Source organism: Paenibacillus sp. FSL M7-0896 (assembly GCF_037975415.1).
Classification (GTDB): Bacteria; Bacillota; Bacilli; order Paenibacillales; family Paenibacillaceae; genus Paenibacillus_AQ; species Paenibacillus_AQ silagei.
Genome location: NZ_CP150250.1, coordinates 4,093,790 through 4,150,797, shown reverse-complemented (window position 1 = coordinate 4,150,797; position 57,008 = coordinate 4,093,790). Strand labels below are relative to the sequence as shown.

General features: G+C 52.2%; 63 protein-coding genes (2 of these 63 running past the window's edge). 62 read left to right on the top strand and 1 reads right to left on the bottom strand.

Going from position 1 to position 57,008, the window contains the following annotated elements; translation table 11 throughout:
- From MKY12_RS17830 to MKY12_RS17780, 11 genes are all read left to right on the top strand, one after another.
- Window positions 1-367, top strand: partial view of a hypothetical protein gene (locus tag MKY12_RS17830; protein WP_339310168.1) — the 3' portion only. It extends 17 nt beyond the left edge of the window; the window shows 367 of its 384 coding nt (coding positions 18-384); its start codon lies beyond the left edge, outside the window; its stop codon occupies window positions 365-367.
- A gap of 146 nt (window positions 368-513) precedes the next feature.
- A complete protein-coding gene (gene rplS, locus MKY12_RS17825) occupies window positions 514-858 on the top strand; it encodes a 50S ribosomal protein L19 (protein ID WP_036701215.1) in 345 nt (114 codons plus the stop codon).
- A gap of 256 nt (window positions 859-1,114) precedes the next feature.
- Window positions 1,115-1,735 (top strand): signal peptidase I, encoded by a 621-nt coding sequence (gene lepB, locus MKY12_RS17820; RefSeq protein ID WP_036733573.1) that lies wholly within the window; start codon window positions 1,115-1,117, stop codon window positions 1,733-1,735.
- A 38-nt stretch (window positions 1,736-1,773) separates the two neighbouring features.
- A complete protein-coding gene (gene ylqF, locus MKY12_RS17815; RefSeq protein ID WP_339310167.1) occupies window positions 1,774-2,637 on the top strand; it encodes a ribosome biogenesis GTPase YlqF in 864 nt (287 codons plus the stop codon).
- A gap of 419 nt (window positions 2,638-3,056) precedes the next feature.
- Window positions 3,057-3,674, top strand: a complete 618-nt coding sequence (locus MKY12_RS17810) for a ribonuclease HII (RefSeq protein WP_339314898.1) — start codon at window positions 3,057-3,059, stop codon at window positions 3,672-3,674.
- A 167-nt stretch (window positions 3,675-3,841) separates the two neighbouring features.
- A complete protein-coding gene (locus tag MKY12_RS17805) occupies window positions 3,842-6,058 on the top strand; it encodes a hypothetical protein (RefSeq protein ID WP_339310165.1) in 2,217 nt (738 codons plus the stop codon).
- Complete coding sequence (locus MKY12_RS17800) at window positions 6,055-6,357, top strand: EscU/YscU/HrcU family type III secretion system export apparatus switch protein (protein ID WP_036724639.1); 303 nt, start codon at window positions 6,055-6,057, stop codon at window positions 6,355-6,357. The genes MKY12_RS17805 and MKY12_RS17800 overlap by 4 nt, the downstream gene beginning before the upstream one ends.
- Window positions 6,354-6,740, top strand: a complete 387-nt coding sequence (locus tag MKY12_RS17795) for a YraN family protein (RefSeq protein ID WP_036724640.1) — start codon at window positions 6,354-6,356, stop codon at window positions 6,738-6,740. Before MKY12_RS17800 ends, MKY12_RS17795 begins: the two co-directional genes overlap by 4 nt.
- Window positions 6,741-7,008: 268 nt before the next feature.
- Complete coding sequence (locus MKY12_RS17790; protein WP_083677976.1) at window positions 7,009-7,290, top strand: hypothetical protein; 282 nt, start codon at window positions 7,009-7,011, stop codon at window positions 7,288-7,290.
- 34 nt (window positions 7,291-7,324) lie between these two features.
- Window positions 7,325-7,834 (top strand): phosphoesterase, encoded by a 510-nt coding sequence (locus MKY12_RS17785; protein WP_339310163.1) that lies wholly within the window; start codon window positions 7,325-7,327, stop codon window positions 7,832-7,834.
- 210 nt (window positions 7,835-8,044) lie between these two features.
- The gene (locus MKY12_RS17780) at window positions 8,045-9,736 is read left to right on the top strand and encodes a YifB family Mg chelatase-like AAA ATPase (protein ID WP_339310162.1); all 1,692 of its coding nucleotides are present in this window, start codon (window positions 8,045-8,047) and stop codon (window positions 9,734-9,736) included.
- A gap of 104 nt (window positions 9,737-9,840) precedes the next feature.
- Here MKY12_RS17780 and MKY12_RS17775 read toward each other — a convergent pair whose 3' ends face one another.
- Entirely contained in the window at window positions 9,841-10,269 is a 429-nt protein-coding gene (locus MKY12_RS17775; RefSeq protein WP_339310161.1) for an organic hydroperoxide resistance protein, read from the bottom strand.
- Window positions 10,270-10,417: 148 nt separating this feature from the next.
- Between MKY12_RS17775 and MKY12_RS17770 the strand changes: the two genes are divergently transcribed.
- The 51 genes from MKY12_RS17770 to MKY12_RS17520 form a co-directional block, all read left to right on the top strand.
- Window positions 10,418-10,888, top strand: a complete 471-nt coding sequence (locus MKY12_RS17770) for a MarR family transcriptional regulator (RefSeq protein ID WP_036724645.1) — start codon at window positions 10,418-10,420, stop codon at window positions 10,886-10,888.
- Window positions 10,889-11,301: 413 nt separating this feature from the next.
- Complete coding sequence (gene sucC / locus MKY12_RS17765; RefSeq protein WP_036724647.1) at window positions 11,302-12,459, top strand: ADP-forming succinate--CoA ligase subunit beta; 1,158 nt, start codon at window positions 11,302-11,304, stop codon at window positions 12,457-12,459.
- A gap of 35 nt (window positions 12,460-12,494) precedes the next feature.
- Window positions 12,495-13,424, top strand: coding sequence for a succinate--CoA ligase subunit alpha (gene sucD / locus MKY12_RS17760; protein ID WP_036692470.1), 930 nt, complete (start codon window positions 12,495-12,497; stop codon window positions 13,422-13,424).
- Window positions 13,425-13,675: 251 nt separating this feature from the next.
- On the top strand, window positions 13,676-14,794 hold the full coding sequence (gene dprA, locus MKY12_RS17755) for a DNA-processing protein DprA (RefSeq protein WP_339249056.1): 1,119 nt from the start codon (window positions 13,676-13,678) through the stop codon (window positions 14,792-14,794).
- Between the two features lie 99 nt (window positions 14,795-14,893).
- Window positions 14,894-16,990, top strand: coding sequence for a type I DNA topoisomerase (gene topA / locus MKY12_RS17750; RefSeq protein WP_339310160.1), 2,097 nt, complete (start codon window positions 14,894-14,896; stop codon window positions 16,988-16,990).
- 23 nt (window positions 16,991-17,013) lie between these two features.
- Complete coding sequence (gene trmFO, locus MKY12_RS17745; RefSeq protein ID WP_339310158.1) at window positions 17,014-18,402, top strand: FADH(2)-oxidizing methylenetetrahydrofolate--tRNA-(uracil(54)-C(5))-methyltransferase TrmFO; 1,389 nt, start codon at window positions 17,014-17,016, stop codon at window positions 18,400-18,402.
- Between the two features lie 40 nt (window positions 18,403-18,442).
- Entirely contained in the window at window positions 18,443-18,985 is a 543-nt protein-coding gene (hslV, locus tag MKY12_RS17740; protein WP_036724650.1) for an ATP-dependent protease subunit HslV, read from the top strand.
- 33 nt (window positions 18,986-19,018) lie between these two features.
- Window positions 19,019-20,419 carry an ATP-dependent protease ATPase subunit HslU gene (gene hslU, locus MKY12_RS17735; protein ID WP_036724651.1) on the top strand — a complete coding sequence of 467 codons (1,401 nt, stop codon included), beginning with the start codon at window positions 19,019-19,021 and terminating at the stop codon, window positions 20,417-20,419.
- Window positions 20,420-20,795: 376 nt separating this feature from the next.
- A complete protein-coding gene (gene flgB, locus MKY12_RS17730; RefSeq protein ID WP_036724652.1) occupies window positions 20,796-21,203 on the top strand; it encodes a flagellar basal body rod protein FlgB in 408 nt (135 codons plus the stop codon).
- Between the two features lie 6 nt (window positions 21,204-21,209).
- Complete coding sequence (flgC, locus tag MKY12_RS17725; protein WP_036692480.1) at window positions 21,210-21,656, top strand: flagellar basal body rod protein FlgC; 447 nt, start codon at window positions 21,210-21,212, stop codon at window positions 21,654-21,656.
- 29 nt (window positions 21,657-21,685) lie between these two features.
- The gene (fliE, locus tag MKY12_RS17720; protein ID WP_036724654.1) at window positions 21,686-21,994 is read left to right on the top strand and encodes a flagellar hook-basal body complex protein FliE; all 309 of its coding nucleotides are present in this window, start codon (window positions 21,686-21,688) and stop codon (window positions 21,992-21,994) included.
- A 34-nt stretch (window positions 21,995-22,028) separates the two neighbouring features.
- Entirely contained in the window at window positions 22,029-23,618 is a 1,590-nt protein-coding gene (gene fliF, locus MKY12_RS17715) for a flagellar basal-body MS-ring/collar protein FliF (RefSeq protein ID WP_339310157.1), read from the top strand.
- A gap of 4 nt (window positions 23,619-23,622) precedes the next feature.
- Window positions 23,623-24,639, top strand: coding sequence for a flagellar motor switch protein FliG (fliG, locus tag MKY12_RS17710; protein WP_036692485.1), 1,017 nt, complete (start codon window positions 23,623-23,625; stop codon window positions 24,637-24,639).
- Complete coding sequence (locus MKY12_RS17705; protein ID WP_339310156.1) at window positions 24,632-25,480, top strand: FliH/SctL family protein; 849 nt, start codon at window positions 24,632-24,634, stop codon at window positions 25,478-25,480. Before fliG ends, MKY12_RS17705 begins: the two co-directional genes overlap by 8 nt.
- Window positions 25,461-26,786, top strand: coding sequence for a flagellar protein export ATPase FliI (gene fliI, locus MKY12_RS17700; protein ID WP_339310155.1), 1,326 nt, complete (start codon window positions 25,461-25,463; stop codon window positions 26,784-26,786). The genes MKY12_RS17705 and fliI overlap by 20 nt, the downstream gene beginning before the upstream one ends.
- 6 nt (window positions 26,787-26,792) lie before the next feature.
- Window positions 26,793-27,236 (top strand): flagellar export protein FliJ, encoded by a 444-nt coding sequence (gene fliJ, locus MKY12_RS17695; protein WP_339310154.1) that lies wholly within the window; start codon window positions 26,793-26,795, stop codon window positions 27,234-27,236.
- Between the two features lie 18 nt (window positions 27,237-27,254).
- Entirely contained in the window at window positions 27,255-28,202 is a 948-nt protein-coding gene (locus MKY12_RS17690; protein ID WP_339310153.1) for a kinesin, read from the top strand.
- Between the two features lie 22 nt (window positions 28,203-28,224).
- A complete protein-coding gene (locus MKY12_RS17685) occupies window positions 28,225-29,697 on the top strand; it encodes a flagellar hook-length control protein FliK (protein WP_339310152.1) in 1,473 nt (490 codons plus the stop codon).
- Window positions 29,698-29,724: 27 nt separating this feature from the next.
- The gene (flgD, locus tag MKY12_RS17680; RefSeq protein WP_339249049.1) at window positions 29,725-30,261 is read left to right on the top strand and encodes a flagellar hook assembly protein FlgD; all 537 of its coding nucleotides are present in this window, start codon (window positions 29,725-29,727) and stop codon (window positions 30,259-30,261) included.
- The gene (locus tag MKY12_RS17675) at window positions 30,258-30,641 is read left to right on the top strand and encodes a TIGR02530 family flagellar biosynthesis protein (protein WP_036724665.1); all 384 of its coding nucleotides are present in this window, start codon (window positions 30,258-30,260) and stop codon (window positions 30,639-30,641) included. Before flgD ends, MKY12_RS17675 begins: the two co-directional genes overlap by 4 nt.
- Window positions 30,642-30,764: 123 nt before the next feature.
- A complete protein-coding gene (gene flgG / locus MKY12_RS17670) occupies window positions 30,765-31,583 on the top strand; it encodes a flagellar basal body rod protein FlgG (protein WP_036724668.1) in 819 nt (272 codons plus the stop codon).
- Window positions 31,584-31,695: 112 nt separating this feature from the next.
- Window positions 31,696-31,920, top strand: a complete 225-nt coding sequence (locus MKY12_RS17665) for a flagellar FlbD family protein (RefSeq protein ID WP_036724671.1) — start codon at window positions 31,696-31,698, stop codon at window positions 31,918-31,920.
- Window positions 31,917-32,384, top strand: coding sequence for a flagellar basal body-associated FliL family protein (locus MKY12_RS17660; protein ID WP_339310151.1), 468 nt, complete (start codon window positions 31,917-31,919; stop codon window positions 32,382-32,384). The genes MKY12_RS17665 and MKY12_RS17660 overlap by 4 nt, the downstream gene beginning before the upstream one ends.
- Window positions 32,385-32,423: 39 nt before the next feature.
- Complete coding sequence (gene fliM, locus MKY12_RS17655) at window positions 32,424-33,422, top strand: flagellar motor switch protein FliM (RefSeq protein ID WP_036692509.1); 999 nt, start codon at window positions 32,424-32,426, stop codon at window positions 33,420-33,422.
- Window positions 33,412-34,746: a flagellar motor switch phosphatase FliY gene (gene fliY / locus MKY12_RS17650; RefSeq protein WP_036724675.1), complete on the top strand. Its 1,335-nt coding sequence runs from the start codon at window positions 33,412-33,414 to the stop codon at window positions 34,744-34,746. Before fliM ends, fliY begins: the two co-directional genes overlap by 11 nt.
- Before the next feature lie 26 nt (window positions 34,747-34,772).
- On the top strand, window positions 34,773-35,138 hold the full coding sequence (locus MKY12_RS17645; protein WP_036692515.1) for a response regulator: 366 nt from the start codon (window positions 34,773-34,775) through the stop codon (window positions 35,136-35,138).
- Between the two features lie 9 nt (window positions 35,139-35,147).
- Complete coding sequence (locus tag MKY12_RS17640) at window positions 35,148-35,678, top strand: flagellar biosynthetic protein FliO (RefSeq protein WP_339310149.1); 531 nt, start codon at window positions 35,148-35,150, stop codon at window positions 35,676-35,678.
- Window positions 35,675-36,439: a flagellar type III secretion system pore protein FliP gene (fliP, locus tag MKY12_RS17635; RefSeq protein WP_339310147.1), complete on the top strand. Its 765-nt coding sequence runs from the start codon at window positions 35,675-35,677 to the stop codon at window positions 36,437-36,439. The genes MKY12_RS17640 and fliP overlap by 4 nt, the downstream gene beginning before the upstream one ends.
- A gap of 22 nt (window positions 36,440-36,461) precedes the next feature.
- A complete protein-coding gene (gene fliQ / locus MKY12_RS17630; protein WP_036692523.1) occupies window positions 36,462-36,731 on the top strand; it encodes a flagellar biosynthesis protein FliQ in 270 nt (89 codons plus the stop codon).
- Window positions 36,732-36,735: 4 nt separating this feature from the next.
- Window positions 36,736-37,527 carry a flagellar biosynthetic protein FliR gene (gene fliR, locus MKY12_RS17625; protein WP_339310146.1) on the top strand — a complete coding sequence of 264 codons (792 nt, stop codon included), beginning with the start codon at window positions 36,736-36,738 and terminating at the stop codon, window positions 37,525-37,527.
- A gap of 22 nt (window positions 37,528-37,549) precedes the next feature.
- Window positions 37,550-38,644: a flagellar biosynthesis protein FlhB gene (flhB, locus tag MKY12_RS17620; RefSeq protein WP_339310144.1), complete on the top strand. Its 1,095-nt coding sequence runs from the start codon at window positions 37,550-37,552 to the stop codon at window positions 38,642-38,644.
- Window positions 38,645-38,664: 20 nt separating this feature from the next.
- Window positions 38,665-40,698 (top strand): flagellar biosynthesis protein FlhA, encoded by a 2,034-nt coding sequence (gene flhA, locus MKY12_RS17615; protein WP_339310143.1) that lies wholly within the window; start codon window positions 38,665-38,667, stop codon window positions 40,696-40,698.
- A complete protein-coding gene (gene flhF, locus MKY12_RS17610) occupies window positions 40,695-42,113 on the top strand; it encodes a flagellar biosynthesis protein FlhF (protein ID WP_339310141.1) in 1,419 nt (472 codons plus the stop codon). The genes flhA and flhF overlap by 4 nt, the downstream gene beginning before the upstream one ends.
- Window positions 42,110-42,991, top strand: a complete 882-nt coding sequence (locus MKY12_RS17605; protein ID WP_036692542.1) for a MinD/ParA family protein — start codon at window positions 42,110-42,112, stop codon at window positions 42,989-42,991. The genes flhF and MKY12_RS17605 overlap by 4 nt, the downstream gene beginning before the upstream one ends.
- A 35-nt stretch (window positions 42,992-43,026) precedes the next feature.
- Window positions 43,027-44,418, top strand: a complete 1,392-nt coding sequence (locus MKY12_RS17600) for a chemotaxis response regulator protein-glutamate methylesterase (protein ID WP_339310140.1) — start codon at window positions 43,027-43,029, stop codon at window positions 44,416-44,418.
- Window positions 44,419-44,452: 34 nt separating this feature from the next.
- Entirely contained in the window at window positions 44,453-46,543 is a 2,091-nt protein-coding gene (locus tag MKY12_RS17595) for a chemotaxis protein CheA (RefSeq protein WP_339310139.1), read from the top strand.
- Window positions 46,544-46,570: 27 nt separating this feature from the next.
- The gene (locus MKY12_RS17590; RefSeq protein WP_036692546.1) at window positions 46,571-47,032 is read left to right on the top strand and encodes a chemotaxis protein CheW; all 462 of its coding nucleotides are present in this window, start codon (window positions 46,571-46,573) and stop codon (window positions 47,030-47,032) included.
- Between the two features lie 3 nt (window positions 47,033-47,035).
- Entirely contained in the window at window positions 47,036-47,662 is a 627-nt protein-coding gene (locus MKY12_RS17585; protein ID WP_339310138.1) for a chemotaxis protein CheC, read from the top strand.
- The gene (locus tag MKY12_RS17580; RefSeq protein ID WP_036724701.1) at window positions 47,655-48,152 is read left to right on the top strand and encodes a chemotaxis protein CheD; all 498 of its coding nucleotides are present in this window, start codon (window positions 47,655-47,657) and stop codon (window positions 48,150-48,152) included. Before MKY12_RS17585 ends, MKY12_RS17580 begins: the two co-directional genes overlap by 8 nt.
- Before the next feature lie 2 nt (window positions 48,153-48,154).
- The gene (locus MKY12_RS17575; protein ID WP_339310137.1) at window positions 48,155-48,565 is read left to right on the top strand and encodes a hypothetical protein; all 411 of its coding nucleotides are present in this window, start codon (window positions 48,155-48,157) and stop codon (window positions 48,563-48,565) included.
- 78 nt (window positions 48,566-48,643) lie between these two features.
- Window positions 48,644-49,432 (top strand): FliA/WhiG family RNA polymerase sigma factor, encoded by a 789-nt coding sequence (locus MKY12_RS17570; protein WP_339310136.1) that lies wholly within the window; start codon window positions 48,644-48,646, stop codon window positions 49,430-49,432.
- Between the two features lie 30 nt (window positions 49,433-49,462).
- Complete coding sequence (locus MKY12_RS17565) at window positions 49,463-50,866, top strand: FapA family protein (RefSeq protein WP_339310135.1); 1,404 nt, start codon at window positions 49,463-49,465, stop codon at window positions 50,864-50,866.
- 69 nt (window positions 50,867-50,935) lie between these two features.
- Window positions 50,936-51,244, top strand: a complete 309-nt coding sequence (locus MKY12_RS17560) for a hypothetical protein (protein WP_339310134.1) — start codon at window positions 50,936-50,938, stop codon at window positions 51,242-51,244.
- Between the two features lie 68 nt (window positions 51,245-51,312).
- The gene (locus tag MKY12_RS17555; protein ID WP_339310133.1) at window positions 51,313-51,885 is read left to right on the top strand and encodes a hypothetical protein; all 573 of its coding nucleotides are present in this window, start codon (window positions 51,313-51,315) and stop codon (window positions 51,883-51,885) included.
- Window positions 51,882-52,484 (top strand): hypothetical protein, encoded by a 603-nt coding sequence (locus MKY12_RS17550; RefSeq protein ID WP_339310131.1) that lies wholly within the window; start codon window positions 51,882-51,884, stop codon window positions 52,482-52,484. Before MKY12_RS17555 ends, MKY12_RS17550 begins: the two co-directional genes overlap by 4 nt.
- Before the next feature lie 161 nt (window positions 52,485-52,645).
- Entirely contained in the window at window positions 52,646-53,347 is a 702-nt protein-coding gene (gene rpsB, locus MKY12_RS17545) for a 30S ribosomal protein S2 (protein ID WP_036692565.1), read from the top strand.
- A gap of 145 nt (window positions 53,348-53,492) precedes the next feature.
- The gene (tsf, locus tag MKY12_RS17540) at window positions 53,493-54,143 is read left to right on the top strand and encodes a translation elongation factor Ts (RefSeq protein WP_036724710.1); all 651 of its coding nucleotides are present in this window, start codon (window positions 53,493-53,495) and stop codon (window positions 54,141-54,143) included.
- Window positions 54,144-54,245: 102 nt separating this feature from the next.
- On the top strand, window positions 54,246-54,974 hold the full coding sequence (gene pyrH, locus MKY12_RS17535) for a UMP kinase (protein WP_036692582.1): 729 nt from the start codon (window positions 54,246-54,248) through the stop codon (window positions 54,972-54,974).
- Window positions 54,975-55,529, top strand: coding sequence for a ribosome recycling factor (gene frr, locus MKY12_RS17530; RefSeq protein ID WP_036724711.1), 555 nt, complete (start codon window positions 54,975-54,977; stop codon window positions 55,527-55,529).
- Between the two features lie 78 nt (window positions 55,530-55,607).
- Complete coding sequence (locus tag MKY12_RS17525) at window positions 55,608-56,375, top strand: isoprenyl transferase (protein ID WP_339249042.1); 768 nt, start codon at window positions 55,608-55,610, stop codon at window positions 56,373-56,375.
- A 20-nt stretch (window positions 56,376-56,395) separates the two neighbouring features.
- Window positions 56,396-57,008: the 5' portion of a phosphatidate cytidylyltransferase gene (locus MKY12_RS17520; protein WP_076078640.1), read on the top strand. The gene runs 191 nt beyond the window's last position; 613 of the gene's 804 nt are visible here — the first part of the coding sequence; its start codon is at window positions 56,396-56,398; the stop codon falls past the right edge of the window.

Genomic DNA, 57,008 nt, shown 5'->3' with positions numbered 1-57,008 from the left:
GGCACGGAAGCAGACCCGGGAGACGGTCTGTTTACTATTTGGACTGAACAAGTCAGAGGGGCGGATGAGCCAAATGCAGTATGCAGCATTCCTGATCGTTGTGTTGGTGGGTGCAGTTGTCTATACCGTGTACCGCAGCCGGATGAGCCAAGAACAGTCTGAAGCGCCGAAGCAAGGGAAGGCCAGTAATGTGATTTCTATGGAAGGTCACCGTAGGGCCAAGCAGAATGCTGCGGATCAGCAGTGCTCCTCCTGCAAGAAGAAGAATGGCAAGCTCATCTTTTATGCCCAGGATGACGGAAGTGTGGTCGGACTCTGCAAGGATTGCAAGGTGAAGGCGAAGAAACGGGATATGCTGCCGCTTTAAATAATAAATATATGTTGCATGAGCCTGTCTTTTATGATAATATTACTTCTGTTGTGTGGAATACGGTGGTCCTCTGCGGATAATGAGGGAGAGCAATGGCTCTCCGGAAGAGGCAAGAACACCTGTACGGAAGGAGGAAGTCCTTAATGAATATCCTACAAGCAATTACACAAGAGCAACTTCGTAAAGATATCCCGAGTTTTCGCCCGGGTGACACTTTGAAGGTGCATGTAAAAGTTATCGAAGGAACTCGTGAGCGTATCCAGTTGTTCGAAGGCGTTGTAATCAAACGTCGCGGCGGCGGTATCGGTGAGACTTTTACGGTTCGTAAAATCTCTTATGGTGTTGGTGTGGAAAGAACATTCCCAGTCAACTCCCCTAAACTCGAGAAAATCGAAGTGGCTCGCCGTGGTAAAGTGCGTCGTGCGAAGCTGTATTATCTTCGTGACCTGCGCGGTAAAGCTGCAAGAATTAAAGAAATTCGTCGCTAGAATAGTGACAAAGGAAAGGGGCTTGAATTCAAGCCCCTTTCGTTTATTTCTTGTGATTAAAGAATTGTGGATCCCCGCAAAGTACCTGAGTAAGCACGAAGTTAAAGCATCACTTTGTGGGGTTTTTAGACATATGTGCCTTAGGAACAGCTTCTCCGAAAAGGCCTCCTGAAGGAGTAATCGCGGGGGAGTTTTTGGCAGGAGCTTTTTTGTATTGTATAGTGGAGATAACAACTGATGGAGAGGACGGTGAACTATGCAGCAGGATTTGCAGCAAGGGCAAGGCGAAGTGATTGATTCTAACGGCCAGAGCCCCCGGAAGCCAAAGAATGAAGTCCTGGAATGGATTAAAGCGATAGCGATTGCATTGGTTCTGGTTATTCTAATACGCTGGCTTTTGTTCAAACCGTTTATCGTAGACGGCCCTTCCATGAAGCCTAACTTCCATACCGGCGAACGTGTGATTGTTAATGAAATTCTCTACGATATCCGCAAGCCGGAGCGCGGGGAAGTCATTGTGTTCCATGTGCCCTCTGAGGGCCGGGATTTCATTAAACGTGTCATTGGTGTGGCAGGCGATACAGTCACAGTTGAAGGGGATGTCGTTACAGTTAACGGAGAGCCTGTGAACGAGACGTATATCCAGAGCGCGATTGATGATGCGCATAATAACAACATCTTGTACAACAATAAGAACTTCCCGAATGAGCAGTTTACGGACAACAAGGTGCCGGAAGGCCATGTGTTCGTAATGGGGGATAACCGCTCTGACAGTACGGACAGCCGGATGATCGGTTATGTGCCGCTGGGGGATATTGTCGGCCGTGCAGACCTTATTTTCTGGCCGGTGAAGAATATCTCATTGATAAATCATTAATTATTTTAAGCTGACAGAAGTCAAAGGAGGTGACGGCATTGGCCATTCAATGGTTTCCTGGTCATATGACGAGGGCTAGACGGCAAATCGAGGATAAGCTGAAGCTAATTGATGTTGCAATAGAACTGCTTGATTCCCGTCTGCCGATCTCGAGCCGCAATCCGATGATTGACGATATTTTGCGGGACAAGCCAAGGCTGATTATTCTGAACAAAGCGGATCTGGCCGATCCGGAAGCTACACGCAAGTGGCTGGCTTACTTCAAGGCGCAGGGTCATGTTGCCTATCCGGTAGATGCTTCTACTGGCACCGGGATTAAAGAAATTCCGGAGCAGGTGAAGCTGCTGCTGAAGGACAAGATCGACCGGCAAATTGCCAAGGGCATGAATCCGCGTGCGATGCGGGCACTGATTGTGGGCATTCCCAACGTAGGCAAATCGACTCTCATTAACCGGATGGCTGGAAAAAATATTGCGATTACCGGTGACCGTCCGGGGGTTACCAAGGGCCAGCAATGGATTAAGACCGGCGGCAGTCTGGAACTGCTGGATACGCCTGGGATTCTCTGGCCGAAATTCGAGGACCAGACGGTAGGCTATAAGCTGGCAGTAACCGGGGCCATTAAGGAAGAGATCCTGAATATTGAGGATATCGCTTATTATGCGGTGAAGTATCTGGTGAAGGATTACGGAAGCCGGTTCCAGGAACGCTTCGATATCAGTAAGCTGCCGAAGGACTTAGAGAACCCGGACGAAATCGTGGCTGTTATGGAAGCAGTCGGGCGTAAGCGCGGTTGTCTGATGAGCGGTGGCCGAGTAGATCTGGAGAAGGCTTCACGCGCGCTGCTGCATGAGCTTCGTGCAGGGAAGCTTGGACGTTTCACGCTGGAGAAACCTGAATAGTAGAATGGAATGTGGAATGGAAGAGCCATCCGTGAATGTGGGGTGGCTCTTTTTTTGCGTGTAGGTGGGGAATGGGGCGGTGTGCGAAGCAATGTTGTAAGAATAGCAACTCTTCTCTATTGATAAGGGGCGGAGTAGCAAAAGTGTTGTATGAAATGCAGGAATGTTCTCGTTTGGGCAGCTTGAGGGAAGAGAAATGCTGTTATTCATACAACTTTTTTGGATTTGCGCAGTATTAATGAAGGGATTGTTGTATTCAGTGCAGAATTTTAAGATTCTGAGACTGGGATTGGATGGAAATGAGTGCAAGTTCGAAGTTCTTATGGAATTCGAATTCTGTCATATATTCGTAGGAAGATCATAGATGTAGCTTACTTTAATTTTAATGGGCAGGTGGAGAGACAGTGATTGAGATCGATATGCTTGGGTATGAAAAAGAAGGCTGGGGACAATCCTTCCGTCACATCGCAGGTGTGGATGAAGTGGGGCGGGGCTGTTTGTTCGGAGATGTGGTGGCCGCAGCTGTAATTTTGCCGGCTGGGCTGATTATTGAGGGTGTGGATGATTCCAAGAAGCTGACGGCCAAAAAGCGGGATGCTCTGTATGAGACCATTATGGAGCAGGCGCTGGCGGTAAGCTTAGGGCATGTGGAGGCGGCGGTGATCGATGAAATTAATATTAAGCAGGCTTCGCGTCTGGCGATGCGCCTGGCGGTAGAGGGATTAAGCCAGCAGCCGGACTATATGCTGATTGATGCGGAGAAGGTGGACCTGCCCTTGCCGCAGCGTGCCATCATTAAAGGGGATGCCAACAGCCAGTCGATTGCTGCCGCCTCCATTGTAGCCAAGGTGACACGTGACCGGCTCTGTGAGGGCTTGTGGGAGGAATTATACCCGGATTACGGGATCAAAGTACATAAAGGATATGCTACCAAGTTGCACCGTGAACAGATCAAGGCACTGGGTGTAACTCCGATGCACCGGCGCAGCTTCATCGGCAATATTCTTGCCGAGCAGGAACAGTTGTCTTTATTCTAAAAATATAAGAATGTATGGTTTCACGTCTAAATTATCCTTCTATTTCTCGCTGAAACGGTGCCGTCCTCTAAAAGGATGGCATAGCAGTTTCCACTTGGCTTATCATCCCGATAATCACAAATGAAGGTGAAATACCGATATAAATAGAAAGAAGGGAGGCGGACAACATGAACATCGGATCACTGGTTCGCGGTTTGCTTGGCGACAGCAAGGCGGGGGAGGCCAAATCTGTAGAGCTTAAGGAAGGTCAGGTTGTTCGCGGCGTTGTGCTAAGCGTATCCGATTCCGGAAAAGAAGCTGTGGTACAGATTCAGGGAACGCCGGTACGGGCTGAACTGGAAACACCGCTGGCAGCCGGTCAGACGCTGAACCTGCAGGTGGGTGCACCAGGAGAAGGCGGCTTGCCGGTGCTTAAGCCGGTCTCTCTGGGGGAGGCGGCTATGGTCTCGCCGCAGAGTATGGGCGAGGCACTGGAGTCGCTTGGACTTGCCAATTCCAAGGCGGGACGGGAGATTGTTCAAGCGATGCAGGCCGGAGGGCTGGCCTTCACCAAGGAGACTGCAGCGAAGCTGGACGCAGTCATGAATGCCAAACCTCCCGGTGTCCCTGCCTCAGAGTGGCTGGAGGCGGCTGTAATCTCAGTGAAGCGAGGTTTGCCTGTAACGGCTGAGACGGTGAAGGGGCTGCAGCAGGCTGTATTCGGACCGAAGCTGCATGATCTGCTGGCGAAGCTGGAGACTGCGCTGAACGTCTGGGTGCAGCAAGGGGGAGACGGCGACGGATCAGGTCAAGCTGCGGGGAATAGCAGACCTGCGGGTGGGCTGCTGGCAGGCGGAGCCAATGCCGGTCTGGCTGGTAATACTCCAGCAGCCGGTGCTCTTCCGGGAGGAGCTGCCGGGGTGACTACTCAGGCAGGAGTAACCGCTAATGCGGGGACTTCGCAGGCTGCTGGCAGTGCCAATGGACAAGCTGCGTTAGTACCGACGGGAGATGCGGAGCCGGCAGGAAGCGGGAATGCGGTTGGAGCGCGAGAAGGTTCTGGGAATACGGCTGGATCGGGTGCTGTAGCGGGAACGCGTGGCGAAGGAGCGGGGTACGCAGCTGGAGCGCGTGAGGGTGCGGGGAACGCAGCTGGAGTGCGAGAAAGCGCGGGGAACGCGGCAGGAGTGCGTGAAGGTGCGGGGAACGCAACTGGAGTGCGTGGCGAAGGCGCGGGAAGTGGATCTGGAGCGCATGAGGGTGCGGGAAATGCGGCTGGAGTGCGAGAAAGCACAGGGAACGCGGCAGCGGTGCGTGAAGGTGCGGGGAACGCAGCTGGAGTGCGTGGCGAAGGCGCGGGAAGTGGATCTGGAGCGCATGAGGGTGCGGGAAATGCGGCTGGAGTGCGTGAAGGAGCGGGAAGTGGAGCTGGAGCGCGTGAAGGAGCGGGGAACGCAGCTGGAGTGCGAGAAAGCGCAGGGAACGCGGCAGGAACGCGTGAAGTGGCGGGGAACGCAGCTGGAGTGCGAGAAAGCGCGGGGAACGCAGCTGGAGTGCGTGAGGGCGCGGGCGTTGCCGCGCAGGCGCAGAGCGCTGCGGGGCCGGCCCTGCTCGCGAAGCTGCAGGGCGTGCTCTCCGAGCTGCGCGGCGCTCTGCCGCAGCTCGCCGAAGCGCCGCCCGCCTCCGGCGCGGCGGGCGGCAGTGCAACCCCTGCGGCTGCGCAGCCGCAGGGGGAACCCGCCGCCACCCAGGGGACAGACCCCTGGGTGGGGCGGATCTTGAAGCTGCTCGGTGCGGAGCACGAGCAGCAGATCCTGCGCGGCGGCGGGGCGCACACCGCGCAGGCAGCGTCCGGCGGCGCAGAAGATGCCGCCGGTACGCTCAAGGGCGTGCTGCTGCAGGTACTGGGCAGCAGCGAGGCCCCGCCCGCGGTGAAGGAAGCCGCGGGCCAGCTGGTGCAGCAGCTTACAGGCCAGCAGCTGCTGCTGAATACAGACCGCACCGCGCCGTTCGCGCAGGTGACGATGTTCCTGCCGCTGCACGGTCCGGATGGCCGGGAGACGGCCTCTGTCCAGATCCAGTCGCGGCGCGGCAGCAAAGGGGAGCTCGACGCGGCGAATTGCCGCTTGTGGTTCGATCTGGACATGAAGCAGCTCGGCCAGACGATGGTCGATGTGCAGGTGGTCGACCGCATCGTCAGCCTGAAGCTGCATAACGATGAACCTTGGGTACTGGAGCTGCTGGAGGGCCGCCGCGAGGAGATGAAGGCGGCGGTCGAAGGCATAGGCTATCAATTGTCCAGCCTGCGTACGGAAGCATTGCCGGAACGGAGCGTCGCCGCTGCTGCGGTGAAGCCGTCCGATTATGCTCCGCAGGAGTACAAAGGAGTAGATTACCGCATATGAGTGAGTCTGAGCAGAAGGTTCCGCAGAATCTCAAGAAGGCAGTGGCGCTCAAATATATTCCGGGCCAGAGCGATGCGCCAGTGGTTGTCGCTAAGGGGCAAGGCTCGGTAGCGGACATCATCCTGCAAAAGGCAAAGGAAAACGGAGTAGCGGTGCAGGAGGATGCGGCGCTGGTAGAGGTGCTGTCGAAGCTCGATCTGGACCAGCAGATTCCGCCTCAGCTCTATCAGCTGGTGGCTGAGATTCTCAGCTATGTATACCAGAGTGACCGGACAGCTGGTGAACGGAGACAGAAGTGAGCCATAACGGAGACGGCAGAACCTACACCCGTCAGGAGAAAGGCGCTGCTGCCGAGCAGGCGGCCCGAATGTATCTGACTTCGCGGGGCTACCTCATCCGGGATTATAACTGGCGCTGCCGTAGCGGAGAGCTGGATATTATCGCGGAGTATGAAGGCGCTCTGGTCTTCATTGAGGTGCGCAGCCGGAGCGGCTCAGCCGTGCAGGGCACTGCGGAGGAATCGGTCGATGCACGCAAAATCCGTCAGGTGAGAGAGACAGCCCGGGTCTACCTGCACATGCAGGGACTGCAGCCGGCTGCAATTGCTTTCGATGTGATTGCTGTACAGCTTCAGCCGGATTTAAGCATCGCCTCCCTGCGGCATCTCCGGGAAGTCTTTTAGCTGTCTCTGTTTTGCAAAAACCGTGTTAAATTTAACAATTATCCTTGACAGATGCCGGACTTCATGGGTCATTTCTCAAAAGAAGTGGGTAAACATTAGTGTAACTTTTAATGCCACCATGAGGAGGGCTGCCGGAATGAGGAATCAATCAATGAATATACAGGTAAGCTTTACTTGCCAAAATTGTGAGCATAATATAGTAGCGGAACTTGGCGCAGAGCCCTTATCCGTTGTATGCTGCAGTAATTGTAATAAGACATTTACCGTTATGCGGCCTGCAATAGCGGAAGAGATATTGATTGACTGGGAGAATGAAGCGTTATTCCACAAGATGCGTGCTGAGAAAACCCAAGACAGCAACAGCAGCCTCTTGTCACTGGTCATCAATGTGATTGAGCTGCTGACCTGGCGCGACAAGGGTAACGGGCAAGTGGAGGCCATTAAGGAAATGCGCAAATGGCTGATTGAGCATGAGGAAGCTCCGCCGGTGGCGGAATTAATACAAATGGATGTGAACCGGCGCGGAGCCAAACGGAAGTGGAATGAATAAGCAATCCAGCACTTAGCGAAAGCGGGGAGCGATCTTGTCCAACGTATTTTTTACCTCAGATCATCATTTTGGCCACAAGCTGATCATTGATTTTGAATCGCGGCCTTTTGCCAGTGTGGAAGAGATGGACAAGGTGATGGTAGCGAACTGGAATGCAGTCGTAAGAGAGGAGGACACGATTTTTCATCTGGGTGACTTTTCTTTCAGGAATCAAGAGGATACCCGTAGCATTGTGTCTGCCCTGAACGGGTACAAAATACTGATTCTTGGCAATCATGACCGTGGACGCGGACGAGGCTGGTGGCTGGAAGCCGGATTTGATGAGGTCAGTGAGTATCCGCTGATATACAAGGAGTTTTTTCTGCTCTCGCATGAGCCGATGTATATGAACAAGCATATGCCTTACGTGAATGTGCATGGTCATATTCATGGACAGAAATATGAGGGCAATCATCACTTTAATATTTGTGTGGAGCACTGGAATTACACCCCGCTGTCCTTTGAACAGATAAGGAATTCGGTGGTAGCCAGCGAAGAAGGCTGAATAAAATGATTCTTTGGTCATAGTTGCATATTTATGCAAGACGATTAAAAGCTGATTTTTGTGCAGCACTATATGCGCAATAACCTTGCATGTTGTGTAGGGTATTAGTTATACTGAGTGTAATTGAGCTTACGGAAAAAGAGGAAGCACCTTTTTTCCTGGAAACGAACGCCCGTTGCGGGTGTATTTCTGGAGAAGAGGTGCTTATTTGTGTACGGAAAAATGCATAGCGCATGCCTGTATGGCATTGAAGGTGTAATGATCGGAGTGGAGGTGGATCTTGCTAACGGCTTGCCGCAGACCCATATTATCGGCCTGCCGGATTCGGCAGTCAGGGAAGCGGTGGAGCGAGTACGGTCCGCCGTCAAGAATTGCGGTTACAGCTATCCCCAACAGCGGGTGACGATTAATCTGGCCCCGGCGGACCTGCGCAAGGAGGGCTCGGCGTTTGATCTGGCGATTGCCCTGGGGATACTGACGACCAGCGGCCAGCTTGTTATGCCGGAAGCCGGGCAGATGCTGCTGATTGGTGAGCTTGCGCTCGACGGAAGTCTGCGGCCGGTAAATGGGGTATTATCCATGGCCCAGGCTGCGCGGCAAGCCGGGATTCATGCTGTTCTGGTACCGCCCGGCAATGCGGCTGAAGCTGCGTTGATCGCGGGAATGAAGGTGTACACTGCCGGGCATTTGCGGGAGCTGCCTCAGCCTGGTCAGCTTCCTCCGTCGAATCCGGTGGAACAATCCGAAGTGGCCGGTCCTGAACTGCCACAGGCTGATTTACCGTTTCCGGTATCGGTATCTGTAAGCGCTGGTGCGGCCTCCAGAAAGCGTCCGCCCGTTCTGGCGCTGTCCCTGGACCATTTGAGATACCATTCTGAGCCAGCGGAGAATATTCCCTCCCTGCTTGCGGTGAAGCAGCCAATGAATGAAGATTACAGCGATGTTATCGGCCAGAATCATGTAAAGCGTGCCCTTACGATTGCGGCAGCGGGAATGCACAATATTATTCTGATCGGCCCTCCAGGTACGGGGAAGACTATGCTGATTAAGCGGTTACCCGGAATTCTTCCCGATCTTAACGATCAAGAATCGCTTGAGGTGATGAAGATATTCAGTGCTGCCGGGAAGCTTAGGGACGGAGGGAGCGGGTTGCTGCGTGACCGCCCGTTTCGTTCACCGCATCATACCATCTCGGCAGCCGGATTGATCGGCGGGGGCGGAATCCCGAAGCCGGGGGAGGTGAGTCTCGCGCACCGCGGTATTCTCTTCCTGGACGAGCTGCCCGAGTTCTCCCGGACTGTGCTTGAAGTGCTCCGCCAGCCGCTGGAGGATGGGATTGTCACCATCAGCCGGGCTCGGGCATCCTTCACCTTCCCTGCCCAGTTCCTGCTCGCTTGCTCCATGAATCCCTGCATGTGCGGATTTCTTGGTAGTGGCAACACGCATCAGCGGTGCAGCTGCAGTCCGGCCAAAATCGCCCAGTACCGGCGCAAAATCTCGGGCCCGCTGCTGGACCGGATGGATATGCAGGTTGATGTGCCGCGTCCAAGAGAAGGAGACAGGAGTGTACCTCCGGTCTCGACGGCACAGATGCGCTCTCAGGTTCTGCGGGCTCAGGTGATTCAGGCGGAGCGGTATAGCATCCTGCCGATCTCCTGGAACAGCGAGCTGTCCGGGGCGGCGCTTCGCCGTTATGCTGCGCTGCGGCCGGAAGAGGAGATGCTGCTGGACAGTATTCTCGAGAGTCTCGGGCTCAGCATGCGGGCGCATGACCGGATTATTAAGCTGGCCCGCACGATTGCCGATCTGGAAGCGGCGGAGGAGATTGGCGCTGCGCATCTGGCCGAAGCGGTCCAATACCGCAATCTGGACAGGCAGGTCATGGTGGAGGAAGAAGCCTGACACGCCAAAACCCCCGTCCGGGGCCGCCGGGCAGGGGAGGGCATGCTGAAACGGTATCGTCCTTTAAAAGGACGGCAATGCCGTTTCCACTTGTGAAGCTATTCTTACAGCACGTTCAATTCTACTTCGATGTTACCAGTGGTAGCGCGGGAGTAAGGACATGCGCCATGAGCTTCTTCTACCAGCCGTTCAGCGGTCTCACGGTCAACACCCTTGACCAGAACATCCATCTTCACGGCAATGCCGAAGCCGCCGTCTTCCACTTTGCCGAAGCTGACAGTAGCCGTTACTTCAGAGCCTTCGATCTTTACCTTGCCCATACGTGCAACCATATTCAGAGCGCTGTCGAAGCAAGCGGAATATCCGGCTGCGAACAGCTGCTCAGGGTTCGTGCCTTCACCGCCGGCGCCGCCCATTTCGCGTGGTGTGCTGATCGCAAGATTCAATTTAGGGCTGTCGGATTCGATAGAACCCTGTCTGCCGCCTACGGCTTTTACTGTTGTTTCGTACATTTTCTGTTGGATGGTCATCATATTAAATCGCTCCCGTTCGTTTTTAAATTGCATTGTACACAACTTAATTTAACACAATTAAAATAAAAGTCAATCTATTTTCCGCTATTAACATGATATTATGGATGAATTGTGATAAACTAATGTCACAAAGGCAGGTGAAGAAGAAATGCAAAAAGAATCCACTACAACCCCTGAGCTTATGCTGGAGAACCAGCTCTGCTTTACGATTTATGCCTGTTCGCGTGAATTTACGAAGCTATACCAGCCTCATCTGGATAAGATCGGATTAACGTATTCGCAGTATCTGGTTATGCTCGTCCTGTGGGAGAGACAGCAATGTACAGTCAAGGAGCTGGGTGAAGCTTTGTTCCTCGATTCAGGCACGCTGACTCCGCTGCTTAAGCGGCTGCAGGCTGCAGGACTAATTTTGCGTGAACGTTCTTTGCAGGATGAGCGGAAGGTGCTGATTTCATTAACACCCCAAGGCTTGGCGCTGCGGCAGGATGCTATGGGCATTCCCGGCAAAATGGCAGAAGGCACGATGCTCTCTCCGGTAGAGTTCATAGATTTGCTGGGGCAGTTCAAAAATCTCCTGAACCGGGTGCATGAAGCTAACGTTAGCAATTCGAAATCGTAGTCTCGCTCCCATATAAGAGTATAGGTTTCACCGTCCTGAATAAGGACGGTAAAGCCGTTCCAGCATGAATTTCAATGCAATCGTTCGCATTCCGGCATGAAACCGAGCGAAAATGTATGTATAAATAGTGAAAGTTTTTAAGGAAAGCGCTTATAAAACATGTTACAATATTCTGGGTTTCACATTCTGGCATATAGGTAATTTTAGATATCACTATTGTGATAGGTTCTATATGCTACTTGCAGAGAACTGTACCGGTTGCAGCGTATGCTTCAGGTGCCGGCGCTCTGCTTGTACCGGGATATTGCCGGTTAACAACCGGTCTGGCCCCGGCTTTGGACAATCAAAACGGAATGCGGAATGACCGCAGGCTGCCTGCACAGGTCACCGCAACACTTTAGGAGGCTTCCGGAATGAATATCCACGAGTATCAGGGAAAAGAAGTACTTAAGAAGTATGGCGTAGCCGTACCGAACGGAAAAGTTGCTTATACAGTGGACGAAGCCGTAGAAGCTGCCGCAGCGCTGGGTACACCTGTGGTTGTAGTCAAAGCGCAGATTCATGCTGGCGGACGCGGCAAAGCCGGCGGTGTCAAGGTGGCGAAGAACAGTGATGAGGTTCGCGCATATGCGTCCGAGATCCTCGGCAAGACACTGGTGACCCATCAGACGGGACCCGAAGGCAAGGTAGTAAAGCGGCTGCTGATTGAAGAGGGCTGTCAGATTGTCAAAGAATATTATATCGGTCTGGTTGTGGACCGCGCTTCCGGACGGGTCGTCATGATGGCATCCGAGGAGGGCGGTACGGAGATTGAAGAGGTGGCAGCTACACATCCCGAGAAGATTTTCAAGGAAATCGTTGATCCGGCGGTTGGGCTTCAGACCTTCCAGGCGCGTAAACTGGCTTACAGCATTGCCATTCCTCCCGAATTGGTGAACAAAGCGGTCAAGTTCATGCAAGCGCTATATCTGGCTTTTGTGGATAAAGATTGCTCAATTGCAGAGATCAACCCGCTGGTCGTTACTGCAGACGGTAATGTGATGGCGCTTGATGCCAAGCTTAACTTCGATTCCAACAGTTTGTTCCGCCACAAGGATATCCTGGAGCTGCGTGATCTGGACGAAGAGGATGCCAAAGAAATCGAAGCGTCCAAATTCGACCTTAGCTACATCGCACTTGACGGCAACATCGGCTGTATGGTGAACGGGGCGGGCCTGGCGATGGCGACTATGGATATCATTAAATATTATGGCGGCGAACCGGCCAACTTCCTCGATGTAGGGGGCGGTGCGACGACTGAGAAGGTAACGGAAGCTTTCAAAATCATCCTGTCCGATGACAAGGTGAACGGTATCTTTGTTAATATTTTTGGCGGCATTATGCGTTGTGATGTCATCGCTACCGGTGTAGTCGAAGCGGCAAGACAGCTTGGCTTAACCAAGCCGCTGGTCGTACGTCTTGAGGGCACGAATGTGGCACTGGGCAAGGAGATTCTCGCCGGCTCCGGACTGAATATTGTTGCTGCTGATTCCATGGCGGACGGTGCCCGCAAAATCGTTGCTCTTGTGTAATATTCGACAATAAAAGTGAGGATGTGACCTATCGCATGAGCATTCTTGTAGATAAAAATACGAAAGTCATTACCCAGGGAATTACCGGTGCTACGGGTTTATTTCATACAAAAGGCGCGCTGGACTACGGTACTCAGATGGTTGGCGGTGTAACACCGGGCAAGGGGGGCACTACGGTTCAGATTACCCTGGACAACGGTACCGAGAAGAGTCTGCCTGTCTTCGACACGGTTGTTGCCGCCAAAGCAGCCACTGGTGCAACTGCAAGTGTCATTTACGTTCCTCCTGCTTTTGCCGCAGATTCGATTATGGAAGCGGTGGATGCGGAGATGGACCTGGTCATTTGTATCACAGAAGGCATTCCGGTGCTGGATATGGTCAAAGTGTCCAGATACATGGAGGGCCGCTCCACGGTGCTGATAGGTCCCAACTGTCCGGGTGTCATCACGCCTGGAGAATGCAAAATCGGCATTATGCCGGGTTATATTCATAAGCCGGGATATGTCGGTGTAGTCTCCCGGAGCGGGACCTTGACCTATGAGGCTGTGCATCAGCTGACGGAGCGCGGAATCGGCCAATCCTCAGCGGTAGGCATCGGGGGCGACCCGGTGAAAGGCTCGGAGTTTATCGACATCCTGAAGCTTTTCAATGAAGATCCAGGCACCAAGGCTGTCATTATGATCGGTGAGATCGGCGGGACGGCAGAGGAAGAAGCTGCGTTGTGGATCAAAGAGAACATGACCAAGCCGGTAGTCGGCTTCATCGGCGGGGTTACGGCACCTCCGGGCAAACGGATGGGTCACGCCGGGGCAATCATTTCAGGCGGTAAAGGGACGGCGAGCGAAAAGATCGCTGTGCTGGAGTCCTGCGGCATTAAGGTAGCGCCAACGCCTGCTGAAATGGGCTCTACCCTCGTCAGTGTGCTTGAGGAACGCGGCATCCTGAATGCCTTCACCACCCACTAGGGCACTTCTTACGCTAGTTCGAAATGTTTTGGGGTCCCCGCAAAGTACCTGAGTTATCATCGAAGCTAAATCTCCACTTTGTGGGGTTGTTTGGTCACAGCTTTTCCTGCCGAAGCAGGTATAATGAATATTGAAGGTAAGCAACCTTTTGTCCCGGATTACGCGGATGAAAGGTTGCTTTTTTTGGTTTAAGTCAATTTGGTTTAAGACAATAAGGAAGGCTGGCCCTTCCGCACGGGGAGAGAATACATATGGAAATTCGGGAGCTGTTGTTCGGTCTGCATGAGATGGAAGGGATTGGCTGGAAAAGTATCGACAAGATCCGCCGGGCAGGTCTTTTGACGAATGCTGTCTTCTCCTGTTCTGCTGAGGAGTGGGAACGGGCTGGAATCAGCGGTGTAATATCCGCCCGGCTGGCGGCAGACTTCAATGAAGCATGGGTGCTGAAGCGCCGCTCTTTAATGGAAGAAAGCGGTGTAGCGATGGTCACTATTCTGGATGATCACTATCCTGTACAGTTGCGGGAAACTCCTCAGCCGCCTTGGGTATTGTACTATCGTGGCCGTCTGGAGCTGGCTTCCCGTCCCTCTGTTGCTATGGTGGGGACCCGGGTGCCTACCGCTTATGGGCGCAGGGTGGGGGAGATGCTGGCGGGACAGCTAAGTGCAGCCGGTCTCACGGTTGTAAGCGGCCTGGCGAGGGGGATTGACAGTGTCTGTCATGAAGCGGCGTTAGGCGGAGCAGGAGGGACCATTGCGGTGGTGGCAACCGGCTTGGACAAGGTCTATCCTCCGGATAACCGTGAGCTGGAGCGGCAGATTTCGCGGGAAGGGCTGGTTCTTAGCGAATATCCTATCGGAACTCCGAGTCATCCCGGATTATTCCCGCAGCGCAACCGGATTATCGCTGGCTTGTCGCTGGGAACACTGGTGGTGGAGGCAGACAGCCGCAGCGGGTCCCTGATCACCGCCGATGCTGCGCTTGAAGCAGGCCGGGATGTGTTTGCCGTGCCGGGGCCGCTGACCTCTCCCAAGAGCAGAGGGGCACTGGAGCTGATTAAGCAAGGTGCGAAGCTGGTAACCTGCGCCTCAGATATTGTGGAAGAATACGTCTCCAGCCTGCCTTCCAAGGGGGCTGCATCAGCTTTAGCAGGCGCAGTAGAGCGGGAGAGTCCAGCCGATCTGATGGAAAAGAAATTGACAAGTGAGGAGCTGCACCTTTACCATATACTGCATCAAGGCCCGTTTACACTCGATGAGCTGCTGGCGTCAACGAGGTGGGATTTTGGACATTTGCATTCAGTTCTGTTATCTTTAATCATAAAAAAAGCGGTAACACAATTACCGGGTGCAATTTATAAGGTAATTTAATATAGAAGTAACTGTGGTAAGCATAGACTTCCTGGTGCAGCCGGGTCCTAGGACTGGTTCAGGAGGTGATCTGCTTACGAACTTTTGGGAGGAAAACCTATGGCAGATGCGTTGGTTATTGTAGAATCACCATCAAAAGCGAAAACGATTGGTAAATATCTGGGCAGCAAATATATTGTTAAGGCATCAATGGGGCATATCATAGATTTGCCAAAAAGCCAGATCGGTGTGGATGTGGAGAATCAGTTCAATCCCAAATATATAACGATCCGCGGCAAGGGCTCTATCTTGAAGGAACTTAAGGATGCCAGCAAAAAAGTGAAAAAAGTCTATCTCGCAGCTGACCCGGACCGCGAAGGGGAAGCTATTGCCTGGCATTTGGCAAATGCGCTGAATTTGGATAATACACAGGAATGCCGCGTGGTCTTCAATGAAATTACCAAGCAGGCGGTTAAGGATGCCTTCAAGACACCGCGCAAAATTAATATGGATCTGGTGAACGCCCAGCAGGCGCGGCGGATTCTGGACCGGCTTGTCGGTTACAAGATTAGCCCACTATTATGGAAGAAAGTCAAAAAAGGCCTCTCCGCCGGACGGGTACAATCGGTAGCGGTCAAGATTGTGATGGACCGGGAGAATGAAATTTCTGAATTCATTCCTACAGAATACTGGAGCATTACTGCCCGGCTGGCGATTCGGGATTCTGAATTCGAAGCCAAGTTCCACCGGCTGAACGGCGAGAAGAAGGAACTGGGTCAAGAGAGCGATGTGCAGGAAGTGCTGGAAGCGATTAAGAACGCGGCCTTCCAGGTCAAAGAAGTGAAAGAGAAGGAGAGACAGCGGCATCCATCCGCTCCGTTCACGACAAGCTCACTGCAGCAGGAGGCTGCCCGTAAGCTGGGCTTCCGCGCCTCCAAGACGATGTCTGTTGCACAGCAGCTCTATGAGGGAGTGGAGCTGGGCAAGGAAGGCACTGTCGGTTTAATCACTTATATGCGTACAGATTCCACGCGTATATCCACTACCGCACAGGATGAAGCCAAGGAGCTGATCCAATCCAAATACGGTGAGAAGTTCATTCCCGAGACGCCGCGTCAATATTCCAAGAAGGCTGCGGGCGCCCAGGATGCGCATGAAGCGATCCGTCCGACCTCTGCGCTGCGTGAGCCGGATACGGTCAAGGAATTCATGAGCCGTGATCAATTCCGGCTGTATAAGCTCGTATGGGAGCGCTTTGTGTCCAGTCAGATGTCTTCCGCGCTGCTGGATACGTTGTCGGTAGATATTACAGCCGGTACAGCGATATTCAGAGCGGTAGGGTCCAAGGTCTCGTTCCCGGGCTTCATGAAGGTGTATGTGGAAGGCAATGATGACGGCACAACAGACGAAGAGAAGTTCCTACCGCCGCTTAAGGCAGGCGATGAGCTGGTGAAGCGAGAGATTGAGCCGAAGCAGCATTTCACCCAGCCGCCGCCAAGATATACAGAAGCCCGTCTCGTCAAGACGCTTGAGGAACTGGGCATAGGCCGTCCAAGTACGTATGCGCCGACCCTGGAGACGATCCAGAAGCGAGGGTATGTGGCGATTGAAGAGAAGAAGTTCATGCCGACAGAGCTTGGAGAGCTAATCATAGAGCAAATGGAAGAGTTCTTCCCGGAAATTCTCAATGTGGAATTCACTGCCCATATGGAAGGGGATCTTGACCATGTGGAGGAAGGCGCGGAGGATTGGGTGAAGGTACTGGCCGAGTTCTATGAATCCTTTGAGAAAAGACTCCTATATGCGGAAGAAGAAATGAAGGAAATCGAGATTGAAGATGAGGTCTCCGATGAGCTGTGTGAGAAATGCGGCAAGCCGATGGTCTATAAGCTGGGCCGGTTCGGCAAATTCCTGGCCTGCTCCGGATTTCCGGAATGCCGCAACACCAAGCCGATCATTAAGGATATCGGTGTTAGCTGTCCGAAATGCCATGAAGGCAAGGTAGTGGAGCGGCGCAGCAAGAAGGGGCGTATCTTCTACGGCTGCGACCAATATCCGGGCTGTGACTTTGTTTCCTGGGATAAGCCGTCAGTGAAGCCATGTCCGGCTTGCGGCTCCTGGATGATCGAGAAGCGCAACAAGCAGGGAACCAAGCTGCAGTGCACCTCATGCGATCATACAGAGGCTGTAATCGAGAGCGATGAGTTAGCAGAATAATAGGGTCACAGGAGGAACGGAAATTGACAGAAAAAGCACAAGTAACCGTTATCGGAGCAGGTCTGGCCGGAAGTGAAGCCGCCTGGCAGATCGCTTCGCGCGGAGTTCCGGTCAGATTGTATGAGATGCGTCCGGTCGTAAAGACACCGGCGCATCATACAGATCAGTTCGCCGAGCTGGTCTGCAGCAACTCACTGCGGGCGAATGGCCTCGGAAATGCAGTGGGTGTACTTAAGGAAGAAATGCGGCGTCTGGGCTCTCTGGTACTGGGTGCAGCCGACAGGCATGCCGTTCCGGCGGGAGGCGCTCTTGCTGTTGACCGGGACGGATTCTCCGGTGAAATCACGTCCATGCTGCATAACCACCCTTTGGTAGAAGTCATAAACGAAGAACTTACGCATATACCGGAGGAAGGGATTGTTGTTATTGCCACCGGGCCGCTGACTTCACCCTCCTTGTCCTCGGAGATCAAGGGACTGCTTGGCGAAGAGTATTTTTATTTCTATGATGCAGCGGCTCCGATTGTAGAGAAAGACAGCATCGATATGAGCAAGGTCTATTTGGCCTCCCGCTATGATAAAGGCGAAGCCGCCTATCTGAACTGTCCGATGACGGAAGAGGAATTCGATATTTTTTATGATGCGCTGATCTCGGCTGAGACGGCTGCACTCAAAGATTTTGAGAAAGAGATTTACTTTGAAGGCTGTATGCCGATTGAAATTATGATGAGACGCGGCAAGCAGACGGCACTGTTCGGCCCTATGAAGCCTGTAGGACTGATGAATCCTCATACAGGCAAGCTGCCTTACGCGGTTGTGCAACTTCGTCAGGATAATGCTGCCGGTACGCTGTATAATCTGGTTGGCTTCCAGACCCATCTGAAGTGGGGAGAGCAAAAACGCGTATTCTCACTCATTCCGGGCCTGGAGCAGGCGGAATATGTGCGTTATGGGGTCATGCACCGCAATACCTTCATTAATTCCCCCAAGCTGCTGCAGCCCACTTACCAGATGAAGGGCCGGGAGAGACTGTATTTTGCCGGCCAGATGACCGGGGTGGAAGGGTATGTAGAATCTGCTGCTTCCGGTATGATCGCGGGTATGAACGCAGCGAGAGCAGCGCTTGGCGAAGAGAGCCTGATCTTCCCCGAGGATACGGTGCTGGGTAGCATGCCCGCCTATATTACTTCGGCAGATCCTGAACATTTCCAGCCGATGAATGCCAATTTTGGCCTGCTGCCGAAGCTTGAGACGCGGTTCCGCAGCAAAAAAGAGAAGAACGAACGTCTGGCTTACCGGGCGCTTGACAGCCTTGCTGCTTATGCTGCGGCCCATGAATTGAAGTATGCTGAGCCGGAGCCGGTGGATGCTGATCCGGCAGAAGCGGATAGTCCTGCACAACCGGCACAATAGGTTCAGGCCTGAATTACCTAATCTGAGGAGGGTGCCCATCATGTTACCCAGCTTTCATGCAACTACGATTTGTGCGGTAAGACATAACGGCCATGCGGCGATTGCCGGTGACGGCCAGGTTACATTCGGAGAGAGTGTCATTATGAAGACGACGGCCAAGAAGGTCCGCCGCCTGTACAGAGGTCAGGTCATTGCCGGGTTCGCAGGCTCCGTTGCTGATGCGATTACGCTGTTCGAGAAGTTCGAGGGGAAGCTTGAGGAGCACCATGGCAATCTGCAGCGGGCAGCGGTGGAGCTGGCCAAGGATTGGCGCCAGGACCGCATTCTGCGCAAGCTGGAAGCGCTCATGATCGTAATGGATAAGGAAGGCATGCTGCTGATCTCCGGCAATGGTGAAATTATCGAGCCGGATGATGATGTACTGGCAATCGGCTCCGGCGGTAACTTCGCGCTGGCTTCCGGACGGGCGCTCAAGCGCCATGCCTCCCATCTGGGTGCCGGTGACATTGCCAGAGAAGCGCTGCAAATTGCCTCCGAGATCTGTGTATATACCAATTCCAATATTATTGTCGAAGAGTTATAGGCAAGGTGCCATATATAAAGGGAGGAAGTCACAATGGTGAATCAATCGCTTACGCCACGCCAGATCGTAACAGAGCTTGACAAATATATCGTAGGTCAAAAGCAGGCCAAGAAATCAGTGGCCGTTGCCCTCCGCAACCGGTATCGGCGCAGTCTGTTGTCCGAGGAGCTGCGGGATGAGGTTGTACCAAAGAATATCCTGATGATCGGCCCTACCGGTGTAGGTAAAACAGAGATCGCCCGGCGTCTGGCTAAGCTTGTTAATGCCCCGTTTATCAAAGTCGAAGCGACCAAATTCACGGAAGTCGGCTACGTGGGGCGTGATGTGGAGTCGATGGTCCGTGATCTGGTAGAGACTTCTATCCGTATGGTGAAGCTGGAGCGCACCGAAAAGGTGAAGGACCGCGCAGAAGAGCTGGCGAATGACCGGATTGTGGCCATTCTGGTCCCTTCCTCCTCAAAGGGGAAATCGCAGCGCAATCCGTTTGAGATGATTTTTGGCGGGAACAACGGCGGGGCGGAAGAATCCAAGGAAGAGCCGGAGGACGGAAGCCTGAGCGAACGCCGCAGAGGGATCAAGTTCAAGCTGCTTGCCGGCCAGTTAGAGGATGACGTCATTGAGATTGATGTCGAGGACACGACGCCTTCGATGATGGATATGTTCGCCGGGCAGGGCAATGACCAGATGGGTATGAACATGCAGGAGATGTTTGGGAACCTGCTGCCGAAGCGTACGAAGAAGCGCAAGCTGCCGATCCGTGAAGCCCGTAAGGTGCTGATTCAGGACGAAGCGGCCAAGCTGATTGACACGGACGATATGATTCAGGAGTCGGTAGCACGCGCCGAGCAATCCGGGATTATTTTCATCGATGAGATCGACAAGGTGGCCAGCCAGGGCAAGGGCTCCGGTCCCGATGTATCCCGCGAAGGCGTGCAGCGCGATATTCTGCCCATCGTCGAGGGATCGACAGTCATGACCAAATACGGGCCTGTGAAGACAGACTACGTGCTGTTCATCGCCGCAGGCGCTTTTCATATTGCCAAGCCTTCAGATCTGATCCCTGAGCTTCAGGGGCGCTTCCCGATCCGTGTAGAGCTGAGCAGTCTGACACTTGAGGACTTTGTATCTATTCTTACGGAGCCTGAGAACGCACTTACGAAACAATATGTGCATTTACTGCAGACGGAGAACATTGAAATCCAGTTCCAGAAGGAAGCCATTCAGGAAATTGCCAAGATCGCGGCCTCCGTGAATCAGAATATGGAGAACATCGGGGCACGGCGTCTTCATACGATCCTGGAAAAGCTGCTGGAGGATCTATCGTTCGAGGCGCCTGAGCTGACGCTCGACACAATGGTCATCACTCCGGAGTATGTTCGCGAAAAACTGGCAGGAATCGCGCAGGACCGCGACTTAAGCCAATATATTCTGTGAGAAGGCAGAGCTATAAAATCATTAATATAGGTAATTCGAATTATGGTTATACAAATTTGATTCTAAATTCATGCATAAAAAGTTAAAAAAATCTATAATAAAACATAAAATGTAATATAAAAGGAAAATAATTGTAAAAACATGCTTTAAGCCCTCTCTTTTCAGAAAAGATAGGGCTTATTTCTTATTGTAATAATATACAAATTCTAAGAGAATCAATGTATGTGAGATTGACATAAGAATCATTCATCGACATGGTTCGACTTTAAGACGAATATGTTGTGAAAAAAATGACTTTATTTGTCGAAAATAAGCAGGGATTTGAACAAAGTTGTGGAATTCTTTTCATTATGATAGGTTTGGAAGGGGGATTACTATGGGTTTGCTGAACAGTGTCAGTTTTCAAAGATTACAAGGAGGCCTAGATGCCGCCACCAAACGACAAAGTGTTCTGGCTAATAATGTAGCAAATAATGATACACCAAATTTTAAACGTTCAGATGTCAGCTTTGAGAGCTTCCTGAGAGATCAGGAGAGCGGACTTAAAGCCACGCTGGGTGCGAAAGTATCAGACTCCCGTCATTTCCGCTTCGGGACAGTGACCGGCATGCCGGCCGCTGTGGTCAGTACCGATGAGACTACATCTATGAATAACAACGGCAACAATGTGGATATGGATCGTGAACAGGCACTGAGCGCCGAGAACCAGCTGAGATACAACTCCTATGTTGAACAGCTGAACAGTCAGATCACAATGATGCGTACAGTTGTACAGGGAGGGTAATGAATAATGAACTTTGGCAGCAGCTTTGGTATTAGCGCCTCGGCTTTAACCGCCCAGCGACTGCGGATGGATGTGATCTCCTCCAATATCGCCAACGCCGAGACTACAAGAGCCTCCGTGGTGGACGGCAAAGCCGTACCTTACCGCCGTAAGCTCACAGTTCTGGAAACTACTCAGGCTGACAGCTTCGCGAATATACTAGGCTCCAAGATGAGCGGCGGCAATGATGGCGTCAAGGTGAAATCGATTATCGAGGATTCTTCTCCGCTCAAGCCGGTGTATAATCCGAGCCATCCTGATGCGGACGCTGACGGTTATGTCTATATGCCGAATGTGGATGTGACCAAGGAAATGGTAGACATGCTGTCTGCCTCCCGTTCTTACGAAGCGAATGTTACGATGCTGAATGCATCCAAATCCATGGTGACCAAGGCGCTTGAAATCGGCCGGTAGAATGAATTGACTGTCTAGGGGGAGAAGAATTGATACAGAATTTATTGATCGGGAACCAGGCGGTTCAGCCGCTCGCTATGAAATCCGTAGCTGCAGAATCCTCAGCCGTGCAAGAGCCGGGACAGAGCTTCGGTTCATATCTGGAGAATGCGCTTAACCAGGTAGCAGATCAGGAACAGCAGGCGAAAGACATGAGTAACAAATTTGTACTGGGAGAGGTCAACATTGATGAGGCTATGATTTCGTCCCAACAGGCATTGCTGAGTTTGCAGCTGACTACACAAGTCCGGAACAAAGTGATTGAAGCCTATCAGGAAATTATGAGAACTCAAATCTAAATAATCCTAGCTACGTTTCGGATGGGGTGACACTGTGAATGAAAGATTGGCCCAGTACCGGGAGAAGATAACCCAGTATTGGAACAGATTCAGCGGTAAACAGAAGATATTATTTTTCTCCACTCTGTTTATTATCATTATAATAATCGTAGTTACGACCATGCAGTTATCGAAGGTGGAATACGAGGTTGCTTTTCAGGACCTGGACAGTACCGATTCAGCGGGAGTTATGAGTTATTTGGATACATCAGGGGTGTCTTACCGTTTAAGCCCGGATGGTAAAAGTATCTCAGTTCCCAGTACGGACGCTGCACGTATCAAGATAGCTGTTGGTTCTCAGGGAATCGTTCAGCAAGGCTCAATTGGGTACAAGGTATTCAATGAATCCTCGTCCATGATCGGTACTACAGACAGTGAATTCAATGTTAAATACAACAATGCGCTTAATGGTGAAGTTGAACAGCTGATGAGAAGGATGCAGGGAATCAAAGATGCCAAGGTTCTCATTACCCTGCCGAAGGAGACAGTATTCGCCTCACAGGAGGATCAGGAGAAAGCGCAGGCTTCCGTGGTAATGAGCTTTGATCCGGGATTCAGACCTTCCCAGGAGAATATTGACGGCTACTTCAATCTCGTGAAGACCGCTGTCCCGAATCTTCCCATCGACAACATTACAATCACCAACAACGAGGTGGAGCTGAAACCGACGGCCAAGGGCGGCCAGGCGGGGATCTCCAGCCAAGTTGAAGAGAACTTCGCACTCAAGAAGAAATTCGAAGATGATGTGAAGCGAGATGTGAAGCAATTCCTGAGTACTCTCACAGGTCCCGATAAGGTCGATGTCCTGGTGTTCTCCAAGCTTAATTTCGATAAGGAGAACAGAAAGGAAGATGTCGTAGTACCGGTGGATGCTGAGAATATGAAGGGGATTGAGATCAGCTCGCAGATTATCAGCAAAACATTCTCGGGCCAAGGGAACACTTCCGGAGGAGTCGCAGGTACAGGATCTGAAGATGTTGCAGGTTATCCTGCGGGGGCTGACACAGGTGCTTCTTCTTCTGAGGAATCATCGGAGACAAGGAACTATGAAGTTACTAGAATCACTAAAGATATTATCGCAAGTCCATATACTGTAAAAGATTTAACCATAAATGTCGCGGTTGAACCACCTGCAGGACAAACAACTTTGGACGAGGCTACTTCAGGAGCGATACAGAACATTCTGGTCAACATTGTCCGCGCGTCCCTGGCAGATTCAGGTATCACTTATACAGACGCAGACCTGACCAAAAAAGTTTCGGTATTCTCGCAACAATTTGGAGGTGCCACTGCCGAGAACGCATCCGGCGGACTGGCAACCTGGATGATCTGGGCCATCGGTGCGGCTGCTCTGCTGGTCGGTGCAGGCGGAGGCTATCTGATCTACCGCAGCCGCAAGAACAAGCAGGAGGAAGAGGTCGAAGAAGATATTCCGCTGCAGGTTCCTACCGAGTTCCCTTCAATTAATATGGATAGCGTGACGAATGAAAGTCAGGTCCGCAAGCAGCTGGAAAGTCTGGCGAAGAAGAAGCCGGATGAATTCGTGAATCTGCTCCGCACTTGGCTTGCTGAAGAACAGAGGTGAAGAGATGGCAAAAGCTAGCCAGCAGGGACTCAGCGGCCGTCAAAAGGCGGCGATCCTGCTTATCACACTAGGGCCTGAAGTATCGGCACAAATATTTAAGCATCTGCGGGATGAGGAGATCGAACAGCTGACGCTGGAAATTGCGAATGTACGCAAGGTGGACAGCGGGGAAAAAGAGTCGATTATGTCCGAATTCCACCAGATCTGTCTCGCACAGGAATATATCTCGCAGGGCGGTATCAATTACGCCAAAGAGATTCTGGAGAAAGCTCTCGGCTCGGCCAAGGCGCTCGAAGTCATCAACCGTCTGACGGCAACGCTGCAGGTAAGACCTTTTGATTTTGCCCGTAAGGCTGATCCGAACCAGATTCTCAACTTCATTCAGAACGAGAATGTACAGACCATTGCACTTGTACTCTCTTATCTGCAATTTGAACAGGCGGCCTCCATTCTGTCTTCCCTGCCTCAGGAGAAGCAGGCGGAGGTGGCCAGAAGAATAGCGATTATGGACAGCACCTCTCCAGAGGTTGTCACCCAAATCGAACGTGTACTGGAACAGAAGCTGTCTGCTACAGTCACCCAGGATTATACGAATGCAGGCGGTATCGAATCCATTGTACAGATTTTGAACGGCGTAGACCGTGGTACAGAACGGACCATTCTGGATTCCCTGGAAATTCAGGACCCGGAGCTGGCCGAGGAAATCAAGAAGCGGATGTTCGTCTTCGAGGATATCGTCAATGTCGACAACCGTTCCATTCAGCGGATTATCAAGGATATCGACAACGCGGACTTGCAGCTTGCGCTCAAGGTGGCCAGCGAGGAAGTGCGGGATGTGATCTTCCGCAATATGTCCAAGCGTATGGCCGAGACCTTCCGCGAGGAAATGGAATACATGGGACCTGTGCGGCTGCGTGATGTGGAAGAAGCACAGACCCGCATCGTAGGCACGATCCGCAGACTCGAAGAGTCTGGTGAAATTATCATCGCCCGTGGCGGAGGAGATGACATTATTGTCTAAGCTGATCAAGCATTCTCAATATATTCCGGTAGATGTGCTGAAGCGTCTTGAACAGGCCAGGCATCATGCAGGTCTGACTGAAGAGCCGGCTCCTGAAGAGCCTCCGGGTGAAGTACACTACCAGGACCCCGCGAGAGAGGCAGCGGAGCAGTCACGCAAGCAAATGCTGAAGGATGCTCAGGAGTTCGCGGAGAGTCAAGTCCGCAGCGCCTCCGAGGAAGCGGAGAATATTGTGGAATCAGCACGGACGGAAGCTGAAGAATGGTGGCGCGAGCGTAGAGAACAAGATGAGCTGCTGATCGAAGCCGTCAAATCCGAGGGGTATCAGCAAGGGTACCAGGAAGGTCTGGCTCAAGCAGAGCAGGAGATGTCCCGGCGTCTCGCCGAGATGATGGAAGAAGCGCGGACCGTACTTCAGGAAGCCTACCGGGCAAGAGATGTAATTATTCAGGAGGCGGAACCGTTTCTTGTAGAGCTAAGCTGCGATATTGCTGAGAAAATCGTGGACAAGCAGCTGACCGTTGAACCGCAATTTGCGATGGATCTGATCCGTAAGAATCTGGCCCGCAAACGCGAGCAGGGGCTGATCTCACTCTGTGTGTCTCCTGCACAGTTTGCTTTTGTCAATGCGGCCCGCGAAGAACTCTCGCTTGCTGTGGACTCTCAGGCTGAACTGCAGATCCTCCCGGATTCAACAGTCAGAGATCTGGGATGTGTGATCCGGTCTTCCTTCGGCAGCATCGATGCCCGGGTTGATACCCAGCTTGCCGAAATTAAAAAAGAGCTGCTAAGAATCGCTCTGGACTCGGAAGAACACGGAAATGGGGACGACGATGCTTGACAGCAGAAGATACAAAGAGCAGCTGCGTAACTTCGATCCGGTAAGGATTAACGGTAAGGTTACACAGGTTATTGGGCTGATGGTGGAGTCGGAGGGGCCTGACGCCAGCATCGGTGATGTGTGCTATATCTATCCTGCCAAAGGAAGTAAGCCGCTTCAGGCAGAGGTTGTGGGGTTCCGTGATAACAAGGTGCTGTTAATGCCGCTTGGCGAACTGCAGGCCATCGGGCCAGGCTGTGATGTGGTGGGCACCGGCAAGCCGCTGAGCGTTCAAGTCGGCTCGGAGCTGCTCGGGAAGGTTCTCGACGGTCTGGGACAGCCGCTGGACGGTTCGCTCATACCGGCCAGAATGCCGCATAGCTCCACCTTCAATATTCCGTCCAATCCGCTTAACCGCCCGCGGGTCGCCGAGCCGATCAGCATTGGAGTCCGGGCTATCGATGGACTTTTGACGATTGGCAAGGGGCAGCGTGTGGGGATTTTTGCCGGCTCGGGTGTGGGGAAGAGTACCTTAATGGGGATGATTGCCCGCAACACCTCGGCAGATGTCAATGTGATTGCGCTGATCGGTGAACGGGGCAGAGAGGTGCTTGATTTCATTGAGCGTGATCTGGGACCTGAAGGCCTTCAGCGTTCGGTAGTCATTGTGGCTACTTCCGATCAGCCTGCGCTGATCCGGATCAAGGGGGCGCTGATCGCTACTACGATTGCCGAGTACTTCCGTGACCGTGGTCTGAATGTCATGCTCATGATGGACTCGGTAACGCGTTATGCGATGGCGCAGCGCGAGGTGGGACTGGCTGTCGGTGAGCCGCCTGCGATGAGAGGGTACACACCTTCTGTGTTCGCCAGTCTGCCTAAGCTGCTGGAACGGGCCGGGACGGGTCCTACAGGCTCAATCACCGCGTTCTACACGGTGCTGGTTGACGGTGACGATATGAACGAGCCGATAGCAGACGCTGTACGCGGTATTTTGGACGGACATATTGTTCTGAACCGGAATATAGCCAACAAAGGACATTTTCCAGCGATCGATGTTCTCGCAAGCATCAGCCGGGTGATGAAGGATATCGCCCCGGAGGAGCAGATTGCAGCAGCCGAGAATGTGAAGCGCCTGATGGCGGTGTATAAGGATTCCGAGGATCTGATTAACATCGGAGCCTACCAGAGGGGCTCTAACGCGCAAATCGATGAGTCGATGCATTACATCGACAGTATCTGGGATTTCACCAAGCAAAAAGTGAACGAGAAGGTAACCCTTAGCGAAGTGCAGCAGACTTTAATTTCACAGTTCTCGAGGAGTTGATTGATCATGAGATTCCATTATACTTTTCAAAAAGTGGTGGACTTGAAGGGTAACGAAAAAACACAGGCAGAGTGGATGCTCTCAAGCGCGCTCGGAGAACTGCAGGCACAGGAAAAAAGCCTTGATGAATTAATCGGCCAGCGCAGCACGCTGATGTTCTCCCTGCAAAGTGCAGCACAGCAGAAGACACCGATGGCTAAGCTTCGCGAAATGCAGGATTACGTAGATTATCTCGACAAGTGCATTACCCGCAAGCATTCCGATATCAGCCGGGCACATGTTGAGGTTCAGAATAAGCAGGATCACCTGAGTACTAAGGTTCTGGATGAGAAGGTATGGCTTAAGGCCAAAGACAAAGCACAAACCGCATTTCTGCAGAATATGAGTTTACGGGAACAAAACGAACTGGATGAGATGGCTACCGTCCGCTTCGCGATGAAATCCCTCTAACCCGGGAGGTTTCCGCCAGTGGCAAATAATCAGATGGAATTTGAAGATGAAGGGTCGGCAGGCAAATTAGAGCGTTTTTTGTTCTTGATGATTCCAATCATTTTCACGCTTGTACTGCTTGGCGTACTGCTCACCCTATTTAATATGGATATCCGTAACAACGTGCTGGCGATTGCCAACAAAATTCCTGTTATAGAGAAATGGGTGCCTGATCCGCCGCCGGACCCGGCAGCGCCGGGTGAAGCCGCAGAGAATCCGCCGGCTGAGAGCAAGGAGCAAGCCGCCAGCTCCGCGAGCACGATCAAAGAGCTCAAAGCACAGCTTACCGCCCAGGAGGAGAAGCTGAAGAAGGCTGAGGAAGACAAGGCGGCGGAGACCACCAAGGCTGAAGCGCTTCAAAAGCAGGTTGAAGAGTTAAAGACTGCCGCTGAAACGGCTGCAGCCACTGAGGAAGAGGAAGATCCTTATCTGAAGAAAGTGACGGATCTGGCCAAGCTCTACGCCGGCATGAAGGCCTCCAAAGCGGCACCGATTATGGAGAATTTGACTACCGATGAGATGGTTCAAATCTTCAGTGTCATGAGTAATGCCAGCAAAACGGCCATCCTGGAAAAAATGGATGCCAAAAAAGCGGCAGATGTCTCCATAAAGCTAAAAGAAACCACAAATTCAACCGATATGGCTATTGCAGCCCTGCAATCCCGGCTGAAGCAGGAGGCGGGTACCGCTACTCCCAAGCCTTCAGCTAATCTGGATCAGGAGAAGCTAGGCCAGACCTTTACCAGTATGCCCGCTGCGGATGCGGCAGTGCTGCTTGGCTCCATGTACAGCCTTAGTCCGGATAAGGTTATCACGGTGCTGAATACGGTCAGTGATTCGGTCCGCTCCTCGATTCTGGGGGAGATGACCAAGAAAGACAGCAAACAGACAGCCAAAATTGTCAACCGTCTGATGGGCGGGAAATAACCTTTGAAGGGAGGTGAAAAAGATGAGTATTATTCTACAAACCTTAACCGCAGGCAATCTGGCTGCTTCCGGCGGCACAACGCAGGGAACAACCGGAACGGTTAATCCGGCGACGCCATTTGCCCAGACGCTTGTGCAGAGCATGGTGGGAGTTACCGCTGTCAAAGGCACTGAGACTCCTGCAGCCGGTAATTTGGCTTCATTATTGCAGGGACTCCTGAGTGCTGTTCAGGCTAAGGGAGAAGAGACAGGCAGCGCAGATGTCAAGCAAACGAATCTGCTGGAAGGTCTTGTGCAGGATATTGAGAAGCTGGACACCAGCCTTGCGGCTGATCCGGCGCTGATTGCAGCGCTTCAAGGCTGGCTGCTTCAAGTATCTGCTTTTGTGTCCGGCAATCCCTCTACAGGTTCACAGGATGCCTCGGCTACTGCTGCTGATACATCCATCAGCTTGTCGCCGCTTGCCAAGAACCCTGAAACCCTGCGCTTTGCCGTTCAAGATGAACTGAACAGCCTGCTTCAACAGGTTCAGACGGCAGCTGTCAGCGGGGATCAGGAGACTGCTGCCAAAGGAGCGGCGCTGCTGAATCAATTCTCGGCTATTATGGCGGAGAGTGCGCCTGTTAATCACAAGTCCATGGCTAACAAGGCTCCAGCAGTTGTGGATGCTCCAGCGGTGTCGCTTAAGCAGGCAACGGAAAGCGAGCCCAAGGTGGAAATGTATAGCAAAGCAGATTTGGCAACGGATGTCCGTAGGTTGTTAGGGGCTTCAGCTAGCACTCGTTCCATGTTGGATGCAGCAGCAGCCGGTACCGCCGAAGCTGTAATTGCAGATGAGGGCTCCACTCCTGTTCTTGCAGGAATGGCAGCTTCGATGAAGAAGACCGTATCAGCCGAGGAGGCTTTGCCCGCTGGCGAAGCAGCGACCGCAGAGCCGGAGGTTGTAACGGCCGGCCAATTATCCCTGCGGCACGGAATTACTGCACCGCTCAAGGCGGAAGCCGCGCCAGTGCCGGTTCAGCAATTCGCCCAGGAGATGAACACCTTCATCAGCGGCAAGCTTGAGATTGTCAAGAAGGGTGGAGTGGCTGAAGCTACGATTACCTTATTCCCGGAGAATCTGGGACAAGTGGATGTGAAGATTTCCATGCAAAACGGTAATCTGGTGGCACAGTTCATGACCCAGCATGCCGGAACCAAGGATATGCTTGAGCAGCAGATGAGTCAGCTTCGATTGGCCTTGCAGTCCCAGGGACTTCAAGTAGAGCGCCTCGAAGTGACGCAGAACAACAGCTCCCCTCAGTCACAGTGGACCGGAGGTCAGGGTCAGCAGACAGGCGCGGGCGGACAGCAGCAAGGCAGACGTTCACGGGAACGCCAGGAAGAATCGGCAGATGCCGTGCTTGCCGCAGAGCTTAATGGAGAATGGAAAGACTGGGTATCAGCAGCTCAGCAGGACAGTAACCAGAGTGGCGGATTCTCAACCAAGATTTGATCGATAGGATAAGCGAGGTGAAATGATATGGCAACGAATCCCGTGTCTAACAGCAACGAGTGGAATTATGTAGCGAATGATAAGACACCCAAGACCACAGGCAACTCTACACTGGGCAAGGATCAGTTCTTGAAAATACTGATTACCCAGCTGCAGAACCAGGACCCGATGCAGCCAATGGAGGATAAGGAATTCATCGCTCAAATGGCTCAGTTCTCATCTGTAGAGCAGCTTATGAATATATCCACCCAGCTTACAGCACTGAATCAGTCCCTTGGCTCTGTGTCCGGATTGATCGGGAAGGATATCACCTGGACGGATGCCGAGACGAAATTGCCGAAATCAGGCAATGTCGAATCGATTGTGGTCAGCAGCGGTGTGCAATACGCAGTGGTAGGCAAGGAGCGGGTTGCTCTGACGGATATTACGCAAATTCAGAATGCCGGCACTACACCTGCAGCGGGCAGCGAGACTCCAGCGGGTAGCGAGACACCAGCGGCCAGTGAGACTCCAGCAGCCAGCGAGACTGAAACAAGCGGCGGGGAGAGCGGGGAGACATCATGAGTGACAGAATAACTATCGGACAATTATATCCGGCAGCTGTACATCCTTCCGCCTTGCAGCGTCAGCAATCTGTTAAGGGTTCCTCAAGTTCTGAAGCGTCGTTCGAGAGTGTGCTGCAGAAGAATATGCTGAAGTTTAGCAATCATGCAGCCAAACGCCTGGAGCAGCGCGGAATCGAGCTTGGCAGCCGCCAGCTGGATCAGATCTCCTCTGCGGTAGACAAAGCAGCCGCCAAAGGCAGTAAAGAATCTTTGATTCTTATGAAGGATATGGCACTGATTGTAAGTGTAAAGAACCGGACAGTGGTTACAGCGATGGACGGCAATTCAATGAAAGACAATGTATTTACGCAGATTGACAGTGCGGTAATTATATCTTGACTTCGGCTGGTCCTTACTGGAGAGCCGATCGTGGCTGCCGACCGACTGACGCGGCCACCGCTCCAGCTTCATCTTTCATTTCTTAAGAGTCAGAAGACTCTATAACCGGGAGGACGATTAATAATGTTAAGATCTATGTACTCAGGGGTTTCAGGTATGCGCGGATTCCAGACTAAGCTCGATGTCATTGGTAACAATATTGCGAATGTCAATACCATCGGCTTCAAGTCAGGACGCGTGATGTTCAAGGATATTATGAGCCAGACTGTCTCTGGGGTTACAGCACCCGGAGAAGAGGGACAAGGCGGTGTCAATGCCAAGCAAATCGGTCTTGGGGTATCCATTGGTTCCATTGACACTTTGCACACAGCTGGTAGTGCGATGACAACGAATAACCCTACAGATCTGCGAATCGATGGAGACGGATTCTTTCTGGTGAAGCTTTCGGGTGATCAGGAGGTTCCATTCCTGACCCGTGCCGGAGATTTTCATGTGGATGCGGGCCGCAATCTGATTACATCGGATGGCCTGCATGTCGTTGACTCCGGAGGCGGACCCATTCAGATCGCTGACGATGTTACGGCATTCTCCATCTCCAGTGACGGAACGATTGTGCAGACAATGGCAGACGGCACTACTGAGGCTGGTGTACAGATTGGCATGGCTAAAGTCAGCAATCCGCAGGGGCTTGAGAAAATCGGCGGAAATCTGTACCGGGTGACCTTAAATGCAAATGATGGAGGTGCATTGGAACCGACAACTGCCAATGATCCAGAAGCCGGGACAGGTACCATCGTTACCGGCCAGCTGGAAATGTCCAATGTGGATCTGACCGGCGAGTTTACAGAAATGATTGTTACCCAGCGTGGATTCCAGGCGAATTCACGGATTATCACCACTTCCGATGAAGTATTGCAGGAAGTAGTTAATCTGAAGCGTTAAGCCTGAACCGTAATATGTAACTTGCTGAATAATAACGTTTTGCCTGCAGCGGAAATGTTATTGCAGTCGTGGGGGAGGAGCTCCTCCCCCTATTTAGGTTAGGAGGCCTGTCATGATTTCGGTAACAAGATTGAACGGGGCGGGGATGTGGCTGAATGCCCTGCTGGTTGAAATGGTTGAAGAATCACCGGACACGTATATTACGCTGGTAACCGGCAAAAGGCTGATCGTGCTTGAGAAGGCCGATGAAGTCATTAGCAAGATCAAGGAATATAACAGGGACATAGGCACACACGCTGCCACCATTAAAGTCCAGTCAATGGAGGAGCTTTCATGAAAAAGATGCTGCCATGGCTCATCACGATATTGCTGGCCATTACCCTTATCGTAGTCGCTGCATTTTTGCTGATGGACAGATTTTTCCCGGGTGACGGGAATGAAATGAACAAGGCTGTCCAGAACGTGGAGACGAAGAAGATGACTGCTGATGAAATTGTTAAGATGACGGCCGAAATCCAGGATATCAAAACTAATCTCGCCGATCCCGATTACATCCTTTCAGTTGACATCGCGCTTCAATTAGATTCAGCGGCGTCCAAGGAAGAATTCGAAAAGATAAAATCGATTAAAATAACACCGCTGATTATCAAAGCGATTGCCGATGCCAAACCCGAGGAGCTGAATGGGGCCAGCGGCAAAGATCAGTTCAGCAGCAAACTGGTGAACATCATCAACAAAAACCTGACAGAAGGTTCGATTACCCAGATTGAATTCACCAAATTCATAATGGCACCAATGTAGCTGCAGGCGGGTCAATTCTTTGATGGGGGGGTGATTGAATTGGTTGATGTACTATCACAAAACGAAATTGATGCTCTGCTTGCTGCACTTTCATCCGGTGAAATGGATGCCGACGAACTTAAAAAAGAAGAAACTACTAAAAAAATCCGCTCTTATGATTTCAAACGGGCCGTACGCTTCTCCAAAGATCATATCCGCAGCTTAACCCGGATTCATGATAACTTTGCCCGCTACCTTACAACGTACTTTTCGGCTCAATTGCGCACCTTCGTGCAGATCAATGTCGTTCAAGTAGAGCAGCTCCCTTATGACGAGTTTATCCGCTCCATTCCCAAAATGACGATATTGAATATTTTTGAGGCCGAGCCGCTGGAGGGCCGGATGGTGATGGAGGTGCATCCGAATATTGCTTTTGCCATGCTGGACCGTCTGCTTGGCGGCTTCGGAACGGCACCCTCCAAAATCAACGCATTGACTGAAATCGAAACGACCATTATGGAGAGGATTTTCAGCAGATGCTTTGAAAGTCTGCAGGAAGCCTGGAAGACGGTGCTTGATATCCATCCCCGGATGGAGGCGCTGGAAACGAATCCGCAGTTTATGCAAATTGTATCGCCTAATGAAACGATTGCCCTGATCTCCCTCAGTACCAAAATAGGAGACACAACGGGGATGATCAATCTCTGTATCCCGCACGTTGTGCTGGAGCCGATTATGTCAAGACTCTCGGTGCACCAGTGGTTTGTCTCTGAGAAAAAGGTGCGGGATGAGGTAGAGCTCGAAGCCATCCGGGCAAGAGTGCACCGGGCGCAGCTTCCCATCGTGGCTGAGCTGGGCGAATCGAATTTATCCATTGCTGAATTTCTCGGGCTCAGCATCGGCGACGTGATTTCTCTTAACAAGACGGTGGATTCCGGTCTGTCGATTAAGGTGGGGGACAAGCTGAAATTCATTGGAAGTCCGGGGATGATCAAAGAACGTGTGGCTGTGCAAATAGACGAGATTGTCAGCGAAGGGGTTGAAGAGTTTGACGAGTAAAGATTATTTGTCCCAGGAAGAGATAGATGCTCTTCTTAGACAGTCTGCGGAAGGCAATTTGGCTCCTTCACCGAAGACCGTGGATGATTACCTAACACCTTTTGAACAGGATGCACTGGGAGAGATCGGCAATATCACCTTCGGAAGTGCGGCAACCGCACTCTCCACCTTGCTGGGTAAGAAGGTAGACATTACTACCCCTAAGGTATCCATTATTACACGCGGAGAGTTCGAGGAAGCCTTTCCCAAACCTCATGTAGCTGTTCACGTACAGTATGTTGACGGTTTCCAGGGAATTAATTCTCTGGTGATCAAGATCAGGGATGCACAGGTCATTGCCGACTTGATGCTCGGCGGGGAAGGAGATCCCAAAGACGAGGAACTGAACGAGATTCATATCAGTGCCGTGCAGGAAGCGATGAACCAGATGATGGGCTCGTCCGCTACCTCAATGTCAACGATCTTCAACAGATTCGTCAACATTTCTCCGCCTGGTATTGATATTCTTAACATGTCCAGCGGAGAAGGTGTAGGTAGCCTGCCGGATGATGAGACTCTGATCCAGATTTCCTTCCGCCTCAAGATCGGCGATCTGATTGATTCCACCATCATGCAGCTGCTGCCGGTACAATTCGCCAAGGATATGGTGACCATGCTGCTAGGCGATGTCAGCCAGGCTGACCAGGAAGCGGCAGTCTCCTCTGCGGAAGCCACACCGCCTCCGGCTGCGGCAGCCGCACCAGCGCCTGCACCGGAACCAGCGCAGGCACCGCCTACAGCTCAGCAGCAGATGCCGGCGCCGGAGGCGGGAGGTTACCCGCCGCAATATCCGCCGCAGGGTCAGGGCATGCCGCCTTATCCGGGAATGCCGGAAGGGGGGTATTATTATCCTCCGGCAGGGATGCCGGCGTATGGGATGCAGGGCATGCCGCCTTACGGAATGCCGCCTCAGGGCACGCCCTATCCGCAGGCTCAGCCGCAGAATCCGGCACAGGGCCGTAATGTGAATGTACAGCCTGTGCAATTTGCGAATCTGAGTGCAGGGGCTTTTGGCAATATTGACGAAAATAATTTAAATTTATTAATGGACATACCACTGAAGGTAACCGTAGAATTAGGAAGGACCCAGAAGCAGATCAAAGATATTCTGGAAATGTCGCAAGGTTCAATTATTGAACTGGACAAGCTGGCAGGTGAGCCTGTTGACATTCTGGTTAACAACAAGCTCATTGCCAAGGGGGAAGTCGTAGTTATCGACGAGAACTTCGGTGTCCGCGTTACGGATATCGTCAGCCAGTGGGACCGTATACAAAAATTACAATAAGCATACTTAGGGAGGATTTTGTAAAAATGGCTAACCGAATTCTAATCGTGGACGATGCAGCATTTATGAGAATGATGATCCGGGACATTTTGTCGAAGAACGGATTTGAGGTAGTGGGTGAAGCCCAGGACGGTTCACAGGCTATAGAGAAATTTAAGGAACTGCGCCCGGATCTGATCACGATGGATATCACCATGCCTGAAATGGACGGGATCGCCGCCCTTAAGGAGATCAAAAAAGTAGATGCCAATGCCAAAGTCATTATGTGTTCAGCCATGGGTCAGCAGGCTATGGTTATTGATGCAATCCAGGCCGGTGCCAAGGACTTTATTGTGAAGCCTTTCCAGGCAGACCGTGTCATTGAAGCCATCAATAAAACGCTGGGTATATAGGAACGAGGTATGTTATTTGCTTCCGGAACGCTCGGAGACAGTAGTAATGCCCTGCTGAATTTATTGAAGGTTGTTTTTTTTCTGGCAGTCATTGTTATTCTTATCGTGCTGCTGATCCGTTTTCTGGGACGCCGCAATCAGACTCTGATGAGCGGCCGTTCCATCCGTACGCTGGGTGCGCTGGGGCTGGGTCCGAATAAGTCGGTTCAGGTCATTGAGCTGGGCGGCAGCCTCTATCTGATCGGAGTGGGCGAGGACATCACCATGATGGATAAGATCACCGATCCGGCAGAGGTGGCGCTGATTATATCCGCTTTTGAAGACCAGGCCTCAGGAACGGACAACTTCATGGCACCGCTTATCGCCAAAATCAAGTCCAAGCTGCGCGGTGAGGTGCCGTCCCAGGAAATTGAGATTCATGAGACTTCGTCTTTCTATGAGACGCTGCAATCCAAGCTTGCCCTGGCGCCAGAGCGCAAAGAGAAGCTGGAGGAACTGCGCAGGGATGAGGATCTCAGGAAAGAGTCGGAGGATTTATGAAAAAAAAGCTGATTCTTTCTTTTTTGCTGCTTGGTATTTTCAGTGTGCTGCTCCTGCATCCGGTTCAGGCTGACCCGATTCCTAATATCAATATCTCGGTGGGGGACAACGATGCCCCAAGCGGGGGGACAAGCTCCATCTCCATCCTGCTGCTGGTAACGGTGCTTAGCATTGCTCCTTCATTCCTGGTGCTGATGACCAGCTTCACGCGGATCGTGATCGTACTTGGGTTCGTAAGAACCTCACTTGGTACACAGCAGATGCCTCCGAATCAGGTGCTTGTAGGACTGGCTCTATTCTTAACCCTGTTCATTATGTCGCCGACGCTGGCAACCGTGAACGAGACGGCCTTACAGCCCTATATGAAGGGCACCCTGACCCAGAGCGAAGCACTGAACAAAGCGCAGGAGCCGATTAAGGAGTTTATGTTCAAGCAGACGAACACGAAGGACCTGCTGCTGTTCATGAACTATACCGGCAATAACGCTACAGTGAAGCCAGCCAGCTATAATGATATTCCTTTAACAGTAATGGTACCTGCTTTTGCAATCGGCGAGATGAAGAAGGCTTTTACCATGGGCTTTATGATTTTTATTCCTTTTCTTATTATTGATATTGTGGTGTCCAGCACCCTGATGGCCATGGGGATGATGATGCTGCCGCCGGTCATGATATCTTTGCCTTTCAAAATTATGCTCTTTGTGCTGGTGGACGGCTGGTACCTAGTAGTCAAATCACTGCTGCTGAGTTTTAACACCTGACTTGTAAGAGGAGGCACATGGGATGAATGCGGAGTTTATTATCGGTCTGGCCGGCCAAGCCGTATATTTAGTGCTGGAGACCAGCGCCCCCATGCTGATTCTTGGTCTGGTGGTAGGACTGATCGTCAGTATTTTTCAAGCCACAACCCAGATTCAGGAGCAGACCCTGGCGTTTGTTCCCAAAATCGTTGCCGTACTGCTTGCTTTACTGCTGTTCGGTCCGTGGATTATAACGAAGCTGGTGGATTTCACCAGCCAAATTCTGGGCAGTCTCTATATGTATATCGGTTGAGACTATGAATATAGAGACCCTGCTGCAAAGTTTTCCTGTCTTTCTGTTGATTTTTTGTCGAATTACCGCCTTTTTTGTTGTCGTTCCTGTCTTTTCGTCACAAAGCGTGCCGGCAACATTCAAAATCGGTTTGTCTTTTTTTGTGTCCATGGTCATCTTCAGCTCAGGCAGCATGAATATTACGGTTCCGCAGGATCTGGGGTTTATCCTCCTGATTATCAGGGAGGCATTAATCGGGCTGTTGCTTGGGTTTATCGCCTACCTGATGTTTATGACGATTCAGACTGCGGGCTCTTTTATCGATATTCAGATCGGGTTCGGGATTGCGAACGTCATTGACCCGATGACCGGGGCTTCTGCACCGATTATCGGCAATTTCAAGTATATGATTGCACTGCTGCTGTTCCTGAGCATGAATGGCCACCACTACCTGCTGGATGCTATCGTATACAGCTATAAATGGGTGCCGATAGATAATGATCTGTTCCTCAAAATGATCGGCGGAAGCTTGTCTGAGTTTCTGATCCGCACCTTTGCCCAATCCTTTATGCTGGCCTTCCAAATGTCGGCTCCGCTGGTCGCTGCACTGTTCCTGACGGATGTAGGCCTGGCCTTCCTGGCGAGAACGGCTCCGCAATATAATGTGTTTGTCATCGGTGTTCCGCTCAAAATCATTATCGGTCTGGCGCTGCTTCTTATACTGATGCCGGGGCTGGCTGCGCTGTTCCAGAATCTCTTCGAGATTATGTTCGAGTCCATGCACAACCTGCTTGGCCTCATTGGGAAGAGTCCTTAGGCTACGGTAAGGAGAGATTGTCTTGGCAAAACAGGCAAGATACAAACTGAACCTTCAGCTGTTCGGGGGAGATAAGACAGAGAAGGCCACTCCGAAGAAACGGCAGGATGCCCGCAAGAAGGGGCAGGTTGCCAAAAGTGCTGAAATGTCAGGTGCAGTGGTCCTCTTCTCGGCGCTGCTGTCACTGAGCGTCTTCGGCGGCTTCATGAAAGAACGGTTTATCAAGCTGTATACAGATGTGTTCCAGAACCGGATGATGCTTGAGGTAACACCGGAGAATATCTCGGCGCTGTTCAACCAGTACGGGCTGCAGATCCTCATTCTGCTCGCTCCGCTGCTGGGCATCACCTTCCTGCTGGCGCTTGTGGCGAACTTTGCACAGGTAGGCTTTATGGCTTCGGGCGAAGGAATTACGCCTAAGTTCAGCAAGATCAACCCCATCAAAGGCTTCAAAAATATTTTTTCCATGCGTTCCGTAGTAGAGTTCCTCAAATCTGTCTTCAAGCTCATCCTGATTGCCTATCTGGTCTACAGTACGCTTTGGGGACAGAAGGAGAGCTTTTCACGTCTCTCGCATGTCGATGCGGAAGGGACATACAGCTTCGTTGCGAAGCTGACCATGAGCCTGGGCATCAAGATTGCAGCGGCTCTTTTTATAATGGCTGTACTGGACTATATCTATCAGAAATACGAGCATGAGAAGAGTCTCAAGATGTCGAAGCAGGACATTAAGGATGAGTACAAAAAGATGGAGGGCGACCCCATCATCAAAGGCAAGATCAGGGAACGTCAGCGCAGAATGGCGATGCAGCGGATGATGCAGGAGGTCCCCAAGGCCGATGTTATCATCACGAACCCGACCCACTTTGCAGTCGCCCTGAAGTATGACGGTTCCACAATGGAGGCTCCTCAGATTATAGCCAAGGGCCAGGATTATGTGGCACTCCGCATCAGGGAGCTGGCCAAGGAGCATGGTGTTGTAACGATGGAGAATAAGCCGCTGGCACGGGCATTGTTCCAGAGAGCGGAGATCGGTGATGTAGTGCCGGCTGATCTGTTCCAGGCAGTTGCCGAAGTGCTGGCCTATGTATACAAGCTTAAAGGCAAGAGGAGATAAGCCGGGGGAGGTTAAGGACATTGAAAGCTAAAGATCTAACAGTTCTACTGGGCATTATCGGTATCGTGCTGATGATGATTCTGCCCATCCCTGTCTGGCTTTTGGATGTACTGTTAATTATCAATATCTCGATAGCCCTGACCATTATATTGGTCGCTATGAATACCAGAGATCCGCTGCAGTTCTCAATATTTCCTTCACTGCTCCTGATCACCACGCTGTTCCGCTTAGCGCTGAACCTGTCCACAACCAAGCTGATTCTGGCTGATGGCCATGCCGGGGAGGTCGTAGCGACCTTCGGAAGCTGGATTGCCAGGGGACAGATCGCGATCGGGTTCATTGTCTTCCTGATCCTGGTTGTGGTTCAGTTCATTGTTATCACCAAGGGTTCTGAGCGCGTGGCCGAGGTAGGCGCCCGCTTCACACTGGATGCGATGCCCGGTAAGCAGATGAGTATTGATGCGGATCTGAATGCGGGGATGATCAATGAGCAGCAGGCACGGGAACGCCGCCGTAATGTCGAACGCGAGGCGGATTTCTTCGGAGCCATGGATGGTGCGAGTAAGTTCGTCAAAGGTGACGCTATTGCCAGTATCATCATCCTCATTATCAACCTGATCGGCGGCTTCATTATCGGTATGACCGTTCACGGCATGTCGTTCCAGACAGCACTCTCAACCTATTCTGTACTGACCATCGGTGACGGTCTGGTCAGCCAGATTCCGGCCCTGCTGATCTCCACGGCTTCCGGTCTGATCGTTACCCGGGCGGCTTCGGAAGGCAATCTGGCCGAGGATCTGACCGGACAATTGCTGTCTTATCCGAAGCTTCTATACATAGTGGCTGCGACAATTGCGTTTCTGGGTTTCTTTACCCCGATTACGATTATGTCCACGCTTCCTTTGGCAGGGCTGATGGCTTACGCGGCTTACAGTATGGGGCAGAAGGCCAGCAGGCAGCAGATTGCCGATGAACAACTGGTCGAGGAGAAGCAGATCGAAGAGGTGCGAAGTCCCGAAAGTGTCATCAATCTGCTTACGGTGGACCCGATCGAATTCGAATTTGGTTATGGTCTGATTCCTTTGGCGGATACGGGGCAGGGCGGCGATCTGCTCGACCGTATCATCATGATTCGACGGCAATGTGCACTGGAGATGGGTCTTGTCGTGCCGGTTATTCGTATTCGCGACAATATTCAACTAAAACCGAATGAATATGTCATCAAAATTAAAGGAAATAACGTTGGCGGCGGTGAATTATTACTTAATCACTATCTCGCCATGAGCCCCGGTTATGATGATGAGTCGATTAGCGGGATTGAGACTATTGAACCATCCTTTGGGCTGCCTGCCCTATGGATCGATGAGTCGGTGAAGGAGCGGGCTGAATTATCCGGCTATACCGTGGTTGACCCGCCTTCCGTTGTAGCCACACATCTGACCGAGCTGATCAAACGATATGGACACGAATTGCTGGGCCGTCAGGAGACGAAGCAGCTGGTCGACAACCTCAGGGAGAATTATCCTGTGCTGGTGGACGAGCTGATCCCTTCCATTCTTGCCGTCGGGGATATTCAGAAGGTGCTGGGCAAGCTGCTGCGGGAGAAAATATCCATCCGCGATCTGGTCACCATCTTCGAGACGCTTGCCGATTACGGCACGTATACCAAGGACCCTGACATTCTGACTGAATATGTGCGGCAATCCCTCTCCAGACAGATTACCCAGCAGTTCTCTCAGACGGGGGAGACCCTGCGTGTCATTACCGTAGGCCCCGGACTTGAGAAAAAAATTTCCGAGAGCGTGCAGCAGACGGAGCAGGGCAGCTACTTGGCGCTCGATCCGGTATCTACCCAAACCGTCTATCAGCGGCTTACGGAGCAGATCAACCGTCTCCTGCAATCCGGCCAGCAGCCGATTGTACTAACCTCTCCAACGATTCGCATGTATCTGCGCCAGGTGATTGAGCGAACCATGCAGGATATCCCGGTGCTCTCCTACAGCGAGCTGGAGCCAAACATTGAAATTCAAAGCGTCGGGGTGGTGAACTTATGAGAGTGAAGCGTTATGTGGTCGATACGATGCCTGACGCCATGCATTCGATCCGCAGCGAGCTTGGAAGCGATGCCGTTATTTTAAGCACCAAAGAAATAAAGGTTGGCGGATTCATGGGCATGTTCACGAAAAAGAAGATTGAGGTTGTGGCTGCTGTGGAGAACGGTACAAAGGCGGCCGCGCAGGAGAAGATTCCTGCACCGCCCATGAATGTACCGCGAAATGCAGTGCCAGAGGCCTATCAGAAGGCTGCCTCAGCCGCTGCTCCTCCTCTCCCGCCGCCTGTGACGGTAAGAGATGCGGCAGCAGCCAAGTCGTTTGCCGAGATTGCCGCAGCGCTGGCTGATCCGCTGGAGCAGGGCGGAGGCGTCGCTGTGATGCCGCCTTTGACCAAGACGGAGCCGCCGGATATCCGCACTGAGGATATTGCAGCAGGCCCGCCGTCTGTACCGCAGCCGGAGGAGAACCGGAAGAAGCTTGCAGCGATCTATGAATCGCTTGCAACAGAGCAGTCTGAACCTGAGCATACTGCTCCCACTGAAAGCGATGTTCTGCGGGAGATCCGGGATATGAAGCAATGGATGGAACGTATCGCACGTTATTCCTCAGGGGCAGCCGAGCTGCCTGATGCGCTGGAATCCTTACGCAGCCGCCTGATTGACCAGGAGACTGACGCTGTTCTCGTTGAGGAATGGATCGGACATGTTCTGGAGCGTTACCGTGAGGAAGGAAGCAGCTGGGGGCCGGAGCAATTCGAGGCTGTGCTCAGAGAGCAGATTGATGGTTTTCTGTCAGGACGCATTGCCGGCGGTATTGCCCCGGATACCCGGATTGTATATATTGCCGGGCCGACTGGGGTCGGCAAGACGACAACGATTGCCAAGCTGGCAGCGGAGCAGCTGTTCAAGCAGGGCCGCAAGGTTGGGCTGATTACCTCGGATACTTACCGGATATCTGCCGTTGAACAGCTTAGAACCTACGCTTCCATTCTCAACATGCCGCTGGAGGTTGTCCAGTCGCCGGGTGATCTGCAGCGGGCGATGTTCCGGCTGGAGAGCTGTGATCTGGTGCTAATGGACACCGCCGGACGCAATTACCGCAATGAAATGCTGGTGGCAGAACTGCAGAGCCTGCTGGCCAAGGAGCTTAAGAGCGAGACTCTGCTGGTGCTGAGTCTGACCTCGAAGAGCCGCGATATGAAAAAGATCGCGGAGCACTTCGGCAGATACCAGCTGGATAAGGTTGTATTCACGAAGCTGGATGAAACGGGGAGCTACGGCCCGCTGTTCAATGTCCTGAATGATTATCCGCTGAAGCTCTCTTATATTACCAACGGACAGAATGTTCCTGATGATCTTCTTATGGCCACAGGGGAGCAGATTGGCGGCATGCTGCTGGGAACAGGGGGCGGGTGATGGACCAGGCGCAGGCATTAAGACGGCTGGTCTCCAGCCAGGATACAAGGCAGGCTCCCGGAAGCGGTGCCTCCGCCCGGATCATCACGGTATGCAGCGGGAAGGGGGGAGTCGGAAAGTCGAATTTCACCCTTAACTTCGCGCTTGCACTGAAGGCCATGGGACGGAGAGTGCTTCTGTTCGATGCCGATATCGGCATGGCCAATATTGATGTCCTTATGGGTGTCTCCTCCAGATACAATCTGTACCACCTGCTCAAGCGGGAAGCGGATATCGGACAGATCATTCAGCTCGGACCGCAGGCGTTGCCCTTCATTGCAGGGGGCTCCGGGATGGACGAGCTGTTCACACTATCGGAGGCGGATCTGAATTACTTTACCACACAGATTGCAAGCATTGCCGATACCATGGATTTCATCCTGTTCGACACAGGGGCGGGGCTGTCCAAGGAAACGATGAAATTCATCACTTCTGCCGATGACTGCCTGGTGGTGACCACGCCTGAGCCTACCGCAATTACAGATGCATATGCGCTGATGAAGGTTGTTCATAATTCGCATCCTGAGGTTTCGTTCAGGCTGATTGTCAATCAGGCAGGGGATGAACGGGAGGCACGGGCCACCAGTGACAAAATCCGGATGGCGGCCAGCCGGTTCCTGCAGCTTGAGCTTCCCTTCCTCGGTTACATCAGCAGTGATCCGCATGTAGTACAGGCCGTTAAGAAACAAATTCCATTCTCAGTGGCTTTTCCGAACAGTATTGCAGCCAGGGATGTGCAGAGGCTTGCGCAGAGCTATCTGGCTGTGGATTCAGTAGAAACCGCTAAAGTTCAAGGCATCAAGGGATTCATCAGCAAGTGGTTGAAACGAAACAGATAATTGTTCTGAATTTGAGGCACAGAGGTGGAAAAGCTATGAGGCCATATAAAGTTCTGGTTGTTGATGATTCTGCATTCATGCGCAAGATCATTTCCGATTTAATAGAGAATGATGCCGACTTTCAAGTCACAGCGACAGCTGCCAACGGACGCGAGGCGATTGAGAAGGTTAACGAGCTTCGTCCGGATCTCGTAACCATGGATGTGGAGATGCCTGAGATGAATGGCCTGGAGGCGCTCAAAAGTATCATGGCCCAGCGTCCGCTCCCGGTGATTATGCTGTCCGGCATCAATGAAGAGGGGATGAAGGAGACGATTCTGGCCTTGGAGTGGGGGGCTTTCGATTTCATCCGAAAGCCGTCCATTTCAAACTCCCAGGATATCATCGCTGTCGGAGTGTCCCTCCGGGAGCAGATGAAGGAAGCGATGCTGGCGCGCGAGCGGCGTGAAGCCCGCGCTTCCGCCGTCAAATCGCCTGAGCCTCCTCCTCCCGCTGCTGAACCGCCTGCTCCGCGGGCTGTTGTGGAACCGGTAAGAAGGAAGCTGGAGCCGTCCAAGAAAGAAGCGGATAAAGCGCCGCTTCTGGGCACGGAGAAGCCGAGGGTCAGGGCGCCGCTTGAACCGCCTGCTGACAAACGGAAGCCGGAAGCCCGCACTGAGCCGCCCACTGCGAAGCGGGTAGTCAAGCCAGCGCCGGCAGTTCCTAAACCGGCTCCCGAGAGGTTCAAAGGCCGCTCCCAGGAGGCGCCGGGCGCCGGATGGGCTGGACAACGGGCGGCTGCTGAAGTTGCTGCAGGCTCGTTCGCAGAACCTCCTGGAGCAACAGGAGGCCAGGCAAGCGGAAGCCGGAGCGTGCGCAAGCTGGTTGCTGTAGGCTGCTCAACCGGAGGTCCGAGAGCGCTGAAGGCGTTCCTGGAGAACATTCCCGGTGACTTCCCGGCACCGATTGTCATTGTCCAGCATATGCCGCCTAACTTCACCAAGTCGCTGGCCCAGCGTCTGAATACCTTCAGCGCGCTGGAGGTCGCGGAAGCGGAGCACGGTATGATTCTCCGGCAGGGTGCGGCGTATATAGCTCCCGGGGGCTATCACCTGACAGTGGTTCCTGCGCCTGGCGGCCAATACATGATAGAGCTTACTAAGGAAGAGGTCCGTAATGGACATCGTCCTTCTGTAGATACACTGTTTGAATCGGTATTGCAGCTTACCTCGCTGGAACGTCATGCCGTCATAATGACGGGGATGGGCAGCGACGGGGCCCGTATGATGAAAGCACTCTATGATTCGGGGGTGACATCAACCTTTGCAGAGAGTGAAGAAACCTGTGTGGTATACGGAATGCCGAGGTCTGCAGTAGAGTTGAAGTGTGTAAGACACATCCTGCCTTTGCAAGAAATTGCTCCAAGGCTGGTACAAGCCGTTAAATAATGGAATAGCGAACTCGAAGGGGAGGTACCCGCTCATGGACATGAACCAATACTTATCCATGTTTATTGATGAGTCAAATGATCATCTGCAGTCTTTGAACGAGAGCATGATGGGGCTGGAAGCGAATCCGGAGGATCTGAGTATTGTTCAGGTGATTTTCCGCTCCGCCCATACCTTGAAAGGTATGGCGGCTACAATGGGGTTTGAAGATTTGGCTTCGCTTACGCACCAAATGGAGAACGTGCTCGATCTGGTGCGCAATAACAAACTGCGGATGCAGGACTTCATTTTTGATACCCTGTTCCAAAGTATTGACGCGCTGGAATCCATGGTGGAGGATATCACCGGCGGGGGAGCGGGCAAGGCCGATGTAACAGCGATTGTCTCTTCCCTGCAGGCCATCGTACGCGGAGAGGTTCCTTCTGCCGGCAATGCTTCTGCTGAAGTCACTGCCGCTGCGTCCGGCAATGCCAGCGCGGCCCAGGTGTTCCTGGATGAATTCCAGTACTCCGTGCTGGAGCAATCCCTTCAGGAAGGCCATCAGGTGCTGTATGTGGATGTGGCGATCCGCAAGGACTGTCAGCTCAAAGCCGTACGTGCCTACATGGTCTTCGACCTTCTGGAGCGTTCAGGAGAAGTCGTGAAATCCTTCCCTTCGGTTCAGGACATAGAGCAGGAGAAATTCGATTACGGATTCTCCCTCTACTACATAACCCAAAAGGATGCAAGTGAGATTCAGAAGATGATTCTGAATCTGTCAGAGATCGAAGCGGTTACCGCTGTGGCGCTTGATCAGGAGTCACTTCGCCAAATGGGACAAGACACTGCGGCAGCTACAGCCGAAGCGCCCGCTCCGGCTCCGGTGCAGGAAGCCGCTCCCGTTGCTGCCGGTAATGCTTCCCCTGCGGCTTCTCTGCATCCCAAGGAAGAGAACGGCAAAGCAGCCCCGGCCCGGGCAGGAGGAGCGCCGTCGCCTTCCCGGACCATCCGTGTGGATATTGAGCGGCTGGATGTGCTGATGAATCTGTTCAGCGAGCTGCTGATTGACCGTGTCCGGCTGGAGCAGCTGGCCTCCGAGGTGCAGAACGGCGATCTTACCGAAACGGTCGAGCATATGGGCCGGGTGAGCGGCGATTTGCAGAATATCGTCATGAAGCTCCGCATGGTTCCGGTAGACACCGTATTTAACCGGTTCCCGCGGATGATCCGCGATCTGGCGAAATCGCTGGACAAGAAGGTGGATTTAATCATCACTGGAGCAGATACAGAGCTTGACCGTACGGTGATTGATGAGATTGGAGATCCGCTGGTGCATCTGCTGCGCAATGCGGTTGACCACGGGATTGAATCCATTGCAGACCGGATTGCGGCCGGGAAGCCGGAGACCGGGACCGTCCAGCTCCGGGCCTTCCATAGCGGCAATCATGTGTTCATCGAGATTGAAGAGGATGGCAAGGGCATCTATCCGAAGAACGTCTTAGCCTCTGCTGTCAAAAAGGGTGTGATTACCCAAGAGCAGGCGGGCACGATGACAGATGACGAAGCGTACCAGCTGCTCTTCGCGCCTGGATTCAGTACAGCTGAGGTCATCTCTGATGTATCGGGCCGGGGCGTGGGTCTCGATGTGGTCAAATCCAAAATCTCTTCCCTGGGCGGTAACGTTACCATCTATTCCACACCGGGCAAAGGCACGAATTTCTCCGTTCAGCTTCCGCTGACCCTGTCAATCATTGCAGCGATGCTGGTTCGGCTTGGCTCAGAGAAATATGCCATTCCGCTCTCTTCCATCGTGGAGACTGGAATTGTGAAGCAATCCCAGATCCGCACCATTCACGGCAACCGGATGCTGGAGTTCCGGGGCAGCCATATTCCGCTGGTCTCCCTGAGCAAGATCTTCTCCATTCCGGACTATGATGAAAGCACGGAAGAGGAGACGGAGATCGTGGTTGTCCGCAAGGGAGAACGGCTGGTTGCCTTGGCTGTGCAGGACTTCATTGGCCAGAACGAAATTGTAATCAAGAATCTCGGCAAGTATCTCCCAGAAGTGCAGGGAATTTCCGGAGCCACGATTCTTGGAGACGGACAGGTAGCGCTTATTATCGATCCGAATGCTTTTATCAAATAATCAGGTTAGAACAGGGAGGGTCATTCCATGGCTGAAGATATCAAAGTAATTGTATTCAAGCTTGGCACTGAAGAATACGGCATTGAAGTAGAGAAGGTCCAGACGATTGAACGTATGATGCCGATTACCCGCGTACCGAAGACCTATTCCTTTATCAAAGGTGTGATCAATCTGCGCGGTGTTGTGATTCCGGTTATCGATCTGCGCGGACGATTCGGTATCGAAGAAGCGGAGCACACCGACCAGACCCGGATCATTATCGTCAATGTGAATGAGATGGAAGTAGGCTTCATTGTCGATTCAGCCAATGATGTCATCGACTTGAACCGTGACATTATCGATGTACCGCCGGATGTTGTAGGGGGTATCAAGGCGAAGTATCTGGATGGGGTAGCCAAAATTGGGGATGACCGTCTGTTGATTATGCTTAACCTGTCTGAAGTGCTTAACAAGAGTGAAATCGTGCAGCTGGAAAGCCTGGAGGGCTAGCCTATGGAGCTATTCAAGAATTTCAAAGACTTCAAAATGGATGTGCTTAAGGAAGTAGGGAATATTGGGGCCGGTAATGCGGCCACTGCCTTGTCCCAGCTGCTCAATAAGCCGATTGACATGGCCGTGCCTAAGGTACAGTTGCTCAGCTTCGAGGAAATCACCGATAAGGTGGGCGGAGCGGAGGAACTGGTATACGCGGTATTCCTGCGTGTGGAAGGTGAAGCTCCGGGCAACCTGTTCTTCATTCTTACCCCGGAAGCGGCAAGCAACCTGCTCAGCCGGATTGCCGGTATTGAAGTCTCAGGCGGCGGTGAGCTGAGTGAGATGGAATTATCCGCACTAAGCGAGATCGGCAATATTCTGGCCGGCTCTTATCTCTCTTCCCTGGCGGACTTCACCTCCCTGACCATGTATCCGACCGTGCCGGCGCTTGCAATGGATATGGCCGGAGCGATTCTTGGCTACGGGTTGCTGCAGTTCGGTCAGATGGGCGATGATGCGCTGCTGATCGATACGACTTTTTTAGAAGGCCAAAATGAAATTGAAGGACAATTCTTCCTTATTCCCGATCCGGAATCGTTCCCCAAAATATTCAAGGCTTTAGGAGTACCGTTCGACAATGATTGAAGAGCAGAGCATCATTAAAGTAGGTATGGCGGATCTGAACGTAGGCAGCCAGGACAGCCTTATTCGTACGACCGGTCTTGGCTCCTGCGTAGGTCTGACTCTGTTTGATCCCGGTAAAAAGCTGGCGGGGATGGCTCATGTCATGCTGCCCTCGTCAGAGATTGCCAGGGAGGGACAGCTGAATATCGCCAAGTTCGCAGATACTGCTGTGCCTGAGCTTTTGGCCCGCCTGCTGGGGCTGGGGGCGGTTAGAAGCCGGATTGTGGCCAAGATGGCCGGAGGCTCGCAGATGTTTGCTTTTGCCGGAGGGAGTGACACCATGAGGATCGGGCCTCGGAATGTGGAATCCTGCAAGCTTGCTCTTGAGAGCCTTCATATTCCGCTTATCGCGGAGGACACGGGCGGCAATTATGGGCGCACGATAGAAATCTCCTGCAATACCGGAGTGATTTTTATCCGCAGCGTTCAAAAAGGCCCGAAGGAAATTTAGCCATGAGCAGGAAACTATTACTGAATATTGTGGCCGGACTGATCGGATTTGTACTAACCTTCCTTGCGAACAACGGACAGAACCTGCTGGGTACCAGCCTGATCCGGGGCCTGTACGGTTTTATTATCTGGTTTGTGCTTGCTTTCATCCTGAGATGGGTATTGGGTTTTATTATCGGAAAAGAATCCTCAGACCCGGAAGCCGGTTTGTTCGATAACGGAGAGTCTCTTGGCGGGAAGCTTGATATTAGTACACCTGAAGAGGATCAGGAGCTCAAAGACCTGCTAACCCCAAAACGGGAGGCGGTCAGTGAAGAGCCCGGGGGGTTCACGCCTTTGCAGCCTCCGAAGCTAGTCTCTATGAAAGATCCTGAAGAATTGGCCAAGGCCGTTCGTCACCTGAAAGAAGAATAAGCGAGTGCTGCGGCGAAAGTCCGTCATCTTGCGCCGCATGTTTGCCCGCTGACTAAACTTTGGGAAGGGTGAAAGCCGTTGAACGAGCGTAAAGCAACTCAGTCGGAAACAGACCTGCTTTGGGAGCAGTGGAAAGAGCACGGCGATCCTGAAGCTAAAAAAAAGCTGATTGAGAGTTATCTCCATATTGTTGATTACGTGTCCAGCCGTCTGGCAGTAGGGCTGCCCAAAAACGTCTCCAAGGACGATTTGGCCAGCAACGGTGTCATGGGACTCATTGATGCGATCGAAAAATTCGACTACAAGCGGGGGCTTCAATTCCAGACCTATGCATCGTGGCGGGTTCGGGGAGCGATCCTTGATTCTCTGCGGCAAAGTGACTGGGTTCCCAGATCCGTACGCGAAAAAGCGAAAAAAATCGAGGATGCCTACCAGCAGCTGGAGCAGAAGTATTTGAGATCGGTAAGTGACGATGAAATGAGCAAGTATCTGAATATTTCGGAAACGGAGTTTCAGACAATGCTGCAGGATGTTGCAGTAATGTCACTCTGTTCACTCGAAGATCCTATACGTGAAGAAGAATCAGAGACACGAATGTCCATATTGGTAGATGACAAGGCCAAGAATCCGGACCGTAAAGTGAATGAGTTCTACCTGCGGGATACGCTAACCAAAGGCATCGAGAAACTAACAGTGAAAGAACGGACCGTCGTGTCCCTTTTATATTATGAGGATTTATCTTTAAGCGAGATTGCGGAAGTGATGTCACTGTCTCCTTCGCGAATCTCCCAGCTTCATTCCAAAGCTATTTTGCGGCTAAGAGGAACACTTGAGAAGAACCGGGACCTTCTAATGCAAAATGATTAACCGGGTGACGGTGACAAGGGGGAGCAGAAATTGATCGGTCAATATGTATTGAGCCAATACCTGAGCATTACTTTTTCGGAGGATAAGGGGATTGCTTACCTTCAGTTCACCAAGAAGGATGAGAATTTCACCTGTTCGGTCGAGGACCTTGAGAGCTTCCTGTCCAGTCACAATATTCGTTTCGGTATCCAGCATGATATTGTGCAGCGGATTAGCAGCAACCCGGAAGAATATTTCTGGAACCGGGTGCCGATCGCGATTGGACAGCCTGCTGTCAACGGTAAGGATGGCCGCATTGTGCTGACCGTTGATATGGAGGAGGACCGCAAGCCTCTGGAGAAAGAGGATGGCAGGGTGGATTACAAAGAGCTGGTCCGGCTGCATAATGTAAGGAAGGGCCAGCTTATTGCCAAGGTTATTCCGGCAGAGAACGGTGTGAGCGGCAGAACGGTAACCGGGGAGGAGCTTCCGTTCCGGGCAGGGAAGGAGGCTCATTTCAAGGTAGGCAAGAATGTGGTGGTGGATCAGGAAGAGACCTCCATGTATTCGGCGATTGACGGATTGGTCACGCTGACAGACAAGGGCAAAATCAATGTATTTCCGGTGTATGAAATCAATGGTGATGTGGATTACAGCACAGGCAATATTGATTTCGTGGGCACGGTGGTCATCCGCGGCAATGTGCTTACCGGCTTCACCGTCAAATCCGCAGGAGATATCCGGGTGGTCGGCGGGGTAGAGGGGGCCGAGCTGATATCGGGCGGGTCCATCGAGATTACGGGCGGCATCATCGGATATAATAAAGGCCTCGTCAGCGCCGGTAAAAATGTTAAGGTCTCGTTCATCCAGGATGGCAATGTTGTGGCCGGTGAGGATATTATCGTCTCCCAAAGCATTATGCATTCCAGCATCCGGGCTGGCCGAGATGTACTGTGTAACGGGGCCAAAGGCTTAATCGTCGGGGGGATCGTACAGGCAGGCGAGCGTGTGATCGCCCGTACCATCGGCAATACCATGTCTACAGCTACAGCGATTGAAGTGGGCGTTGTTCCCGAGCTGAGAAATGAGATCAACGAACTGCGCCAGGAGCTCCGGCAGCTTCTTGAGAATGAGGACAAGACCAATAAGGCGCTGTATCTGCTTAATCAGCTGGCGAACAATGGCCAGCTATCGCCCGATAAGGTGGCGCTTCGCGTCAAGCTTAATGCCACCAAGCAATCCCATATGCGTGATGAAAAGAGAATTAAAGAGCGTGTGCTGGAGATCGAGCGCATGCTGGAGGACACCGGCAGAGCTAAGGTTGATGTCGTCAAGACGATCTATGGAGGCTCTAAGATCGTAATCGGCAGATATACCAGGTTCGTCAAGGACCCGACGGAGCGGGTATCCTTCATTTACAGTGAAGGGGATATATCCATAATACCGTATGTATAATCAGGCAGGCAGCCGAGGCGGCCTGCTATTCCTTGATTCTGTAACCAATGAGTGGAGAAGAGGGATCTTATGAGTCTGAAACCGGTGGAACTGCAAATTGCGTTGCCCCGTACCCATGATGCGGGCAAAGTTCAGAACAACCTTCAGCAGCGTCCTGCACTCGACCAGCAGCAATTGGCAGGCCAGAATATCAAGCATAGCCAGGAAATCTCGCTGCGCAGCACTGAGGTTGACGAGTCTGCCGAATCGGCGCTGCGGGATGGCGGCAAGGGGAGCGGCTCTGGCAGTCAGCCTCATCCGCGCAAGCCGGATAAGTTGGAGAACACCCATGCTGCCGAACATCCTTATAAAGGGCACCGTATAGATTTCAGTCTCTGATTGGGACAGAATAACCGCAAATGCAGTTAAGGCATCCTATGAATTAAACGCAGAAGGAGATTACACACTTGGAACCATGGGTATACATCGTGCTGGTAGGCGCAGTTGCTATTGTTTATGCCCTGCGGCTGCCGGCCAGAACGGGTAAGGAAGACTCGGAGAAGAAGAGCCTGAAGGAGACGGAGGCGGCTCTGGAGCTCTACATGGCCGATATCGAGCATGAGAACTCCGAGCTGCTGAAGCTGGTGGGCAGTATTAAGACACAGTCACAGAGCAATAAGGCGGCCCTGCAGGAAGAGATCGGTGTACTGCGGGAGCAGGTGGGCGAGCTGCAGAAGAGCCTGCTGCTGATGGATGCGCGGCTGACCGCAGAAGAGAAGGGACTGCTTCAGCTGTCAGCAACCTTCTCGCGGGAAGCCTCGTCCGGACACGCGGAGAAGCCCCAGGGCAGGGAGCAAGCTGCCGAGGCAGTGCCTCCTGTTAAGCCAAGACCCGTCAGCTCCATCAAGCTGCGGTATCCCCGGCTGTTCGAGCTGCATGAGCAAGGGAAATCAATTGATTCTATCGCCAAGACCGCCGGTCTGCAGCGGGGCGAGGTGCAGCTGATCCTGCAGCTTGCGCAGCAGGAGGAATCCGTATGATGAAGAACCGGTTCTTTATGCTGGGACTAGGGATCGGGCTGATCGCCGGCGCGCTGCTGCTGCAGCTGATGATAGCCGGACGGACGGCGCCTCTGACCAAAGAAGAGCTGATCCGGCAAGCGGCTAGCCTGAACCTGACTGTTGTAGATCCGGCAGAAGCTGGTGCAACAGCAACGCCGTCCCCGGAGGAAGCGGCCGAGGCCCAGGCTTCCGGGACGCCAGCAGTAACACCGGCAGCTACGCCTGCTGTCCCGCCCAAGCCGGCTGCAACGCCAAACGCCGCAGCGACACCGGGCAAGCCTTCGGCACCTGTGCAGCCGCAGAACACTGCGGAGCCTGTTACCCAAGCTCCGGCTACGCCTGAAGCGCCTGTGGCTGCGGTGGACGGGGTAATCTCTCTTAAGATTCCCACTGGAATTACGCTCACCCAGACGGCAGCTCTGCTTGCGGAAGCCGGGGTTATCGAGGATAAGAACAAGTTCCTCCAGACGGCAAACAGCCGTAAGGTGAACACTATCATTCAATACGGCAGCTACAGCTTCACCAAGGGAGAGAGCATCAACTCCATTATTGACAAGCTGATTACCGTAAAAAAGTAATCGTTGCATAGGCTGTTTTAATATGATATATTAATTGACGGTGTTAAAACACACGCCGGTTGATTTCGACAAGGGGTGCTTTCTTCTGAAGAAAGTCTTGCTGAAAGATGACGCGCGGCGGAGGAGACACACAATAAACCAAACTTAGGAGGTGTGTGAAGATGGCAGTAATCTCCATGAAGCAGCTTCTCGAAGCTGGGGTACACTTCGGTCACCAGACTCGTCGTTGGAACCCAAAGATGGATCGTTATATCTTCACTGAAAGAAACGGAATTTACATTATTGACTTGCAAAAGACAGTCAAGAAGGTAGAGGAAGCTTACAACTTTGTAAAGAGCGTCGCTGGCGACAACGGCACAATCCTATTCGTAGGAACAAAGAAGCAGGCACAGGATTCCGTAAAAGAAGAAGCTGAACGTTCGGGTATGTTCTTCATTAACCAGCGTTGGCTCGGCGGTACCCTGACTAACTTCCAGACTATTCAGAAGCGTATTGACCGCCTGAAGAAATTGGAAGCTTGGGAAGAAGACGGTACCTTTGCAGTATTGCCTAAGAAAGAAGTTATCCTTCTCCGCAAAGAGAAAGATCGTCTTGAGAAATTCCTGGGCGGTATCAAGAACATGAAAGGTCTTCCAAGCGCGCTGTTCATCATTGACCCGCGTAAAGAGCGCATTGCAGTAGCAGAAGCTCGCAAATTGGGTATTCCTATCGTAGCTATCGTTGATACTAACTGCGATCCGGATGAAATTGACTACGTAATCCCAGGCAATGACGACGCAATCCGCGCCGTGAAGCTCTTGACTGGTAAGATGGCTGATGCTGTTGTTGAAGCTCATCAGGGCGAAGACACAACTACAGCTTAAGTAGTAACCGGAACATAAAACATAAACTCAAATGAAAAGGGTGGTTGGCAGGTGGATAACCTCTCACTGCCCTTTTTTTAAAATGCAAGCAAGTATCGCTTTATGCCCGCGTATGACAACGACTATGACCCTGGAGGGAATAACAATGGCAGTAGATGCAAAAGCAGTGAAGGAACTTCGTGAAAGAACAGGGGCAGGAATGCTCGATTGTAAGAAAGCGCTGGAAGAAGCAAACAACGACATCACCAAAGCAGCAGAATTGCTTCGTGAAAAAGGTCTGTCCGCAGCAGCGAACAAGGCCGGACGTATTGCTACTGAAGGTACTGTAGAATCCTATATCCACGCTGGCGGCCGTATTGGCGTTCTGGTGGAAATCAACTGCGAAACTGACTTCGTAGGCAAAACGGATTCCTTCAGAGAATTCGCGCGCGACATCGCTATGCAAATCGCAGCAGCAAACCCGCTGTATGTCCGCCGTGAAGAAGTACCTTCTGCAGACGTAGAGAAGGAAAAAGAAATTCTTAAGGCGCAAGCGCTGAACGAAGGCAAGCCTGAGAAGATCGTTGAAAAAATGGTGGAAGGCCGCATCAGCAAGTTCTATGAAGAATACTGCCTGATGGAGCAATCCTTCGTTAAAGACCCGGACAAGACAATCTCCCAGCTGCTGAATGAAAAAATCAGCACCATTGGCGAGAATATCACCATCCGCCGCTTTGTTCGTTTCGAACTGGGTGAAGGTCTTGAGAAGAAAGTCGACAACTTCGTAGAAGAAGTTATGGCACAAGTAAAACAATAATAACTGCATGACATTGAATAAGAACTGAATACAGGCAAGCATCAAAAGAGCGGAACACATACAAGTAGTGTTCCGTCTTTTGTAGAAAGTGAGGGTATATAATTGGAACAACCGGTATTTAAGAGAGTAGTCCTTAAGGTAAGCGGTGAATCGCTCGCCGGACAGAATGGCTATGGCATCGATGCCGATACGATCATCTCTATTGCAGAGCAGGTCAAGGAAGTCGTGGAGCTTGGAGTTCAGGTTGCGATTGTATGCGGCGGTGGCAACATCTGGCGCGGAATCGCCGGAAGTGCAAGCGGTATTGACCGGGCAACAGCCGATTATATGGGAATGCTGGCAACAGTGATGAACTCGCTGGCATTGCAGGACGCTCTGGAGCAGATCGATGTCCCTACCCGGGTTCAGACCTCTATCGCCATGCAGCAGATTGCTGAGCCCTATATCCGCCGCCGGGCGATCCGGCATCTGGAGAAGGGCCGCGTAGTTATTTTTGCCGCAGGGACAGGGAATCCGTTCTTCTCGACAGATACTACGGCAGCGCTTAGAGCAGCCGAGATTGAAGCCGAGGTTATCCTCATGGCCAAGAATAAGGTAGACGGCGTCTACTCAGCAGATCCGTTCAAGGACAGCACAGCCGTGAAATACGAGCAGCTTACTTACATGGATATTCTGAACAAAAACCTGGGGGTTATGGATTCTACCGCTTCCTCACTCTGCATGGATAATAATATACCGCTCATTGTGTTTGCTATTACAGAGCAAGGCAATATTAAACGCGTCGTTCTCGGCGAAAAGATCGGGACGATCGTTAAAGGGAGTGTAAATTAAATGCCACAATCGGTTAAGAAGAATGCCGAAGAGCGTATGGAAAAAGCGATTCTCTCGCTGAAACGCGACTTGGCAACACTGCGGGCAGGACGCGCTTCGACGTCGCTGCTGGATCGCATCCAGGTTGAATATTACGGTGCTCCAACTCCTATTAATCAGCTGGCCAACATCAGCACACCGGATTCCCGGACCCTGCTGATCCAGCCGTGGGACAAAACTTCAATGTCAGACATCGAAAAGGCGATTATGAAATCCGACATTGGGATTACTCCAGCCAATGACGGTACGATCATCCGCCTGTCGATTCCTCCGCTTACCGAAGAACGCCGCACTGAGCTGGTGAAATTCACCAAGAAGTTCGGTGAAGAAGCGAAGGTAGCGATCCGCAACATCCGCCGCGATGCCAATGATGACATCAAGAAGATGGAGAAGAACGGCATTTCAGAAGATGAATCACATGGACATCAGGAAGATATCCAGAAATCAACGGATAAGTTCATAGCTGAAGTCGACAAAGTGCTCTTGTCCAAAGAAAAAGAGATTATGGAAGTATAACGAAATTCATGAGACTTCAGGCCCCTCCGTTAATGGTGGGGTTTGTCTCTTTCTGATAAGAGCTTGGAGGAAACGGAAATGATCAAACGGATTCAAGAATGGCTGAGCCGTAAAGACAGGCAGGAGCCAGTCGAGATTTCACCGGATAATATTCCCCGGCACGTAGCGATAATTATGGATGGCAACGGACGCTGGGCGAAGCGGCGCGGTATGCCCCGGGTTGTGGGCCATCAGAACGGGATGAAGGCAGTCAAACGTGCTACGATTGCAGCGAATGACCTCGGAGTAGAATTTTTGACTCTGTACGCTTTCTCTACGGAGAACTGGACCCGGCCTAAGGATGAAGTGGATTTCCTGATGCGCCTCCCCGTAGAATTCCTGGCGATTGAACTGGATGAACTCATTGAGAAGAATGTACAGGTGCGCGTAATGGGCAACACGGAGGCTTTGCCTTCCCATACCCGCAAGGCGATGGAAGAAGCGGTCGCCCGCACACTAAGCAATACCGGACTTATACTTAATTTTGCTCTGAACTACGGCGGGCGTAAGGAAATTGAGGACTGTATGCGCGCTCTGGGCAAGGATATCCAGGCAGGAATTCTGTTACCTGAAGAGATCACTTCAGAGCTGATTGACAACAGACTGTCATCCAGCGGATTACCCGATCCTGACCTGCTCATCCGTACGAGCGGGGAGATGCGGCTCAGTAACTTTATGCTGTGGCAAATCGCCTATAGTGAATTTTGGTTTACGGATGCGTACTGGCCGGAGTTCGACAAGACGCATCTGATGCAGGCTGTGGCTGAATATCAGCGCCGCACACGCCGTTATGGTGGATTGAAGTAGCCTGATGGGAGAGGGATTCTTTGAAGCAGCGATTGATTACCGGAATTGTTGCCGGGGCCTTGTTTTTAGGGTTATGCTATTGGGGTGGCTGGCCGTATCAGCTGATGCTGACTGCGATGGCCCTCATCGGCTATTATGAATTTGTGAAAATGACAGGTACAGCAACCTTCGGGCTGACTGCTGTATTTGGTTATGCCTCTGTAGTAGGCTTTATGATTCCTTGGGATCTCCTGGGAACGAATAAGCTATTTTCCTGGGAACAGGGGATTTGGCTGGTATTGCTGCTGTTCCTGCTGGTCACTGTCTTCAGTAAGAATAAGCTTGATATCAAAATCACCGCGATGATGTTCACTGGCATTGTTTACATAGGAATGGGGTTCTCGTATATGGGAATCGCCCGCGGTGCGGGAGATGGCCATGGCCTCTTCTGGACGATCCTGCTGCTGTGCTGTATATGGGGCAGTGATGCCGGAGCCTATTTTGTCGGCAGAAGCTTCGGGAAGAACAAGCTGTGGCCTGCGATCAGTCCTAACAAGACTATAGAGGGCGCGCTTGGCGGAGTATTGATTTCTGCTGTCATATCGATTGTGTTTGCTATACTGGTTCCTGATCTGCTGACTATCGGACGCGCGC

What these genes read in the sequence shown, in the direction of transcription:
- rplS (WP_036701215.1), top strand. Translation starts at nt 514, where the DNA reads ATGAATATCCTACAAGCAATTACACAAGAGCAACTTCGTAAAGATATC.
- lepB (WP_036733573.1), top strand. Translation starts at nt 1,115, where the DNA reads ATGCAGCAGGATTTGCAGCAAGGGCAAGGCGAAGTGATTGATTCTAAC.
- MKY12_RS17810 (WP_339314898.1), top strand. Translation starts at nt 3,057, where the DNA reads ATGCTTGGGTATGAAAAAGAAGGCTGGGGACAATCCTTCCGTCACATC.
- MKY12_RS17805 (WP_339310165.1), top strand. Translation starts at nt 3,842, where the DNA reads ATGAACATCGGATCACTGGTTCGCGGTTTGCTTGGCGACAGCAAGGCG.
- MKY12_RS17800 (WP_036724639.1), top strand. Translation starts at nt 6,055, where the DNA reads ATGAGTGAGTCTGAGCAGAAGGTTCCGCAGAATCTCAAGAAGGCAGTG.
- MKY12_RS17790 (WP_083677976.1), top strand. Translation starts at nt 7,009, where the DNA reads ATGCGGCCTGCAATAGCGGAAGAGATATTGATTGACTGGGAGAATGAA.
- MKY12_RS17775 (WP_339310161.1), bottom strand. Translation starts at nt 10,269, where the DNA reads ATGATGACCATCCAACAGAAAATGTACGAAACAACAGTAAAAGCCGTA.
- MKY12_RS17770 (WP_036724645.1), top strand. Translation starts at nt 10,418, where the DNA reads ATGCAAAAAGAATCCACTACAACCCCTGAGCTTATGCTGGAGAACCAG.
- sucC (WP_036724647.1), top strand. Translation starts at nt 11,302, where the DNA reads ATGAATATCCACGAGTATCAGGGAAAAGAAGTACTTAAGAAGTATGGC.
- sucD (WP_036692470.1), top strand. Translation starts at nt 12,495, where the DNA reads ATGAGCATTCTTGTAGATAAAAATACGAAAGTCATTACCCAGGGAATT.
- dprA (WP_339249056.1), top strand. Translation starts at nt 13,676, where the DNA reads ATGGAAATTCGGGAGCTGTTGTTCGGTCTGCATGAGATGGAAGGGATT.
- topA (WP_339310160.1), top strand. Translation starts at nt 14,894, where the DNA reads ATGGCAGATGCGTTGGTTATTGTAGAATCACCATCAAAAGCGAAAACG.
- hslV (WP_036724650.1), top strand. Translation starts at nt 18,443, where the DNA reads ATGTTACCCAGCTTTCATGCAACTACGATTTGTGCGGTAAGACATAAC.
- hslU (WP_036724651.1), top strand. Translation starts at nt 19,019, where the DNA reads ATGGTGAATCAATCGCTTACGCCACGCCAGATCGTAACAGAGCTTGAC.
- flgB (WP_036724652.1), top strand. Translation starts at nt 20,796, where the DNA reads ATGGGTTTGCTGAACAGTGTCAGTTTTCAAAGATTACAAGGAGGCCTA.
- flgC (WP_036692480.1), top strand. Translation starts at nt 21,210, where the DNA reads ATGAACTTTGGCAGCAGCTTTGGTATTAGCGCCTCGGCTTTAACCGCC.
- fliG (WP_036692485.1), top strand. Translation starts at nt 23,623, where the DNA reads ATGGCAAAAGCTAGCCAGCAGGGACTCAGCGGCCGTCAAAAGGCGGCG.
- fliI (WP_339310155.1), top strand. Translation starts at nt 25,461, where the DNA reads ATGGGGACGACGATGCTTGACAGCAGAAGATACAAAGAGCAGCTGCGT.
- fliJ (WP_339310154.1), top strand. Translation starts at nt 26,793, where the DNA reads ATGAGATTCCATTATACTTTTCAAAAAGTGGTGGACTTGAAGGGTAAC.
- MKY12_RS17685 (WP_339310152.1), top strand. Translation starts at nt 28,225, where the DNA reads ATGAGTATTATTCTACAAACCTTAACCGCAGGCAATCTGGCTGCTTCC.
- flgD (WP_339249049.1), top strand. Translation starts at nt 29,725, where the DNA reads ATGGCAACGAATCCCGTGTCTAACAGCAACGAGTGGAATTATGTAGCG.
- MKY12_RS17675 (WP_036724665.1), top strand. Translation starts at nt 30,258, where the DNA reads ATGAGTGACAGAATAACTATCGGACAATTATATCCGGCAGCTGTACAT.
- flgG (WP_036724668.1), top strand. Translation starts at nt 30,765, where the DNA reads ATGTTAAGATCTATGTACTCAGGGGTTTCAGGTATGCGCGGATTCCAG.
- MKY12_RS17665 (WP_036724671.1), top strand. Translation starts at nt 31,696, where the DNA reads ATGATTTCGGTAACAAGATTGAACGGGGCGGGGATGTGGCTGAATGCC.
- MKY12_RS17660 (WP_339310151.1), top strand. Translation starts at nt 31,917, where the DNA reads ATGAAAAAGATGCTGCCATGGCTCATCACGATATTGCTGGCCATTACC.
- MKY12_RS17645 (WP_036692515.1), top strand. Translation starts at nt 34,773, where the DNA reads ATGGCTAACCGAATTCTAATCGTGGACGATGCAGCATTTATGAGAATG.
- MKY12_RS17640 (WP_339310149.1), top strand. Translation starts at nt 35,148, where the DNA reads ATGTTATTTGCTTCCGGAACGCTCGGAGACAGTAGTAATGCCCTGCTG.
- fliP (WP_339310147.1), top strand. Translation starts at nt 35,675, where the DNA reads ATGAAAAAAAAGCTGATTCTTTCTTTTTTGCTGCTTGGTATTTTCAGT.
- fliQ (WP_036692523.1), top strand. Translation starts at nt 36,462, where the DNA reads ATGAATGCGGAGTTTATTATCGGTCTGGCCGGCCAAGCCGTATATTTA.
- fliR (WP_339310146.1), top strand. Translation starts at nt 36,736, where the DNA reads ATGAATATAGAGACCCTGCTGCAAAGTTTTCCTGTCTTTCTGTTGATT.
- flhF (WP_339310141.1), top strand. Translation starts at nt 40,695, where the DNA reads ATGAGAGTGAAGCGTTATGTGGTCGATACGATGCCTGACGCCATGCAT.
- MKY12_RS17600 (WP_339310140.1), top strand. Translation starts at nt 43,027, where the DNA reads ATGAGGCCATATAAAGTTCTGGTTGTTGATGATTCTGCATTCATGCGC.
- MKY12_RS17595 (WP_339310139.1), top strand. Translation starts at nt 44,453, where the DNA reads ATGGACATGAACCAATACTTATCCATGTTTATTGATGAGTCAAATGAT.
- MKY12_RS17590 (WP_036692546.1), top strand. Translation starts at nt 46,571, where the DNA reads ATGGCTGAAGATATCAAAGTAATTGTATTCAAGCTTGGCACTGAAGAA.
- MKY12_RS17585 (WP_339310138.1), top strand. Translation starts at nt 47,036, where the DNA reads ATGGAGCTATTCAAGAATTTCAAAGACTTCAAAATGGATGTGCTTAAG.
- MKY12_RS17580 (WP_036724701.1), top strand. Translation starts at nt 47,655, where the DNA reads ATGATTGAAGAGCAGAGCATCATTAAAGTAGGTATGGCGGATCTGAAC.
- MKY12_RS17575 (WP_339310137.1), top strand. Translation starts at nt 48,155, where the DNA reads ATGAGCAGGAAACTATTACTGAATATTGTGGCCGGACTGATCGGATTT.
- MKY12_RS17560 (WP_339310134.1), top strand. Translation starts at nt 50,936, where the DNA reads ATGAGTCTGAAACCGGTGGAACTGCAAATTGCGTTGCCCCGTACCCAT.
- MKY12_RS17550 (WP_339310131.1), top strand. Translation starts at nt 51,882, where the DNA reads ATGATGAAGAACCGGTTCTTTATGCTGGGACTAGGGATCGGGCTGATC.
- rpsB (WP_036692565.1), top strand. Translation starts at nt 52,646, where the DNA reads ATGGCAGTAATCTCCATGAAGCAGCTTCTCGAAGCTGGGGTACACTTC.
- tsf (WP_036724710.1), top strand. Translation starts at nt 53,493, where the DNA reads ATGGCAGTAGATGCAAAAGCAGTGAAGGAACTTCGTGAAAGAACAGGG.
- frr (WP_036724711.1), top strand. Translation starts at nt 54,975, where the DNA reads ATGCCACAATCGGTTAAGAAGAATGCCGAAGAGCGTATGGAAAAAGCG.
- MKY12_RS17525 (WP_339249042.1), top strand. Translation starts at nt 55,608, where the DNA reads ATGATCAAACGGATTCAAGAATGGCTGAGCCGTAAAGACAGGCAGGAG.